The 56,492-nt window shown below is 71.4% G+C and carries 56 protein-coding genes, 2 tRNA genes and 1 pseudogene (1 of these 59 running past the window's edge); 40 read left to right on the top strand and 19 right to left on the bottom strand.

Going from position 1 to position 56,492, the window contains the following annotated elements:
• Positions 1–379, bottom strand: partial view of a transglycosylase domain-containing protein gene (locus tag VGN18_RS13195; protein ID WP_327540159.1) — the 5' end (the start) only. Its footprint begins 1,976 nt before the window's first position; only the first 379 of its 2,355 coding nucleotides appear in the window; it begins with the start codon at positions 377–379; its stop codon lies beyond the left edge, outside the window.
• A 238-nt stretch (positions 380–617) separates the two neighbouring features.
• Positions 618–2,876, bottom strand: a complete 2,259-nt coding sequence (locus tag VGN18_RS13190) for a (Fe-S)-binding protein (RefSeq protein ID WP_349259906.1) — start codon at positions 2,874–2,876, stop codon at positions 618–620.
• Between the two features lie 229 nt (positions 2,877–3,105).
• Between VGN18_RS13190 and VGN18_RS13185 the strand changes: the two genes are divergently transcribed.
• The 13 genes from VGN18_RS13185 to VGN18_RS13125 all read left to right on the top strand — a co-directional run bounded on the left by VGN18_RS13185 (position 3,106) and on the right by VGN18_RS13125 (position 17,465).
• On the top strand, positions 3,106–3,639 hold the full coding sequence (locus tag VGN18_RS13185; protein WP_327540157.1) for a hypothetical protein: 534 nt from the start codon (positions 3,106–3,108) through the stop codon (positions 3,637–3,639).
• Between the two features lie 188 nt (positions 3,640–3,827).
• Positions 3,828–4,520: an IclR family transcriptional regulator gene (locus VGN18_RS13180; protein ID WP_327540156.1), complete on the top strand. Its 693-nt coding sequence runs from the start codon at positions 3,828–3,830 to the stop codon at positions 4,518–4,520.
• Positions 4,517–5,683 (top strand): ABC transporter ATP-binding protein, encoded by a 1,167-nt coding sequence (locus VGN18_RS13175; protein ID WP_327540155.1) that lies wholly within the window; start codon positions 4,517–4,519, stop codon positions 5,681–5,683. The genes VGN18_RS13180 and VGN18_RS13175 overlap by 4 nt, the downstream gene beginning before the upstream one ends.
• 68 nt (positions 5,684–5,751) lie before the next feature.
• Positions 5,752–6,390 (top strand): ABC transporter permease, encoded by a 639-nt coding sequence (locus VGN18_RS13170; protein WP_349259905.1) that lies wholly within the window; start codon positions 5,752–5,754, stop codon positions 6,388–6,390.
• Positions 6,387–7,151, top strand: a complete 765-nt coding sequence (locus tag VGN18_RS13165; protein ID WP_327540153.1) for an ABC transporter permease — start codon at positions 6,387–6,389, stop codon at positions 7,149–7,151. The genes VGN18_RS13170 and VGN18_RS13165 overlap by 4 nt, the downstream gene beginning before the upstream one ends.
• 60 nt (positions 7,152–7,211) lie before the next feature.
• Positions 7,212–8,159 (top strand): glycine betaine ABC transporter substrate-binding protein, encoded by a 948-nt coding sequence (locus VGN18_RS13160; RefSeq protein ID WP_327540152.1) that lies wholly within the window; start codon positions 7,212–7,214, stop codon positions 8,157–8,159.
• A gap of 138 nt (positions 8,160–8,297) precedes the next feature.
• On the top strand, positions 8,298–9,935 hold the full coding sequence (locus VGN18_RS13155; RefSeq protein WP_327540151.1) for a hypothetical protein: 1,638 nt from the start codon (positions 8,298–8,300) through the stop codon (positions 9,933–9,935).
• A gap of 155 nt (positions 9,936–10,090) precedes the next feature.
• The gene (gene dnaK / locus VGN18_RS13150; protein ID WP_327540150.1) at positions 10,091–11,962 is read left to right on the top strand and encodes a molecular chaperone DnaK; all 1,872 of its coding nucleotides are present in this window, start codon (positions 10,091–10,093) and stop codon (positions 11,960–11,962) included.
• Positions 11,959–12,675: a nucleotide exchange factor GrpE gene (gene grpE / locus VGN18_RS13145; protein ID WP_327540149.1), complete on the top strand. Its 717-nt coding sequence runs from the start codon at positions 11,959–11,961 to the stop codon at positions 12,673–12,675. The genes dnaK and grpE overlap by 4 nt, the downstream gene beginning before the upstream one ends.
• A gap of 123 nt (positions 12,676–12,798) precedes the next feature.
• Complete coding sequence (dnaJ, locus tag VGN18_RS13140; protein WP_327540148.1) at positions 12,799–13,977, top strand: molecular chaperone DnaJ; 1,179 nt, start codon at positions 12,799–12,801, stop codon at positions 13,975–13,977.
• On the top strand, positions 13,964–14,371 hold the full coding sequence (locus VGN18_RS13135; RefSeq protein ID WP_349259904.1) for a heat shock protein transcriptional repressor HspR: 408 nt from the start codon (positions 13,964–13,966) through the stop codon (positions 14,369–14,371). Before dnaJ ends, VGN18_RS13135 begins: the two co-directional genes overlap by 14 nt.
• A gap of 99 nt (positions 14,372–14,470) precedes the next feature.
• On the top strand, positions 14,471–17,083 hold the full coding sequence (gene clpB, locus VGN18_RS13130; protein ID WP_349259903.1) for an ATP-dependent chaperone ClpB: 2,613 nt from the start codon (positions 14,471–14,473) through the stop codon (positions 17,081–17,083).
• A 1-nt stretch (position 17,084) separates the two neighbouring features.
• Complete coding sequence (locus VGN18_RS13125) at positions 17,085–17,465, top strand: hypothetical protein (RefSeq protein WP_327540145.1); 381 nt, start codon at positions 17,085–17,087, stop codon at positions 17,463–17,465.
• 3 nt (positions 17,466–17,468) lie between these two features.
• Here VGN18_RS13125 and VGN18_RS13120 read toward each other — a convergent pair whose 3' ends face one another.
• Positions 17,469–18,128, bottom strand: a complete 660-nt coding sequence (locus VGN18_RS13120) for a hypothetical protein (RefSeq protein ID WP_327540144.1) — start codon at positions 18,126–18,128, stop codon at positions 17,469–17,471.
• Positions 18,129–18,275: 147 nt separating this feature from the next.
• On the opposite strand from VGN18_RS13120, the gene VGN18_RS13115 reads away from it, so the two are divergent.
• Positions 18,276–18,635: a DUF4190 domain-containing protein gene (locus tag VGN18_RS13115; protein WP_327540143.1), complete on the top strand. Its 360-nt coding sequence runs from the start codon at positions 18,276–18,278 to the stop codon at positions 18,633–18,635.
• A 22-nt stretch (positions 18,636–18,657) separates the two neighbouring features.
• Here VGN18_RS13115 and VGN18_RS13110 read toward each other — a convergent pair whose 3' ends face one another.
• A complete protein-coding gene (locus tag VGN18_RS13110) occupies positions 18,658–19,326 on the bottom strand; it encodes a DUF4190 domain-containing protein (RefSeq protein ID WP_327540142.1) in 669 nt (222 codons plus the stop codon).
• 86 nt (positions 19,327–19,412) lie between these two features.
• On the opposite strand from VGN18_RS13110, the gene VGN18_RS13105 reads away from it, so the two are divergent.
• From VGN18_RS13105 to VGN18_RS13090, 4 genes are read left to right on the top strand one after another with little or no spacing between them, the layout of a single operon-like run.
• Positions 19,413–20,204, top strand: coding sequence for a hypothetical protein (locus VGN18_RS13105; protein ID WP_327540141.1), 792 nt, complete (start codon positions 19,413–19,415; stop codon positions 20,202–20,204).
• A complete protein-coding gene (locus VGN18_RS13100) occupies positions 20,204–20,968 on the top strand; it encodes an SDR family oxidoreductase (protein ID WP_327540140.1) in 765 nt (254 codons plus the stop codon). Before VGN18_RS13105 ends, VGN18_RS13100 begins: the two co-directional genes overlap by 1 nt.
• A complete protein-coding gene (gene pyrE / locus VGN18_RS13095; RefSeq protein ID WP_327540139.1) occupies positions 20,965–21,618 on the top strand; it encodes an orotate phosphoribosyltransferase in 654 nt (217 codons plus the stop codon). Before VGN18_RS13100 ends, pyrE begins: the two co-directional genes overlap by 4 nt.
• Positions 21,615–22,235, top strand: a complete 621-nt coding sequence (locus VGN18_RS13090; protein ID WP_327540138.1) for a TrmH family RNA methyltransferase — start codon at positions 21,615–21,617, stop codon at positions 22,233–22,235. Before pyrE ends, VGN18_RS13090 begins: the two co-directional genes overlap by 4 nt.
• On the opposite strand, the gene VGN18_RS13085 is transcribed toward VGN18_RS13090, so the two are convergent.
• From VGN18_RS13085 to VGN18_RS13060, 6 genes are all read right to left on the bottom strand, one after another.
• Entirely contained in the window at positions 22,207–23,148 is a 942-nt protein-coding gene (locus VGN18_RS13085; RefSeq protein WP_327540137.1) for an endonuclease/exonuclease/phosphatase family protein, read from the bottom strand. The genes VGN18_RS13090 and VGN18_RS13085 overlap by 29 nt on opposite strands.
• A gap of 108 nt (positions 23,149–23,256) precedes the next feature.
• Positions 23,257–24,444 carry an ATP-binding protein gene (locus tag VGN18_RS13080; RefSeq protein ID WP_327540136.1) on the bottom strand — a complete coding sequence of 396 codons (1,188 nt, stop codon included), beginning with the start codon at positions 24,442–24,444 and terminating at the stop codon, positions 23,257–23,259.
• A gap of 74 nt (positions 24,445–24,518) precedes the next feature.
• Positions 24,519–24,956 (bottom strand): nitroreductase/quinone reductase family protein, encoded by a 438-nt coding sequence (locus VGN18_RS13075; RefSeq protein ID WP_327540135.1) that lies wholly within the window; start codon positions 24,954–24,956, stop codon positions 24,519–24,521.
• 29 nt (positions 24,957–24,985) lie between these two features.
• Positions 24,986–25,855, bottom strand: coding sequence for a type I methionyl aminopeptidase (gene map, locus VGN18_RS13070; protein WP_327540134.1), 870 nt, complete (start codon positions 25,853–25,855; stop codon positions 24,986–24,988).
• A gap of 34 nt (positions 25,856–25,889) precedes the next feature.
• Positions 25,890–26,066: a hypothetical protein gene (locus tag VGN18_RS13065; RefSeq protein WP_327540133.1), complete on the bottom strand. Its 177-nt coding sequence runs from the start codon at positions 26,064–26,066 to the stop codon at positions 25,890–25,892.
• Between the two features lie 79 nt (positions 26,067–26,145).
• The gene (locus VGN18_RS13060) at positions 26,146–27,852 is read right to left on the bottom strand and encodes a ribonuclease J (RefSeq protein ID WP_327540132.1); all 1,707 of its coding nucleotides are present in this window, start codon (positions 27,850–27,852) and stop codon (positions 26,146–26,148) included.
• 24 nt (positions 27,853–27,876) lie between these two features.
• Between VGN18_RS13060 and VGN18_RS13055 the strand changes: the two genes are divergently transcribed.
• Positions 27,877–28,161, top strand: a complete 285-nt coding sequence (locus VGN18_RS13055; protein ID WP_327540131.1) for a hypothetical protein — start codon at positions 27,877–27,879, stop codon at positions 28,159–28,161.
• Here the strand turns inward: VGN18_RS13055 and VGN18_RS13050 are convergent, their stop codons facing one another.
• Positions 28,162–28,788 (bottom strand): DedA family protein, encoded by a 627-nt coding sequence (locus tag VGN18_RS13050; RefSeq protein ID WP_327540130.1) that lies wholly within the window; start codon positions 28,786–28,788, stop codon positions 28,162–28,164.
• A 275-nt stretch (positions 28,789–29,063) separates the two neighbouring features.
• Here VGN18_RS13050 and fbaA point away from each other — a divergent pair, with 275 nt between their 5' ends.
• Positions 29,064–30,092, top strand: a complete 1,029-nt coding sequence (fbaA, locus tag VGN18_RS13045) for a class II fructose-bisphosphate aldolase (RefSeq protein ID WP_327540129.1) — start codon at positions 29,064–29,066, stop codon at positions 30,090–30,092.
• A gap of 57 nt (positions 30,093–30,149) precedes the next feature.
• On the opposite strand, the gene VGN18_RS13040 is transcribed toward fbaA, so the two are convergent.
• A complete protein-coding gene (locus VGN18_RS13040) occupies positions 30,150–31,580 on the bottom strand; it encodes an MFS transporter (protein ID WP_327540128.1) in 1,431 nt (476 codons plus the stop codon).
• Positions 31,581–31,649: 69 nt separating this feature from the next.
• Here VGN18_RS13040 and VGN18_RS13035 point away from each other — a divergent pair, with 69 nt between their 5' ends.
• Genes VGN18_RS13035 through VGN18_RS13025 form a run of 3 tightly spaced genes read left to right on the top strand, consistent with a single transcriptional unit; the run spans position 31,650 to position 33,672 of the window.
• Positions 31,650–32,333: a TetR/AcrR family transcriptional regulator C-terminal domain-containing protein gene (locus tag VGN18_RS13035; RefSeq protein ID WP_327540127.1), complete on the top strand. Its 684-nt coding sequence runs from the start codon at positions 31,650–31,652 to the stop codon at positions 32,331–32,333.
• Complete coding sequence (locus VGN18_RS13030; RefSeq protein ID WP_327540126.1) at positions 32,330–32,737, top strand: DUF3151 domain-containing protein; 408 nt, start codon at positions 32,330–32,332, stop codon at positions 32,735–32,737. Before VGN18_RS13035 ends, VGN18_RS13030 begins: the two co-directional genes overlap by 4 nt.
• The gene (locus tag VGN18_RS13025; RefSeq protein ID WP_327540125.1) at positions 32,734–33,672 is read left to right on the top strand and encodes an alpha/beta fold hydrolase; all 939 of its coding nucleotides are present in this window, start codon (positions 32,734–32,736) and stop codon (positions 33,670–33,672) included. The genes VGN18_RS13030 and VGN18_RS13025 overlap by 4 nt, the downstream gene beginning before the upstream one ends.
• 8 nt (positions 33,673–33,680) lie before the next feature.
• Here VGN18_RS13025 and VGN18_RS13020 read toward each other — a convergent pair whose 3' ends face one another.
• Positions 33,681–34,970 carry an AMP-binding protein gene (locus VGN18_RS13020; RefSeq protein WP_327540124.1) on the bottom strand — a complete coding sequence of 430 codons (1,290 nt, stop codon included), beginning with the start codon at positions 34,968–34,970 and terminating at the stop codon, positions 33,681–33,683.
• An 18-nt stretch (positions 34,971–34,988) separates the two neighbouring features.
• On the bottom strand, positions 34,989–36,368 hold the full coding sequence (locus tag VGN18_RS13015) for a TrpB-like pyridoxal phosphate-dependent enzyme (RefSeq protein WP_327540123.1): 1,380 nt from the start codon (positions 36,366–36,368) through the stop codon (positions 34,989–34,991).
• Between the two features lie 125 nt (positions 36,369–36,493).
• Here VGN18_RS13015 and VGN18_RS13010 point away from each other — a divergent pair, with 125 nt between their 5' ends.
• Genes VGN18_RS13010 through VGN18_RS12980 form a run of 7 tightly spaced genes read left to right on the top strand, consistent with a single transcriptional unit; the run spans position 36,494 to position 45,284 of the window.
• On the top strand, positions 36,494–37,795 hold the full coding sequence (locus tag VGN18_RS13010) for an adenylosuccinate synthase (RefSeq protein WP_327540122.1): 1,302 nt from the start codon (positions 36,494–36,496) through the stop codon (positions 37,793–37,795).
• 40 nt (positions 37,796–37,835) lie between these two features.
• The gene (locus tag VGN18_RS13005; RefSeq protein ID WP_327540121.1) at positions 37,836–39,176 is read left to right on the top strand and encodes a PQQ-binding-like beta-propeller repeat protein; all 1,341 of its coding nucleotides are present in this window, start codon (positions 37,836–37,838) and stop codon (positions 39,174–39,176) included.
• A gap of 32 nt (positions 39,177–39,208) precedes the next feature.
• Entirely contained in the window at positions 39,209–40,633 is a 1,425-nt protein-coding gene (locus tag VGN18_RS13000) for a PQQ-binding-like beta-propeller repeat protein (protein ID WP_327540120.1), read from the top strand.
• 21 nt (positions 40,634–40,654) lie between these two features.
• A complete protein-coding gene (gene purD / locus VGN18_RS12995) occupies positions 40,655–41,908 on the top strand; it encodes a phosphoribosylamine--glycine ligase (protein ID WP_327540119.1) in 1,254 nt (417 codons plus the stop codon).
• 4 nt (positions 41,909–41,912) lie between these two features.
• Entirely contained in the window at positions 41,913–42,650 is a 738-nt protein-coding gene (locus tag VGN18_RS12990; RefSeq protein WP_327540118.1) for a hypothetical protein, read from the top strand.
• Between the two features lie 17 nt (positions 42,651–42,667).
• Positions 42,668–44,107 (top strand): adenylosuccinate lyase, encoded by a 1,440-nt coding sequence (gene purB / locus VGN18_RS12985; protein ID WP_327540117.1) that lies wholly within the window; start codon positions 42,668–42,670, stop codon positions 44,105–44,107.
• Between the two features lie 7 nt (positions 44,108–44,114).
• Positions 44,115–45,284 (top strand): hypothetical protein, encoded by a 1,170-nt coding sequence (locus VGN18_RS12980; protein ID WP_327540116.1) that lies wholly within the window; start codon positions 44,115–44,117, stop codon positions 45,282–45,284.
• A gap of 5 nt (positions 45,285–45,289) precedes the next feature.
• Here the strand turns inward: VGN18_RS12980 and VGN18_RS12975 are convergent, their stop codons facing one another.
• Entirely contained in the window at positions 45,290–46,012 is a 723-nt protein-coding gene (locus VGN18_RS12975) for a siderophore-interacting protein (protein WP_327540115.1), read from the bottom strand.
• A gap of 80 nt (positions 46,013–46,092) precedes the next feature.
• Here VGN18_RS12975 and VGN18_RS12970 point away from each other — a divergent pair, with 80 nt between their 5' ends.
• Entirely contained in the window at positions 46,093–46,515 is a 423-nt protein-coding gene (locus VGN18_RS12970; protein ID WP_327540114.1) for an organic hydroperoxide resistance protein, read from the top strand.
• A 34-nt stretch (positions 46,516–46,549) separates the two neighbouring features.
• A complete protein-coding gene (locus tag VGN18_RS12965; RefSeq protein WP_327540113.1) occupies positions 46,550–47,920 on the top strand; it encodes an L-serine ammonia-lyase in 1,371 nt (456 codons plus the stop codon).
• Between the two features lie 14 nt (positions 47,921–47,934).
• On the opposite strand, the gene VGN18_RS12960 is transcribed toward VGN18_RS12965, so the two are convergent.
• Positions 47,935–49,617, bottom strand: coding sequence for an MFS transporter (locus tag VGN18_RS12960; RefSeq protein WP_327540112.1), 1,683 nt, complete (start codon positions 49,615–49,617; stop codon positions 47,935–47,937).
• Positions 49,618–49,802: 185 nt separating this feature from the next.
• Here VGN18_RS12960 and VGN18_RS12955 point away from each other — a divergent pair, with 185 nt between their 5' ends.
• From VGN18_RS12955 to VGN18_RS12930, 6 genes are all read left to right on the top strand, one after another.
• Positions 49,803–50,432, top strand: a complete 630-nt coding sequence (locus VGN18_RS12955) for a TetR/AcrR family transcriptional regulator (RefSeq protein WP_327540111.1) — start codon at positions 49,803–49,805, stop codon at positions 50,430–50,432.
• Positions 50,433–50,511: 79 nt separating this feature from the next.
• The gene (locus VGN18_RS12950; RefSeq protein ID WP_327540110.1) at positions 50,512–52,230 is read left to right on the top strand and encodes a phosphatidylglycerol lysyltransferase domain-containing protein; all 1,719 of its coding nucleotides are present in this window, start codon (positions 50,512–50,514) and stop codon (positions 52,228–52,230) included.
• Between the two features lie 77 nt (positions 52,231–52,307).
• Positions 52,308–52,397, top strand: a tRNA-Ser gene (locus VGN18_RS12945).
• Positions 52,398–52,457: 60 nt separating this feature from the next.
• Positions 52,458–52,530: transfer RNA gene (locus VGN18_RS12940), tRNA-Arg, on the top strand.
• 142 nt (positions 52,531–52,672) lie between these two features.
• The gene (locus VGN18_RS12935; RefSeq protein ID WP_327540109.1) at positions 52,673–52,843 is read left to right on the top strand and encodes an antitoxin; all 171 of its coding nucleotides are present in this window, start codon (positions 52,673–52,675) and stop codon (positions 52,841–52,843) included.
• Positions 52,844–52,848: 5 nt separating this feature from the next.
• A complete protein-coding gene (locus VGN18_RS12930; RefSeq protein WP_327540108.1) occupies positions 52,849–53,253 on the top strand; it encodes a hypothetical protein in 405 nt (134 codons plus the stop codon).
• 249 nt (positions 53,254–53,502) lie between these two features.
• Here VGN18_RS12930 and VGN18_RS12925 read toward each other — a convergent pair whose 3' ends face one another.
• Positions 53,503–53,787, bottom strand: coding sequence for a type II toxin-antitoxin system RelE/ParE family toxin (locus VGN18_RS12925; protein WP_327540107.1), 285 nt, complete (start codon positions 53,785–53,787; stop codon positions 53,503–53,505).
• Entirely contained in the window at positions 53,784–54,068 is a 285-nt protein-coding gene (locus VGN18_RS12920; RefSeq protein ID WP_327540106.1) for a type II toxin-antitoxin system Phd/YefM family antitoxin, read from the bottom strand. Before VGN18_RS12920 ends, VGN18_RS12925 begins: the two co-directional genes overlap by 4 nt.
• 626 nt (positions 54,069–54,694) lie before the next feature.
• Between VGN18_RS12920 and VGN18_RS12915 the strand changes: the two genes are divergently transcribed.
• A complete protein-coding gene (locus tag VGN18_RS12915; RefSeq protein WP_327540105.1) occupies positions 54,695–55,939 on the top strand; it encodes an MFS transporter in 1,245 nt (414 codons plus the stop codon).
• 10 nt (positions 55,940–55,949) lie between these two features.
• Positions 55,950–56,201 carry a hypothetical protein gene (locus VGN18_RS12910; protein WP_327540104.1) on the top strand — a complete coding sequence of 84 codons (252 nt, stop codon included), beginning with the start codon at positions 55,950–55,952 and terminating at the stop codon, positions 56,199–56,201.
• 4 nt (positions 56,202–56,205) lie between these two features.
• Here VGN18_RS12910 and VGN18_RS12905 read toward each other — a convergent pair.
• A pseudogene (locus tag VGN18_RS12905) lies at positions 56,206–56,492 on the bottom strand (SRPBCC family protein); the annotation flags it as partial.

Genomic DNA, 56,492 nt, shown 5'->3' with positions numbered 1-56,492 from the left:
CCCACCGCACCGCCGCGGGCACCTGCTCGAGCCGGACGATGGTGCGGTCGACGCTGCCGATCTTGGCCAGCGTGGAGCCGTCGGAGTACTCGATCGTCGCGACCTGGGGCAGCGGCAGCTGCTCGGGCCGCGGCACATCGGTGAGCGTGTAGAACAGCACGATCGTGACGACCATCAGGGCGGCGATCAGGCCGAGGAACCAAGTGCCGGCCACCAGGCCGCGGCGGGCCCACCGCCGGCCCCGCGTCATCGCGGCCAGGCGGGCCTTCTTGGCCTGGCGACGCTGCTGGTGCCGGTGCCACTTGCGGGCGAAGAAACCGTCCTCGCCCTCGTCGTCGTGGCTCGGGACCGGATGCGGACGACCGCTGTCGTCACTCACGAATCAATCTCCAGGGGCGCGGCGGCGGTGCTGGTTCTGCTCACCGAAGGCAGGCTAGCTGCCGTTGCTGGGGTGGGCATGTCGACACCGGCGCACCCTCAGTGCGCACGGAACGGGATACCCGTACCGCCGACGAGTTAGCGCATCGGGCGCGAACGGAGCGCGACGAACGTCACGTGGCCGGACGCGGGAACGCCCCCTCCCGCAGCGCGGGAAGGGGCGTTCGACGCGGTGGGCGTCAGCTCGTCGAGGCGGGTTCCGGGTCGGGGCTCGGCTCGGGCTCCTCGGCCTTCGGCTGCTCGGGCGGGGGCGGCGGCGCGCCGAGCGACTGCTGGAGCAGCTGCGCGACGTCGAGCACCTGCACGTGCTCCTTGGCCGAGCCGTCGCCCTTCTTCTCGGCGACCGCGTCGGAGAGCATCACCATGCAGAACGGGCAGGCGGTGGAGATGACGTCCGGGTCGAGGCCGATCGCCTCGTCCGTGCGCTCGCGGTTGATCCGCTTGCCGATCTTCTCCTCCATCCAGAAGCGGGCGCCGCCGGCGCCGCAGCAGAAGCCGCGGTCCTTGCAGCGGTGCATCTCTTGGCTCTTGAGGCCCTGGATGGCGCCGAGCACCTCGCGCGGCGGCGTGTAGACCTTGTTGTGCCGGCCGAGGTAGCACGGGTCGTGGTACGTGACGTTCTTGTCGACGGCCTCGACCGGGACGAGCCGGCCCTCGTCGACGAGCTTGCCGAGCAGCTGCGTGTGGTGCACGACCTCGTAGTGGCCGCCCAGCTGCGGGTACTCGTTGGCGATCGTGTTGAAGCAGTGCGGGCAGGTGGCCACGATCTTCAGCGGCCCGGCGCGCTCGATGGAATTGAGCGTCTCGACGTTCTGCATGCCCTGCATCTGGAACAGGAACTCGTTGCCGAGGCGGCGGGCCGGGTCGCCGGTGCACGACTCGCCCTGGCCCAGCACCGCGAACTCGACGCCCGCCGTGTGCAGCAGCTCGGCGAACGCGACGGTGACCTTGCGGGAGCGGTCCTCGAGGGCGCCGGCGCAGCCGACCCAGAACAGGTACTCGATGTCGGCGTCGAGCTTGGTGCCCGGGTCGGCCTGGCGGACCTCGAAGGAGAGCTCCTTGAACCACTCGGAGCGGCCGCTGTTGGCCATGCCCCACGGGTTGCCCTTGTTCTCGATGTTGCGCATCATGACGCCGGCCTCGGACGGGAACGCCGACTCGATCAGCACCTGGTAGCGGCGCATGTCGACGATGTGGTCGATGTGCTCGATGTCGACCGGGCACTGCTCGACGCAGGCGCCGCAGGTGGTGCAGGACCACAGCACGTCGGGGTCGATCACGCCGCCACTGGCCGCGTCGCCGACGAGTGGGCGCAGCGCCTGCTCGATGGTGCTGCCCGGCACCCGCTCGAAGCCCGACTCGGGGACGCCGTGCCCGTGCTGCACCCCCTCGTCGGAGAAGTTCGGCGTCGCGCCGTCCTCGACCTTCTCATCACCGAAGATGTAGGGCGCCTTCGCGAACAGGTGATCGCGCAGGTTCATGATCACGAGCTTGGGCGACAGCGGCTTGCCGGTGTTCCAGGCGGGGCACTGCGACTGGCAGCGGCCGCACTCGGTGCAGGTCGCGAAGTCGAGGTACCCCTTCCAGGTGAAGTCCTCGATCTTGCCCTTGCCGAACACGGTGTCCTCGGACAGGTTCTCGACGTCGGCGAAGTCGATCGGCTGCCCGGCGTCGTCGGTGACCGGCAGCAGCGCGCCCAGAGCGTCGGGCTCGCGCTTGGTGAGCACGTTGAGCGGCGCCGTCGCGATGTGCAGATGCTTGGAGTACGTGACGAGGATGGTGAAGCTGAAGATGACAGCCATCTGGGCGAGCAGGAAGAACGTCTCGATGCCCTGGTTGTAGGTGCCGTCGCCCAGCGCCTTCGCGATGAGCCACGACGCGAACGGCGCCTTGGACTTGCCGAACGGGAAGTGGCCGGTGTTGTACTGCGCCCCGCGGTAGAGCAGCAGCGTGACGACGACGAGGGCGATCATGCCCAGCACGGCCCAGGCCGGGCCGTTGTGCGAGCCGTAGAAGCGACTGCCGCGCTGCTTTCGCTCGGGCGCGTTGCGCAAGCGGTTGATCGCGAAGTAGGTGAGGCCGGCGAGCACGGCGACGGCGAAGAAGTCCTCACCGAAGCCGAGCCAGCGGGCGTGGCCGATGATCGGGAAGGCGAAGTCCTGGCTGATGACCAGCGCGCCGAACGCCTCGACGATGGTGAGGCCGAGGATGACGAAGCCCCAGAACGTGAAGAAGTGCGCGATGCCGGGGGCGTTCCACTTCAGCAGGCGCTTCTGGCCGAACACCTCGATGACCTGCACCTTGGCCCGCTCGCCGATGTCGTCGGTGCGACCCTCGACCTTCTTGCCGGAACGGATCAGCTTGACGAGCCACACGATGCGGCGGCCGGCCACGGCGACGGTGACCACGAGCATGAGCAGGGCCAGCGACAACCGCAGCCAGCCCACGGGCGTGTAGTTCCAGTCGATGATCACGCCGTGCGCGACGGTCTGCTGCACGTGCTCTCCTCAGGGTTCGGGGCGCTTGTAACTGACTGAGACTATTCGGTATTACCTGCCAGTAACCAATCGATGTGTCCTACGTGGCAGGCGGTGCCGAACCGACGGTGATTCGACGGTCATTCGACGGTGATTCGACAGTGACCGGCCGACCGACTATGAATCAGGCGTGGCCAAGAAGCCGGAGAGCTCTCGCATCCCCGCCGCCGTCGGCGCGATCCCGGTGGTCGGCGAGCTCATGAAGCAGGCCGAGGGCCAGGCCCAGTGGATGCAGGATCTCGTCGAGCAGAACGCTCGCCTCGTCGGCCAGTTCCCGGCGACCATGAAGACGTTCAACGACTCGCTCGAGCGGTTCAACCAGACGGTCGGACGCCTCGACCGCGCGGTGACCCGCATCGAGAGCGCGAGCAAGAACCTCACCGGCCCGGTCGAGAAGCTCGCCGGCGCGCTCGACCCGACGGCGCTGCGCGAGCTGCCCGAGACCCTCGACGCCATCCGCCGCGAAGCGGTGCCGGCGCTGCGGGCGGCGGCGGACACCCAGCGCCAGGTCGCGCTGCTCGCGACGACCGTCGACCGCGTCGTGACGGTGATCAGCGAGCTGCCCGGAATGGGCATCCTGCGCCGCATCGCGACCGGACGCGACGACGCCCCGCCGCCCGCCACCCCGGCGCGTCCCGCCCCGCGGACCGATCCGCTCGCCTGATCCGGCGGCGTTTCCCGGCGTTCGGGCCAGATCACGCTCGGGTGTCAATTCCCACCTCTGCCGTTAACCGCGTTTCCGTTGTCGGAATGGTGTGGTTGCGTTGCGGGCAATGGCATCGCTCTGCCATGCACTGAAAACGCCGAGGGCAGGACGTCGGGGGACGCTGCTGCGAGCAAGGGGGGATCGTGATGGGCACATTGGCCGCATCCGGCTCCACCCGCACCGTCGAGCGTGCGCTCGGCCTGCTCGCCGAGGTGTGCGACCGCGATTCGGTCACGCTCACCGAGTGCGCGCGATCGGCCGGGTTGCCGGCCAGCACCGCGCTGCGCCTGCTGCGCACGCTCGAGTCGGCCGACTTCGTCACCCGTGACCCGTCCGGCGCGTTCCACCCCGGTACCCGCGTCATCCAGCTCGGCGCGACGGCGCTCGGGCGGCAATCGCTCGTCGCGCTGGCCCAGCCCGGCCTGCAGCGCATCGTCGAGCAGACCGGCGAGTCCACCTACCTCGTCGTCGCCGGCCCGCGCGACACCGCCGTCTATCTCGCCATGGTCGAGGGCACCCACCCGATCCGGCACACCAGCTGGGTCGGCCGGGCGATCGCGCTCGCCGACCTCGCCGTCGGTGCCGCCCTGCGGGGCGAGGTCCCCGAGACCGGCTACCTCGCCGGACCCGACCGCCTCGATCCCGACATCACCGCGATCTCGGCGCCGGTGCGTCGGCCCGGCGGCGTCGCGGCGGCCCTGAACCTGCTCGGCCCCACCTACCGCATCGACCACGACACGGCCGCGCGCTACGGCGCGATCGTGTCCCACGAAGCCGACGCGATCGGCGCACAGCTCGGCGCCGGTCCCCGCGCCCGGCTCCTCGAGGAGGCGACATGATCAGGTTCGAGAGCGTCACCAAGCGCTACCCCGACGGCACGGTGGCGGTGGACTCCCTCGACATCGAAGCGCCCTCGGGCGAGATCACCGTCTTCGTCGGGCCGTCCGGCTGCGGCAAGACCACGTCGCTGCGCATGATCAACCGGATGATCGAACCGACGTCCGGACGCATCTTCCTCGACGACCGCGACACCGCGAAGGTCAAGCCGTCCGAGTTGCGCCGGGGCATCGGGTACGTCATCCAGCACAGCGGGCTCTTCCCGCACCGCACGGTCGTCGACAACGTGGCCACGGTGCCGTTCCTGCTCAGGCAGGACAAGAAGAAGGCACGGGCCCACGCGCTCGAACTGCTCGAGCGGGTCGGCCTGCCGGCCGCGTTCGCCGACCGCTACCCGGCCCAGCTGTCCGGTGGCCAGCAGCAGCGCGTCGGAGTCGCCCGGGCGCTCGCGGCCGACCCGCCGATCATGCTGATGGACGAGCCGTTCAGCGCCGTCGACCCGGTCGTGCGCGAGCAGTTGCAGAACGAGTTCCTGCGCCTGCAGGGCGAGCTCGGCAAGACGATCGCGTTCGTCACCCACGACATCGACGAGGCCATCAAGCTGGGCGATCGCGTCGCGGTGATGCGGGTCGGCGGCAAGCTGGCCCAGTTCGCCACCCCGGCCGAGCTGCTCTCGCGTCCGGCCGACGCCTTCGTGGCCGGCTTCGTCGGCCGCGACCGCGGCTACCGCGCGCTCGGCTTCGCCGAGGCCGGTGCCCTGTCGCTGTCGGGCGAGAAGGCGGTGGCTCTCGGCGAGCCGCTGCGCACCGCGGCCGACCAGGCCGACGAGGGCTGGGTTCTCGTCGTCGACGGCGAGCGCAAGCCGCAGGGCTGGCTGGCGGTGGGCGGTCTCGACGACGGCGCGCTGTCCGGCGAGGTCACGCCCGACCTGCTCAACCTCGGCGGCACGCTCGCGCCCGAGTCGGGCACCCTGCGGGAGGCGCTCGACGCCGCCCTCTCCTCTCCCAGCGGCCGCGGCGTCATCGTCCACGACGACGGCACCTTCGCCGGCACGGTCGGCGCCTCGCACGTGCTCGAGCGCATCGAGCACCGCGCCGCCGGGGTGCGCAAGCAGGCCCTCGACGACGCCGGCGCCGAGGCCGCCGCGAGCGGGCGCACCGCATGAGGGTTCCGGCCACGACGGTGCTCGCCACTGATGCGAACTCGTCGCCGTGGCACTTCTGGACCTACTTCATGGACCACCGCTCCGACGACCTCCGCTACCTGTGGGACCACGTCTACCTGTCGCTGCTACCGGTCGTCGTCGGGCTGATCATCTCGCTGCCGCTGGGCTTCATCGCCCGCCGCTACCGGTGGAGCTATCCGCCGATCATCAGCATCACCGGGCTGCTCTACACGATCCCGTCGATCGCCCTGTTCGTCATCGTGCCGCCGCTGTTCGGGCTGAAGTCGCTCGACCCGAAGCAAGTGCCGATCGCGCTCACCATCTACTCGGTGGCGCTGCTCGTGCGCGTCGTCGCCGACGGCCTGGCCTCGGTGTCGGAGGAGACGCTGCTCGCCGCGAGCGCCATGGGCTTCGGCCGGATGCGCCGCCTGCTCTCGGTCGAGTTACCGATCGCGGCACCGGTCATCGCCGCCGGCCTGCGCGTGGCGACGGTGTCGAACGTGAGCCTCGTGGCGGTCGCCGGCACCATCGGCATGGACAACCTGGGCCGGCTGTTCGACGAGGGCATCCAGCTGTCGACGCCGACGCCGTACTACCCGCCGATCGTGCTCGGCATCGTCCTCTGCGTCCTGCTCGCGCTCGCCTTCGACGGAATCATCGTCCTGGGCACGAGGTTGCTCACCCCGTGGCGGAGGGTCGCGAGATGAGCGGGGTCATCACCTGGCTGAACGATCCCGCGCACTGGCGCGACCGGCCGGCGGACTCGTTCGTCGGCATCCCGTCGCAGATCGTCAATCACCTCGAGTACTCCCTGATCGCGCTCGGCATCGCGCTGGTGATCGCGCTGCCGACCGGGCTGGCTATCGGCCACTCGGGCCGGGCGACGTGGGTGGTCGCCGCGGCGAACGCGCTGCGCTCGATACCCGGCGTCGGCCTGCTGGTGCTGCTCGCGGTCATCATCGCGCCGCACTTCTACGGCCGCACCGACCTCGGCTACCTCATCCCGACCGAGATCGTGCTGGTACTGATCGCGATCCCGTCGATCCTGGCCAATACCTACGCCGGCGTCGACAACGTCGACCCCGCCGTGCGCGACGCCGCCCGCGGCATGGGCATGAGCGGCGGCGAGGTGCTGCGCCAGGTCGAGTTCCCGAACAGCCTGCCGCTGATCTTCTCCGGCTTCCGCAGCGCCACGCTGCAGGTGATCGCGACGGCCACCATTGCGTCCTACTTCCCGCTCGGTGGCCTGGGCCGGTTCATCTACGACGGCTATCACCAGCAGGACTACGACCAGATGGTCAGCGGCGGCATCCTCGTCGCCCTGCTCGCCGTGCTGGTCGATCTCGTGCTGTCGCTCGTGCAGCGCCTCTGCGTCTCGCGCGGGGTGTCCGGCCGCTTCTCCAAGACGCCCACCCAGGACCCCGCCACGGCCGCCCTGCGAACCAAGGAGGAGGTCGCAACTGGGTGACTGCCCAACCCCGATCCGACCGCACGATCAGACCTGTTCGATCCCGATCCAAGGAGAACCATGCGTAAAGCCCTCACGCTGACGACGGCGGTGGCCGCAGCGAGCCTGCTGCTCAGCGCCTGCGGCAGCGACAGTGCCAAGACCAGCAGCTCGTCCGGCGCGGCCCAGGCGTCCGGCACGATCGCCTCGAAGCTCATCTTCGGCGGACCCGCCGAGATGAAGTCCCGTCCCGACGGCCCGGCCGGTTGGGCGAAGAACTACGGCGTCACGTTCCAGAGCTTCAAGGTCACCGACACCGGCGGTCCGGTGACGGTCACGTCGCTGAAGAACGGCCAGATCGACGCGGCCGACCTCTTCACGACCGACCCGGCGATCAAGGCGAACAACTTCGTCGTGCTGACCGACCCGAAGAGCAACTTCGGGGCGCAGAACGTCGTGCCGCTGGTGAACAAGAAGAAGGCGACGCCGGGCGTCCAGCAGGTCCTCGACGCCATCTCGGCCAAGATCACGACCGACGTGCTGATCAACCTGCGCACCCAGGTCGAGGTCAACAAGATGGACCCCGACAAGGCGGCGCAGCAGTTCCTCGCCTCGCTCAGCCTGCCCACGACCACTCCGGCCAAGGGCGTCACGCTGACGGTCGGCTCGGCCAACTTCCCGGAGAACGTGGTGCTGGCCGACATCTACGCCGACGCCCTGCAGGGTGCCGGCGCGACCGTCAGCAAGAAGCTCAACATCGGCAGCCGGGAGAAGTACATCCCGGGGCTCAAGGACGGCTCGATCGACCTGATCCCCGAGTACAGCGGCGTGCTGCTGCAGTACTTCGACAAGGGCGCCTCGGCGACCTCGCCCGATGCGACCTACGCCGCGCTGCAGAAGGCGGTCCCGGCGACGCTGACCGTCACCAAGCAGGCCAGCGCCGAGGACCGGGACGCGATCGTCGTCACCTCGGCCACGGCCAAGAAGTACGGCCTCACCTCGATCGCCGACCTCGCCAAGAAGGCCTGACCGCAGCACCGATCGAACCGCACATCGGCGGCCCGGGACTCGAGCGTCCCGGGCCGCTGCCGGGTCCGGACCCGTCGACCCGTGCAGCCCCTGAATTCCGGGGGCTGCGGCGGCCTCGCTGTGGGACCATGAACGGCGATGACCACGCTCGCGTCCGTCCCGGATCTGCGGTCCGCGCCGCCGATCGTCCGGCCGCGGCCCCGCGTCCCGGCGTGGACCCTCCCGCCCGTGCTGTTCGCCGTGGCGAACGCGGTCGCCTTCTTCGTCATCCGGCCCGACGTCAACGATCTGTGGGCCGCGCGGGCGCGGGCCTCCGCCGTGTCGAACGGGGTCGGCCTCTTCTACTGGTTCGGCTGGTTCGGCGGCGGCTCGACGCCGGGCAACTACTCGGTCGTCACCCCGTACCTGTGCTCGTGGATCGGCACCGAGCTGGTCGGCGCGCTCGCCGCCGTCGCCGCGACGGTGCTCTGCGTCGTCGCCGTGCGCGGCACGAGGCACCCGCGGGCCGCGTCCTTCGTCGCCGCGTTCGTGGTGTCGACGAACCTGTGGAGCGGGCGCATCCCGTTCCTGCTCGGCTCGGCGCTGGCCGTCGCGGCGGTCATCGCGGTACGCCGCAAGCAGCGCTGGCGCACCGTGGGGTTCACGCTGCTGAGCATCATGGCCTCGCCGGTGTCGGGGGCGTTCATCGCGGTCGGGCTCACCGGCACGTTCCTGTGCACCCGCACGCGCGCCTACCGGCCGATCATCGGTTGGGCGGTGGGCACGGCCGTCGTCGCGATCGGCGGCGTCGGGCTGCTGTTCGGCGCCCCCGGTCCCGAACCGTTCTCGGGGACGCTGCTGCTCGAGCTGGTGGCGTCGCTCCTCCTGCTGATCGTCGCGGCGCGCCCGCCCGATCACATCCGCACCACGCTCTGGATCTCGTTGATCACCTGCCTCGCCCTGTTCGCGGTGCCGAACGGCATGGGCTCGAACTTCTCGCGGTTCGTGTGGTTCTGCCTGCCGGTGGTGGTCATGGCCGTCGGCCGGGCGTCGCGGCGCCTGCTCACGCTGGCCGTCCTGCCCCTGATCCTGGTCGGCGCCAGCGGCACCGTCACCGACCTGCGCAACGCCGAGCGGCCGGTGTCCTCGGTCGACTACTACACCTCGTTGGCCGGCCGGCTCGACCGGATCCCGAACCTGGAGAACTACCGGGTCGAGGTCGTCAACCACGGTGCCCACGCGGGTTACGACGCCCTGCTCAGCCACGCTTCGCTCGCACGCGGCTGGGAGACGCAGGAGGACATCCACCTCAACGCGGCGCTGCAGAAGGATCCGCTCGACCCGACGACCTACAAGGTCTGGCTGGACAACAACGCGGTCGGCTACGTTGCGCTGCCGACCAGCCACGTCGGCGGTGGGAGCTATCCCGAGTACACGCTGGTCACCGAGCACGCCGCGACCTATCTGCACCGCATCTGGGCCAACGCCGACTGGGAGCTGTTCCGGGTGGCCGACCCGACCCCGATCGTCGGGTCGCCCGGACGCATCGCCGGACACACCCAGTCCACGATGACGGTGACGATGCCGTGTGCGTGCTCGGTGAACGTGCGGGTGCGGTATTCGAAGTTCCTGTCGGCGGCACTGCAGGTGCCCTCCCCGACCGCACCGCAGCGCACCGTGGACGCCGCCGTCGACGCCGCGTCGGTCGTCGACGACGGCACCGGCTGGACCACGCTGACCACCACGCGGGCCGGCACCTTCACGCTGCGCGGCAGCCTCGGCGGCCTGCTCCGCTGATCCACCCCGACGTGACCCGTGTCACGTCGCATCCGGGAAGTTGAGCGTACCGGGCTCAGTTCTTTTGACATGGCGCCGCGCGCTGAGCACTATCGGAAGCGCCGGTAGAACCCCAGAACCTGCAGCACCATCCAGACGAGAAGGAGCACCACACCATGGCACGAGCGGTCGGCATCGACCTCGGCACCACCAACTCGGCCGTTTCCGTCCTGAGCGGCGGCGAGCCGGAAGTCATCGCCAACGCCGAGGGCTCGCGCACCACGCCCAGCGTCGTGGCGTTCGCGAAGAACGGCGAGGTCCTCGTCGGCGAGGTCGCCAAGCGCCAGGCCGTCACCAACGTCGATCGCACGATCCGTTCGGTGAAGCGCCACATCGGCGAGGGCAACTGGTCGGTGAAGATCGACGGCAAGGACTACACCCCCCAGGAGATCAGCGCGCGCGTGCTGCAGAAGCTGAAGCGCGACGCCGAGGCCTACCTGGGTGAGGACATCACCGACGCTGTCATCACCGTCCCCGCCTACTTCAACGACGCGCAGCGCCAGGCCACCAAGGAGGCCGGCACGATCGCTGGTCTCAACGTCCTGCGCATCGTCAACGAGCCCACCGCGGCCGCGCTCGCCTACGGTCTGGACAAGGGCGAGAAGGAGCAGACGATCCTCGTCTTCGACCTCGGTGGTGGCACCTTCGACGTGTCGCTGCTCGAGATCGGTGACGGCGTCATCGAGGTGAAGGCCACCAACGGCGACAACCACCTCGGCGGCGACGACTGGGACCAGCGCATCGTCGACTGGCTGGTCGACAAGTTCAAGAGCGGGCACGGCATCGACCTGACCAAGGACAAGATGGCCATGCAGCGCCTGCGCGAGGCGGCCGAGAAGGCGAAGATCGAGCTGTCGAGCTCGCAGTCGACCGGCATCAACCTGCCCTACATCACCCAGGACGCCGAGAAGAACCCGCTGTTCCTGGACGAGACGCTCTCGCGCGCCGAGTTCCAGAAGATCACCGGGGATCTCCTCGAGCGCACCAAGGAGCCGTTCCGCAACGTCATCAAGGACGCCGGGATCAGCCTGAGCCAGATCGACCACGTCGTCCTCGTCGGCGGCTCGACCCGCATGCCGGCCGTCAGCGAACTGGTCAAGGAGCTGACCGGCGGCAAGGAGCCGAACAAGGGCGTCAACCCGGACGAGGTCGTCGCCGTCGGCGCCGCGCTGCAGGCCGGTGTGCTCAAGGGCGAGGTGAAGGACGTCCTCCTGCTCGACGTCACCCCCCTGTCGCTCGGCATCGAGACCAAGGGCGGCGTCATGACGCGGCTCATCGAGCGCAACACGACCATCCCGACGAAGCGTTCGGAGATCTTCACGACCGCCGACGACAACCAGGGCAGCGTGCAGATCCAGGTCTTCCAGGGCGAGCGTGAGATCGCGGCCTACAACAAGAAGCTCGGCATGTTCGAGCTGACCGGCCTGCCGCCGGCGCCCCGCGGCGTCCCGCAGATCGAGGTCACCTTCGACATCGACGCGAACGGCATCGTCCACGTGTCGGCGAAGGATCTCGCCACCAACAAGGAACAGGGCATGACCATCACCGGTGGTTCGGGCCTGTCCAAGGACGAGATCGACCGCATGATGAAGGACGCCGAGGCGCACGCGGAGGAGGACAAGAAGCGGCGCGACGAGGCCGAGATCCGCAACACCGCCGAGGGCCTGCAGTTCACCACGGAGAAGTTCCTGGCCGAGAACGGTGACAAGCTGCCCGAGGACAAGCGGACCGAGCTGCAGACCGCGGTCGAGGAGCTCGCGAAGACGCTCGAGGGCGCCGACTACGAGGCCATCAAGGCCGCGCAGGAGAAGGTGGGCTCGATCGCCTCCGAGGCCGGCGGGGCCATGTACGCCGCCGCGCAGGCCGCGGGCGAGGGCGCGCCGGGTGCCGAGGGTGCGGGTCCGAACTTCACCAAGTCCGAACCGGCCGACGACACCGTCGTCGACGCCGAGGTCGTGGACGAGGGCCCGGGCGAGGAGAGCAAGTGACCGACGACGAGCCCACGGGTTTCGTGAGTCGCGACAAGCGCAAGATCGACCCGGAGACGGGCGAGGTCCGCAGGACCACCTCGGGTGAGGACGCTGCGGCGTCCTCGCCCGGGGCGGCGGATTCCGCCGAGTTGCACGAGCCGGCGGCCGAGGGCCAGGTGCCGATGGTCGAGGCTGCGCTCTACGACGAGCGCACCCGCGACCTGCAGCGCGTGCAGGCCGAGTACGCGAACTACCGTAAGCGGGCCGAGCGCGACCGCCTGGCCGCGGGTGACCTCGCAGTCGGGCGCACGCTCAACGACCTGCTCCCGGTGATCGACGACCTCGACCGCGCCCGCGCCCACGGTGATCTCACCGGTGGCCTCAAGGCGGTCGCCGACACCCTCGACGGCGTCTTCGCCAAGCTCGGCCTCACCGCCTTCGGTGAGGTCGGCGACCCCTTCGACCCGTCGATCCACGAAGCCGTCCTGCACGACGAGAGCGACGACGTCACCGAGCCCACCTGCACCACCATCATGCGAGTCGGCTACCGCCACAAGGACCGCCTCCTCCGCCCCGCCATGGTCGGCGTGAGCGACCCGACGGAAAGAGCGGCAGCAAACGGCGGCGGGGTGGAAGGTGAGGGACCAGCGCAAGCCGACTCCCAGCAATCCCCCGCCCAACCGCACGAAGATGAAGACCGCACCACAGCGGACCCAACGCAAGGGAAGTAAGGGATGGACCCGTATGCCCGCCCGCAGCGAAGGACGGCCCGGTTTTTAAGCCGTCCTTCCGAGGACGGGTATGCGGGTCCATCCACCCAACGCAACCAGCCGAGAGCGAGGTGACCCGAGACCATGAGCACCAAGGACTACATCGAGAAGGACTACTACAAGGCCCTCGGCGTCGCCAAGGACGCACCGGCCGCGGAGATCAAGAAGGTCTACCGCAAGCTCGCCCGCGATCTGCACCCCGACAAGAACCCGGGCGACGCGAAAGCTGAAGCCAGGTTCAAGGAGGTCTCCGAGGCCTACGGTGTGCTGTCCGACCCGGCGAAGCGCAAGGAGTACGACGAGGCCCGCACGCTGTTCGCCGGTGGCGGCAGCAGCGGCCCGTTCAGCGGCTTCCCGCGCGGTAGCGGCGGCGCCGGCGGCAACTTCGACATGTCCGACCTGTTCGGCAGCAACCAGAGCGGTCTCGGTGACCTCTTCGACGGCCTGTTCGGGGCGGGTTCCGGGCGCCGCTCGGGCGCCGCGGGGCCGCAGCGGGGCAAGGACGTCAATGCCGACGTCACCCTCGAGTTCGCCGAGGCCGCGCACGGCACGACGCTGCCGCTGCGACTGTCCTCCCCGGGCACCTGCCGCACCTGCGGCGGCCTCGGCTCCAAGCCCGGCACCGTGCCACGGCGCTGCACGATCTGCAGCGGCAGTGGCTACGTCAGCCGCAACCAGGGGGCGTTCGGCTTCAGCGAGCCGTGCCGGGACTGCCGCGGCACCGGCCAGTTCATCGACGACCCGTGCCCCGAGTGCCACGGCAGCGGCGCGAGCACGCAGACCCGCACCATCACGGTGCGCATCCCGTCGGGCATCCGCGACGGCGCGAAGATCCGCGTCGCGGGCAAGGGCACGCCGGGCAGCCAGGGCGCCCCGGCCGGCGACCTGTTCGTCACGGTGCACGTCGGCCCGCACAAGCTGTTCGGCCGCACCGGCGACGACCTCACCCTGACCGTTCCGATCACGTTCACCGAGGCCGCGCTCGGCACCACCCTGCGCGTGCCGACGCTCGACGGCAGCGTGGCGCTGAAGGTCGCGCCGGGCACGCCGTCGGGTCGCACCCTGCGGGTACGCGGCCGCGGGGTCGCGCGCAAGGGCAGCACCGGCGACCTGCTCGTCACCGTCGAGGTCGCGGTGCCGCCGGCGCTCGACGACGACGCCCGCGACGCCCTGGAGAAGTACGCCGCCACGCAGCACGCCGACCCCCGGCCGCAGATCACGGCCGCGCTCGCCGCCCCGGTGAGGAGCGATGGCCATGCCTGACCGCCGCATGCACCCGGGCGAGCTGCCCGACGACGCGCCCGTCTTCGTCATATCGGTGGCGGCGCAGCTCGCCGGCATGCACGCCCAGACCCTGCGCCAGTACGACCGGCTCGGCCTGGTGACCCCGGGTCGCACCGGCGGCGGCGGGCGCCGCTACTCCGCCCGCGACGTCGCGCTGCTGCGCGAGGTGCAGCGCCTCTCGCAGGACGAGGGCGTGAACCTCGCCGGCATCAAGCGCATCATCGAGCTCGAGTCGCACGTCGACGCGCTGCGGGCCAGGGTCAGCGAGCTCGTCGACGAGCTCACCGAGGCCCGCAACGAGCTCGCCTCGCGCCGCGGCCCCGGCACCGCGCTCGTCGTCTGGCAGCCCCAGCCCGGCCGCCGTCGCCGCTGACCGGTTCTCCCAGAGTTGAGCGGAACAGACTCAAGTCTTGCCCCGTTAGGCCCATAGGACCCGGAGACACGGGCCGGGCGAAGGGAGATAGTGACGAGCATGGACATGACCACGCGCAGCCAGCAGGCGGTGTCGAGCGCAGTGAAGGCGGCGGCCGAGCGCGGCAATCCGGCGGTCGAGCCGGCCCACCTCGCGGTGGCGCTGCTCGACGACAAGGAGACGCTGACACGCCCGCTGCTTCAGGCGATCGGCGCCGATCCGCTGAGTGTGCGGGCCGACGTGGCCCGCCTGGTCGACAAGCTGCCGTCCGCATCGGGTGCGTCGGTCGCCGCCCCCCAGACGTCACGCAACCTGCTCGCCCTGCTCGGGGCCGCCGAGCGCGAGGCGCGTTCGCGGTCCGACGAGTACGTCTCGGCCGAACATCTGCTGCTCGCGCTGGCCGATCCGAGCGTCGCCTCCGACGTCGCCGAGGTGCTCCGCCACGTCGGGGCCACCCCGCCGGCACTGTCGAGCGCGCTCGAGTCGGTGCGCGGCTCCCAGCACGTCACGACCCCTGATCCCGAAGGCACCTTCCAGGCGCTGGAGAAGTACGGCAACGACCTCACCGCGGCCGCCCGCGAGGGCAAGATCGACCCGGTCATTGGCCGCGACGCCGAGATCCGACGCGTGGTGCAGGTGCTCTCACGCCGCACGAAGAACAACCCGGTGCTGATCGGCGAGCCCGGTGTCGGCAAGACCGCCGTCGTCGAGGGGCTCGCGCAACGCATCGTCGACGGCGACGTGCCGGAGAGCCTACGCGGGAAGAAGCTGATCGCGCTGGACCTGGGCTCGATGATCGCCGGGTCGAAGTTCCGTGGCGAGTTCGAGGAGCGGCTCAAGGCCGTCCTCACCGAGATCAAGGACTCCGGCGGGCAGGTCATCACCTTCATCGACGAGCTGCACACCGTCGTCGGCGCCGGCGCGACCGGCGAGGGCGCCATGGACGCCTCCAACATGCTCAAGCCGATGCTCGCCCGGGGCGAGCTGCGCATGGTCGGCGCGACGACCCTCGACGAGTTCCGCGAGCACATCGAGAAGGACCCCGCCCTCGAGCGCCGCTTCCAGCAGGTGCTCGTCGCCGAACCGTCGGTCGAGGACACCATCGCGATCCTGCGCGGCCTCAACGGCAAGTACGAGGCCCACCACCACGTCGACATCAGCGACGGTGCGCTGGTCGCCGCGGCGACGCTGTCCGACCGCTACATCACCTCACGCTTCCTGCCCGACAAGGCGATCGACCTCGTCGACGAGGCGGCCTCGCGGCTGCGCATGCAGATCGACTCGAGCCCCATCGAGATCGACGAGCTCAAGCGCTCGGTCAACCGCCTGAAGATGGAGGAGTTCTCGCTCGCCGAGGAGACGGACGAGGCCTCGGCCGAGCGGCTGGCCAAGCTGCGGGCCGAGATGGCCGACCTCACCGAGCAGCTCGACGCGCTGAACGCGCGGTGGGAGCGCGAGAAGTCGGGCCTGAACCGGGTCGGCGAGCTCAAGGAGCGCATCGACGAGCTGCAGGGCCAGATCGAGCGGGCCCAGCGCGACGGCGACCTCGAGACCGCGTCCCGCCTGCAGTACGGCGAGCTGCCCGCGCTCGAGCGCGAACTCGCGACCGCGACCGAGGCCGAGAACCAGATCCCGTCCGAGGACGTGCTGGTCAAGGAGCAGGTGACCGCCGACGACATCGCCGAGGTCGTGTCGGCCTGGACGGGCATCCCGGCCGGCCGCATGCTCGAGGGCGAGACCGCGAAGCTGCTGCGCATGGAGGACGAGCTGGGCCGCCGGGTCATCGGCCAGAAGGCCGCCGTGCAGTCGGTGTCCGACGCCGTGCGCCGCGCGCGGGCCGGCATCAGCGACCCCGACCGCCCGACCGGCTCGTTCCTGTTCCTCGGTCCGACCGGGGTCGGCAAGACCGAGCTGGCCAAGGCGCTCGCCAACTTCCTGTTCGACGACGAGCGCGCGATGGTGCGCATCGACATGAGCGAGTATTCCGAGAAGCACTCGGTGGCCCGCCTCGTCGGCGCCCCGCCCGGCTACGTCGGCTACGACGAGGGCGGCCAACTGACCGAGGCGGTGCGGCGTCGTCCGTACACCGTTGTGCTGCTGGACGAGGTCGAGAAGGCTCACCCAGACGTCTTCGACATCCTGCTCGCCGTGCTCGACGACGGCCGCCTCACCGACGGGCAGGGCCGCACCGTCGACTTCCGCAACACGATGCTGATCCTGACCTCGAACCTCGGTTCGGCCGCGCTGGTCACCGACCTGCCCGACGCCGCGAAGCGCGATGCGGTGATGGCGTTCGTGCGCGAGCACTTCAAGCCCGAGTTCCTCAACCGGCTCGACGACATCGTCATCTTCGACTCGCTGAGCACCGAGGATCTCGCCCGCATCGTCGACATCCAGCTGGCCGGGCTCGGCACGCGGCTGGCGGCGCGTCGTCTCACCCTCGAGGTCACCGACGCCGCGCGGGAGTGGCTCGCGCTCAACGGGTTCGACCCGCTGTACGGGGCGCGTCCGCTGCGCCGGCTGGTGCAGACTTCGATCGGCGACGCGCTGGCCAAGGCGCTGCTCGGCGGCGAGATCCGCGACGGCCAGACCGTGCTGGTCGACGCGCTGCCCGACCGCTCCGGACTGCAGCTCGGTGGCGGCGGCCCCGACCTCACCAAGCCGGCTCTGTGACATGACGGCGTGGGGCGACGAGCCCAAGGATCCGCGGCTGCCCAACGAGCCCGAGTTGTGGGCGCCCCGGCCGATGCTGCGCCCCACGCCGGATCGGGCGCGGGTGCGCAAGCACCGCGACTTCGGCGACGCCGGTGACGACCCCACCGGCTACGACCCGGTGGGCGTCGCCGCCGTCGTCGTCGGGCTGATCGGGATCGTGGTCTTCGGTGCGCTGTTCGCCCTGCTCGCCGGCATCCTCGGCGCGGTGGCGGGGCAGCGGGCGCGCGAGTCGGGTCGCAGCTTCGAGTTCGCCTATCTGGCCTTCGGGCTCGCCGCGCTCGACGGCATCGTGTGGATCGCGCTGCACCTCATGTTCGAGCTGCCCTTCGCGCTGGGGTGAGGCTCAGGCGCGCTTCGCGCCGCCGAGCCAGGCCGTGACGGCGCGGGTCCAGGCCAGGCAGAGTCCGACGATCACGATCGCGGCGAACAGCAGCGCGTAGACCACGACGCCGCCGCCGGAGCGGTCGGCCCACCACGCCGTCCAGATGACGGAGAGGACGACGACGATCGCCGCGCCGATCGAGTACATCGAGCGGCCGCGGGCGCTGCGCCCGGTCAGTGAGACGCTGCCGGCGATGAGCAGGCCGGCCGCGACCAGGTTGACGACGCCCAGCAGGGACAACTGGCCGGCGAAGCCGCCGTGGTCGTTGCCGCTGGCGTTGTCGATGCTGGTGACGAACGAGGCGCCGAAGAACAGCAGGACGCCGGCCAGGATGAGCAGCCCGCCGCCGACGTAACCGAGCACGGCAGCCGCGATGGTGGTGCCGGGGCGGCCGTCGCCCGGCTGCGGGCCGTAGCCCGGCGGGTAGCCGTAGCCGTAGGGCGGCATCTGGGCGTACGGGTTGGCCGGCGGCTGGGGAGCGGGGTAGCCGGCCGTCGGGTAGACCGGTGAGCCGGGCTGACCCGAACCGTAGGTCGGCGGCGTGTACGGCGCCGTGCGCGGCGGACCCTGGTACGGGTCGGCCGGTGTCGGCTCGCCGCCGGGGTGGCCCCAGTCGGTCACGGTGCCCTCCCTGGCGTGGCGTCGTCCGGTGCGACGATCGGGTATGCAGGATATAGCCTGCCATCCGCCCGACGTGGCACCGTTGTCCAGAGCCGGGCCGGTACCCGGCCGGCAGAACCGGCCGATGCGAACCCCCGAGGAGACCTGATGTCGTACCCCGATTCCGGCGACCAGCCGCAGTACCCGAACCCGCCGCAGGGGCAGGGTGACTACGGCTACGGCCAGCCGGGCGGGTACGCGCCGCCTCCCTACGGCGGCTACCCGCAGCCTAAGCAGGGCAACGGCATGGCCATCGCCGGACTCGTCTGCGGCATCATCGGGCTCATCGTCTTCGGCATCATCCTGGGCCCTCTGGCGCTGATCTTCGGCGGTATCGGGCTCAACCGGGCCAACAAGGGCGCCTCGGGCAAGGGCATGGCCATCGCCGGCGTGGTGCTGGGCGCGATCGACACCGTCCTGGCGATCATCTTCATCGCCGTCGTCGCCAACCGGGGCTTCGTCTACTGACCCCTCGCCGGGCGGGACGGCCCTAGAGGTGGTCCCGCAGGCACTGCTGGAACTCCGTCGAGTTGCCCTGGTTCAGGCCGCCGCACTGGTTCGCGGCGTGCACGTACCAGAGCGTCACGATGGTGGCGAGCACCGCCCCGACGGCGGCGCAGGCCAGCCCGGCGATTGCCATGCCCTTGCCGGATCCGCCGGCCTTCACCTCGCTCAGCGTGATGATCCCGAAGATGACGGCCGGGACGATGAGGATGGCGTCGAGCACGCTGAGGAAGCAGAGCGGGATCGAGGCCAGGCCGCACACGAGCGCGGTGATCGCCTTGCCGTTGCCCCTCCGCGGCTGGACGTAGCCGTGGTACGGCGGCGGGGTCGGCGCCCCGTAGGGCCGGTAGGGCTCGTGGGTCCCGGGCTGCGGCGGACCGGGGTAGGGCGTGCCCGGGTAGCCGTAGGGCTGCGGCGGCGGCGCCGGGTACGGCGTGGCCGGGTAGGCACCGGCCGGGCGGCTCGCCGGGTAGTCGGCCGGGTCGGGCACGTAGCCCGGCGGCGCGTACTCCGGCGGCACGGGGTGCTCGGGCTTGCCGAAGCGATACGGATCGAACGGCGCCTCGGACGTCGGATCGGAGGACGCGGGCGCCCGCTTGCCGAGGTCGACACCGGGTTCCGCCCGGGGGTCGCCGGGGTCGGACGGGGTGGTCATGGGTGTTCCTCCGGGCCGGCTCGGGACGTCGCCCGACTGTAGGCCATCGAACTGTGCCGCCTGGGTGTCGCACGTACACTGCGCCGGTGACCGACAAGCCCACCACGCCCGTGTCCATGTCCAAGGGCGGGACGCCGTCCGGGTCGGCCCGGCCCAACCCGCCCCAGCTCGTCCTGCTCGCCGCCGGGGCGCTCGTCCTCACCGGGCTGGCGTCGCTGGCCGCCGCGCTCAGCCTGTACGGGGGCAAGAAGGAACTGCTCGCGACCGCGGTGAAGGCGAACGCGAAGCTGGTCGGCAAGAAGAACCATGTCGATCCCGCGACGCTGCCGAACGCGGTCGACAAGGCGGTCACCAGCCTGACCATCCAGGCCGTCGTGCTCATCGTCGCCACGGCAATCATCGCCCGAGCCGCGCTGCGCGGGCGCTACTGGGCCCGCTGGGCCGTGCTCGGCCTCTGGGTCATCTCCACCCTCACCGGAACGCCGGGCGGCATCTCCTCGCTGCTCGCGGTCGGCATCGACGCGCCGGGGCTCTACAAGGCGGCCGGCTTCGTGTCCGGCCTCGCGTTCATCGCCGCGGTGATGCTGACGAGCCTGCGGCCGAGCGTCGAGTTCTTCAACCGCAGCAAGCCGGCGCGACCCGCCGGCGCCCCCCAGCGCCGCGGCCTGTTCGCGTCCCGCCCGACCGGGGGCGCCGCCCCGCGGTCGCGCTTCGAGCCGCGCCCGCCGGCGGCCACCAAGCCGGCCGAGACCCGTCCGGCCAACCAGCCCGACCGCTCGCGGTCCAAGCAGCGGGCGAACTCCGAGGCCGTCGCGAAGGGCGCCGAACTCGCTCGCACCCGGGCCAAGGCCAGCAAGTCCCGCCGGACCGGAACCTGATGCCGACCGCCCTCGTCACCGGGGCGACGGCGGGGCTCGGTGCCGAGTTCGCGCGCCAGCTCGCGTCCACGCACGATCTCGTGCTGGTCGCGCGCGACACCACGCGGCTCGAAGCCACCCGCGGCACGCTGAGCACGAAGCACGGCATCGACGTCGAGGTGCTGGCGGCCGACCTCGCCACCGACGCGGGCTGCGCCGCCGTGGCCGCCCGGCTCCAGGACTCGTCCCGACCGATCGACCTGCTCGTGAACAACGCGGGCATCGGCACCTACCAGCTCTTCGGCACGGCCGACCTGGCCAAGGAGGAGCAGCAGCTCGACCTCAACGTGCGGGCGGTGCTGCGCCTCTCGCACGCGGCGGTGCCGGGCATGACCGCCCGGGGACGCGGGCGAATCCTCAACGTGTCGTCGGTGTCGGCGTTCGTGCCGCGGGGTGGCAACGCCACCTACGCGGCCTCGAAGGCGTGGGTGACGATGTTCAGCGAGGCGCTCGCCATCCAGCTCGACGGCACCGGCGTCACCGTCACCGCCGTCTGCCCCGGCTTCACCCACACCGAGTTCCACGAGCGGGCCGCGGCCGACATGTCGCACGTGCCCGACCGCATGTGGCTCGACGCCGCCGACGTCGTGCGCGAGGGCCTCGCCGACACCCTCGCCGGCAAGCCGGTCTCGGTGCCGTCGCGCCAGTACAAGGCGCTGGTCGGTGCCGCCCGCACCCTGCCGCGGCCGGTGCTGCGCGCGGTGATGAAGCGGCGGGGCATGTGAGCGAGACTCTCGCCGACTACAAGCGCGGGTTCATCGAGTTCGCGCTCGGCCACGAGGTGCTGCGCTTCGGCGAGTTCACGCTGAAGTCGGGCCGCGTCTCGCCCTATTTCTTCAACGCCGGTCTGTTCAACACCGGCGCGCGCCTGGCCGGCCTCGGCCGCTACTACGCCGAGGCGATCGTCGCCTCGGGCCTCGAGTTCGACGTCCTGCTCGGGCCGGCCTACAAGGGCATCCCGATCGCGGCGGCCGCGGCCGTCCAGCTGGCCGAGCGGCACGACCGCGACGTCCCGTGGGCGTTCAACCGCAAGGAGGCGAAGGCCCACGGCGAGGGCGGCACCATCGTCGGCACGCCCCTCGACGGGCGGGTGCTCATCGTCGACGACGTCATCACCTCGGGCGCGGCGATTCGCGAGGTGCTCGCCATCGTCGACGCGTCGCCGGCCACGCTCGCCGGGGTCGTGGTGTCGGTCGACCGGCAGGAGCGCGGCACCGGCGACCTCTCGGCGATCCAGGAGGTCGAGCGCGACCGCGGCGTCGACGTCCACGCCATCGTCACCCTCGACGACATCGTCGCCTACGTCCGCGCGACCGGCACCCACGCCGAACACCTGGACGCGATGCTCGCCTACCGCGAGCTGTACGGGGTGTGAACTCGTCGGAGGACGAGGTCGGCGTCGGGCCGCATCCGCAACCCTGGCCGGACGACCCGCGGCTCGACCCCGAACTGCTGCGCGACGGCGACCGGCGCAACGTGGTCGACCGTTACCGCTACTGGCATCTCGACGCGATCGTCGCCGACCTCGACACCCGCCGGCACCCGTTCGCCGTCGCGATCGAGAACTGGCGCCACGACCTCAACATCGGCACCGTCGTCCGCACCGCCAACGCCTTCCTCGCCCGCGAGGTGATCATCGTCGGCAACCGTCGCTGGAACCGGCGCGGCGCGATGGTCACCGACCGGTACCAGCACATCCACCACGTCGCCTCGCCCGAGGACCTCGTCGCCCACGCCGCCGGTGCCGGCTACGAGATCGTCGCGATCGACAACCTGCCCGGAGCGGTGCCGCTCGAGACGTTCGAGCTGCCGGCGAACGCGCTGCTGCTCTTCGGCCAGGAGGGGACGGGGCTGAGCCCGGCTGCGCGCGCGGCGGCGAGCGCCGTCTGCTCGATCGCGCAGTACGGCTCGACCCGTTCGATCAACGCCGGCGTCGCGGCCGGCATCGCGATGCACGCGTGGATCAGGCGGTACGCGGAACCTGCACCGTGACGAGCAGGGCCCGGTGGTCGGTGTCGCTGATGTGGATCGTGTCGGCCGTCGTCGCCACCGCGTCGCGGGTCAGCACGTGGTCGATGGCGATGAGCGGCGGGTACCAGCGGTCCGCCGGGTAGGTCAGGGTCATCCCGGCGCCGGCCTGCTGGGCCGCGTCGGCGTAGCCGTCGACGAGCAGGTCGCGGAACTGGACGATGTCGGGCGTGGCGTTGAGGTCGCCGGCCGCCACGACCGGTCCGCCGTGGCCGAGCTCGCGCAGCACCGACGGCAGGTGCCGGATGTCGTCCTGCCACGCGGCACTGTGCGGCACCGGCCCGTTCATGTGGAACGCACCCACGGTGACGGGCCGGGGCACCCCGGGCAGCTCGAGCGAGGCGGTGACCGCGGCGAAGGAGAAGTCCTTGCGCCGGTCGATCGCGCTCAGCGGGTAGCGGCTCCACAGGCCCGTTCCGGCGGCGCCCGGCTTCGAGTCGGTGGCCTGGTAGGGCAGCTCGGTCAGGATGCCGGCGTCGAGGATCCGCTGCTCGGACTCGGGGGTCATCTCCTGGGTCGCCAGCAGGTCGACGCGGTGGGTCCGGACGGCCGCGACGAGCTCGGCCGCGTTCGCGTCGCCGAGATGCAGGTTGGCCGTCAGCGTGACCAGCGGGCGGGCGTCGGCCGGCCCGGTCTCGGCCAGGTACAGGCGGCCCTGCGTGCTGACGCAGAGCACGAGCACGATCGCCGCGACGGCGACGCCGAACCACTGGCGGGCGAGGACCAGCACGATCAGCGCCGGCACGGCCGCGAGCATCAGGTAGGGCGAGAACGCCGACACCCCGAGAGCGGTCGCGCGGCCCGGGGTGCGGTTGTGCGCGACGAGACCGAGCGCCGCGACGAGCAGCAGCAGCCCGGCACCGACGATCAAGGTCACGCGCCTTCCGTGGGACGGTCGTCGCCCCTGGGCCCGGGGACGCTCGCGCTGCAGGGTCATCATCATCGAGTGTGCGGCATCCGCCGCGGCGGATGGGGAGGTGTCGGCTCAGACTTCCTGCGCCCGCAGGTAGCGGCCGAAGTGCGGGACGGTGAACGCGATCAGGCCGCGCTGGCCCGAGTAGACCAGCCCCTTCTTCAGCAGCCCGTCGCGGGCGGCCGACAGCGCCGACGGCGGGCGGCCGAGTGACTCGGCGACCCCGGCGGTCGGCACGGCGTCGGTGGCCGCGCCCGGGTCGGCGACATCGGCCATGGCCCGCAGGTACTCGCGCTCGGCCGGCGTCGCGCGCTCGAAGCGCGAGCCGAAGAAGCCGACGGCCAGCTCGGCCTCGGCCTCGGGGGCGGCGACGGCGATGTCGGCGGCGGTGATGGGCGAGCGCGGCGCGCCGTCCCAGGCGACCTTGCCGTAGGCCTGGACGAAGTAGGGGTAGCCGCCGGTGGCCTCGTACATCGCGGCGAGCGCCTCGTCGGTGAAGTCGGCGTCCTCGTCGCGGGCCGGGGCGCGGAGGGCGATGTCGGCGGCGGAGCGGTCGAGCCGGTCGATGCGGGTGTAGCGGAACAGCCGTTCGGAGTACGACTTCGACGCCGACAGGACCGCCGGCAGGTGGGGCAGGCCGGCGCCGACGACGACCAGCGGCAGGGCCTGTTGCGAGATCTCGTGGCAGGCGGCGCACAGCGCGGACACGTCGTCGGGGCCGAGATCCTGCATCTCGTCGATGAAGACGGCCACGCCGTGCCCGGTGTCACCGGCCAGCCCGGCGACATCGCTGAACAGCTCTACGAGGTCGGTCTCGATGTCGCCCGAGTCGGCGCGGCCGGGGACGGCCGGGACGTCGATGCCGGGCTGCCACGGGCGGCCCTTCGCTGCCGTCGAGTCGCGCTGCGCGAACGACTTCACGACCCCGAGCACGTGCGCGGCCTCGTCGTCGTTGCGCCCGGCGAGCTCGCGGACGGCCAGGTGCAGGGCGGCGGCGAGCGGTCGGCGGATCGTCTGGTCGGGACGCGCCTCGAGTTTGCCGGTGCCCCACCCGCGCCGCACGGCCGCTGAGCGCATGGCGTTGAGCAGCACCGTCTTGCCCACGCCGCGCAGCCCGGTCAGCACCACCGAGCGCTCGGGCCGGCCCCGCGAGATGCGCTCGAGCATGACGTCGAACGTGGTCAGCTCGGCGTCCCGGCCGGCGAGTTCGGGCGGGCGCTGGCCGGCGCCGGGGGCATACGGGTTGCGTACCGGATCCACGCTCGGACTGTATCGAGGAATATCGCGCAAACCGCAGATTGCTCGATACGACACGGACGAAACGTGTCGGGGTCCTACGAGGCCGGGATGCGCACCATCGGGATCGTCCGGCCGGCCTGCTCCTCGTGCGCGGCCACGTGCGGGGCCATCTCGATCCAGCGGCGGTAGGCGTCGTCCCGCTCGGCGCCCTCCAGGATCACCGCGTCCGTCTCCCAGGTCAGTCCGGTGATCTCGACGGTGACGTGGGGGTCGTCGCGCAGGTTTCGGCACCAGTCGGGCTCCTGGGCCGCGCCCATGTTCGAGGCGAACAGCAGCAGGTCGTCGCCCGCGTCGCGAGCCGCCCCGAGAGGCACGGTGCGCGGCTCCCCGCTGCGGCGTCCGGTGGTGGTCAGCAGCACGAGGCTGCCGAAGTCGACCGGTCCGAGTTCTCCGATGCCGCCGGTCTCCCGGAACTTCTCGACGAGGTTCCGGTTGAACTCCCGCATGTCCTTCGGGGCGCTGGTTTCGCTCATGGATCAATGCTCCCCACCACCGGCCCCCGTCACGCGCTCGGGCTGGTCAGGATCTCCGCGCCGTCGTCGGTGACGACGATGGTGTGCTCCCACTGGGCGGCCCACGAGCCGTCCTTGGTGAGCACGGTCCAGTCGTCGTCCCACATGAACCAGTCGTAGCCGCCGAGGGTCAGCATCGGCTCGATGGTGAAGGTCATGCCGGGCTCGAGCAGCGTGGTCGCGCGCGGCTCGTCGTAGTGCAGGATCGTCGGTTTGGTGTGGAAGCTCGGGCCGACGCCGTGGCCGGTGTAGTCGCGCACGACGCCGTAGTCGAAGCGCTTGGCGTAGGACTCGATGACGCGGCCGATGACGCTGATCGGGCGCCCCGGCCTGACCGCCTTGATGCCGCGCATCATCGCCTCGCGGGTGCGCTCGCCGAGGTCGCGCACCTCCGGGGCGGCGTCACCGGCGTAGAACGTGGCGCAGGTGTCGCCGTGCACCCCGCCGATGTAGGCGGTGATGTCGACTTTGACGACGTCGCCGTCGCCGAGCGGGCGCGAATCGGGGATGCCGTGGCAGATGACCTCGTTGACGCTGGTGCACAGCGACTTCGGGTAGTCCTTGTAGCCCAGCGTCGACGGGTAGGCGCCGTGCGCGATCACGAACTCGTGACCGATGCGGTCGAGCTCGTCGGTGGTGACGCCGGGGGCGACGTGCCGGCCGACCTCGACCAGCGCGTCGGCGGCGATGCGACCAGCGATGCGCATGCGGGCGATGGTGTCGGCGTCCTTGACCATAGGGTCGTCGTGATCGGCTCTCGTGTCGGGCCAGGTGCCGACGTAGTGGGGCCGGGCGATCGCCGCGGGCACGGCGCGGCGCGGCGACAGGCGGCCGGGCTGGAGCGGCGTGCTGACGGTCATGTCCCCATTGTGCCGGAGCGGCTCGGCCGACCGGTCAGTGCTCGATCAGGGCGGGCGCCTTCTCGACGTTGAGCAGGCCCGCTCGCCTGCTCGTGAGGACCGGAACGGGTTGCCGGCGCGGGCCGCGCAGGAACGTGCCGATGGCGACGCCCAGGCCGAACTCGCCGGCGACGGCGAGCAGCACGATCTCGAGGACGGTCACGTCGATCACGATCGACCCGCAACCTCAGAACTTGAGGGACGCGCGCCGCGAATCCTCAGATTTCCGAGCTCCTGGAACTCTGCGCTCCTCAGACTTCGACAACCATCGGCACCAGCATCGGCCGCCGGCGGTACTCCTTGTCGACCCAGCGCCCGACGGTCCGCCGGATGAGGTGCTGCAGGTCGTCGGTGTCCCGGGTGCCGTCGGCGAGGGCCTTCTCCACGGCGTCGACGAGCTCGGCCCGGATCGGGTCGAGAGCGCCCGGGTCGTCGCTGAACCCGCGAGCGGTGATCTCCGGCCCGAAGACGACCTTGCCCGCGTCGAGGTCGACGGCGACGAGGATCGACAGGAAACCCTCCTCGCCGAGGATGCGGCGGTCCTTGAGGGTCGAGTCGCCGATGTCTCCGACCTCGAGGCCGTCGACGTAGACGTAACCGACCGGGATCTTGCCGACGATCGAGGCCGCGCCGCCGACCAGATCGACCACCGTGCCGTCCTCGGCGAGCATGATCCGCTCGTCCGGCAGGCCCATCGACCGCCCGATCGCGGCGTGCGCGCGCAGGTGGCGCCACTCGCCGTGCACCGGCATCAGGTTCTTGGGTCGCACCGCGTTGAGCAGGTAGCGCAGCTCGCCCGCCGGCGCGTGGCCCGAGACGTGCACCAGCGCCGTCGACTTGTGCACGACGGTGGCGCCGAGCCGGGACAGCCCGTTGATGACCTGCCCGACCGACGTCTCGTTGCCCGGGATCAGCGACGAGGCCAGCAGGATCGTGTCGTCGGCCGAGATGCGGATCGTCTGGTGCGAGCGGTTGGCCATCCGCGAGAGCGCCGACAGCGGCTCGCCCTGCGAGCCGGTGGAGACCAGCAGGACCCGCCGCGACGGCAGTTCCTCGGCCATCTTCAGGTCGATCATCAACCCGTCGGGGACGGTGAGCAGCCCGAGCTCGCGCGAGATCTGCATGTTGCGCACCATCGAGCGCCCGACGAGTGCCACCTGGCGGCCCGACTCGACCGCGGCGTCGAGCACCTGCTGGACGCGGTGCACGTGGGAGGCGAAGCAGGCCACGATGATGCGGCCCGGCGCCTTGTGGATGACGTCGGTGACGACCGTGCCCACCTGCCGCTCGGACGGGATGAACCCGCCGACCTCGGCGTTGGTCGAGTCCGACAGCAGCAGGTCGACGCCCTCGTCACCCAGCCGCGAGAAGCCCGGCAGGTCGGTGAGCCGGCCGTCGAGCGGCGTCTGGTCCATCTTGAAGTCGCCGGTGTGCAGCACCGTCTGGCCGCCGATGCGGATGGCCACCGCGAGCGCGTCCGGGATGGAGTGGTTGACCGCGAAGAACTCGAGATCCCACGGGCCGGTCTCGACCCGCTCGCCCTCGACGACCGTGTGCAGGTCGGGCTTGAGGCGGTGCTGCTCCATCTTGGCCGCCACGAGCGCGAGCGTCAGCCGCGAGCCGATGACCGGGATGTCCTTGCGCTCGCGCAGCAGGTAGGGCAGCGCGCCGATGTGGTCCTCGTGGCCGTGGGTCAGCACGACGGCGTCGATGTCGCCCAGCCGGTCGGCGAAGTGCGACCAGTCGGGCAGCGTGACGTCGACGCCCGGCGAGTTCGTCTTGCCGAGCAGCATGCCGCAGTCGACGATGAGCAGCCGGCTGCCGCGGCCGTCGGAGGAGTACTCGAAGACGGTCATGTTGCGACCGATTTCCTTGATGCCGCCGAGAGCCACCACCCGGAGCGTGCCCGGCGCGAGGCCGGGCGGTGTGCCGAGGCCGGCCTTACCGTCAGAAGTCACGGGTCGAGGCTATCGTTCCGACGCATGAGCGCAGACCTTGCACTGAATGCCGGTGACATCACCAAGATCGGCGTGGGCGTTATTGTCGTGCTGGTGGTGCTCGGCATCCTCGCGAGCCTGCTCATCACGGCGATCATCGGACGGATCATCGTCCTGCTCGTCGTGGTCGTGCTCGGCGTGCTCGTGTGGCAGCAGCGCACCTCGATCGAGAACAAGATCGACAAGCGCGACTGCAACTTCAGCTTCTTCGGCTACCACTTCGACCCGCCGGACAGCCTGAAGCAGTACTGCGCGACCAAGCCCGGCTGATCAGCCCTCGGTGCGGCGGTGGCCGCGCAGCCAGTGGATGACGACCGGCAGCAGCGACAACACGACCACGACGACCACCAGGTAGTCGATCTTGCCCTTGTTGTCCTGGACGAACTTGATCTTGCCGAGCTGGTGGCCGAGCAGGATCACGCCGTCGGCCCACAGGATGCCGCCGATCGCGCTGTAGATCGCGTACACCGCGAAGCGCATGCGGCCGACGCCGGCCATCACGGTCGCGAACGTGCGCACGATCGGCACGAAGCGGCCGAGGATGACCGTCCACGAACCGAACCGCTCGTAGAAGGCGTGCGCGCGGGTGACGTACTCGGGCCGGAACAGCCGGGAGTTCGGGCGGTCGAAGACAACCGGGCCGGCGCGGTAACCGATCGCGTAGCCGACCAGGTTGCCGAGGACCGCCGCGATCGGGGCGACGACGAGGAACGCGCCGAGCGAGGTCGTGATCTGCCCGGTCGCGAGGCCGATGCCGGCGGCGAACAGCAGCGTGTCGCCGGGCAGGAAGAAGCCGATCAGCAGGCCGGTCTCGGCGAACAGGATGACGGCCAGGATCAGCAGGGCCCCGGAACCCGACAGGAGGGTGTCCGGGCTGAGGGGGTTCGCGAGCAGCATGGTGCCGAACTCTACGGACGTCGGTTCTCAGTGGCCTATCCGCGCTCGGCATGGTGTCAGTTCTCCTTGAGCCGGACGGTCCCGGCATCGGTGTCGGCCCGGCGGGTCGAGGCCCGCGGGCGCTTCGCGGAAGGTCTCGAGCGTGCCGCGTCGGGTGCGGCCCGCGGTGGCCAGGCCGGCGTCCAGCCAGGCCGTCATCTCCGCATCGATCACCCCGGCATCACGGCGTAGGAGATACTGCGGGTCGACGTCACAGATCACCTGAGGAGTTCCGGATGCCGATCGCCACCCCCGAGATCTACGCCGACATGCTCGACCGCGCCAAGAGTGGCGGCTTCGCCTACCCGGCGATCAACTGCACCTCGTCGGAGACGGTCAACGCCGCGCTGAAGGGCTTCGCCGACGCGGGCAGCGACGGCATCGTGCAGATCTCCACCGGCGGCGCCGAGTTCGCCTCCGGCACCTCGGTCAAGGACATGGTCACCGGCGCCGTCGCGCTCGCCGAGTTCGCGCATGTCGTGGCGGCCAAGTACGACATCCACGTCGCGCTGCACACCGACCACTGCCAGAAGGAGAAGCTCGACGGTTACGTCCGCCCGCTCATCGCCATCTCGCAGGAACGGGTCGACGCGGGTGACGCGCCGCTGTTCCAGTCGCACATGTGGGACGGTTCGGCCATCGAGCTCGAGGAGAACCTCGACATCGCCGCCGAGCTGCTCGAGAAGGCGGCCAAGGCGCGGATCGTCCTCGAGCTCGAGATCGGGGTCGTGGGTGGCGAGGAGGACGGCGTCCACGGCGGTGACGACAACGAGAAGCTCTACACGACCCCGGGCGACGCGCTGCTCACCGCCGAGAAGCTCGGCCTGGGCGAGAAGGGCCGCTACATCCTGGCCGCGACGTTCGGCAACGTGCACGGCTCGTACAAGCCGGGCTCGGTGAAGCTGCGTCCGGAGATCCTCAAGGAGATCCAGGACGAGGTCGGCCAGAAGTTCGGTAAGGACAAGCCGTTCGACCTCGTGTTCCACGGCGGGTCCGGCTCCGAGCTGGAGGAGATCCGCGAGGCGGTCAGCTACGGCGTCGTGAAGATGAACGTCGACACCGACACCCAGTACGCGTTCACCCGCGAGATCGTCGGCCACATGTTCACCAACTACGACGGCGTGCTGAAGGTCGACGGCGAGGTCGGCAACAAGAAGGCCTACGACCCCCGCTCCTACCTCAAGCTGGCCGAGCAGGGCATGGCCAAGCGGGTCGTCGAGGCCTGCGAGGCGCTGCAGTCGGCCGGCACCTCCACCTCGGCGTAGTCCCACGGCAGCGCGAAGGCCCGTCCGACGATCGGACGGGCCTTCGCGCGTTGCGGGCTACGCGACGATCGCGAACTCCGGTGCCACCTCGGGCACCCCGGGCTGCCGGGGCGCGTTGCGCAGCGCGGCCCAGGCGGCCACGCCACCGGCGGCGACGAGCACGCCGGCCACCAGCAGCCCGGCCCGGTAGCCGCCGAGGAAGGCGTCGACCGGCGTCGATCCGGCGTGCAGGTCCGCGGTGCGGCGGGCGGTGAGGATCGCGCCGATGACGGTGATGCCGAGCAACCCGGCGACCTCGCGGGCGGCGTTGAAGATGCCCGACGCGACGCCCGCCTGGTTCACCGGCATGGCCCCGATGATCATCGCGGTGAGTGGGACCGACAGGCCACCGCCGACCCCGATCAGGGCGAAGCTCGGCATGAGCGACAGGTACGAGGCATCGCGTCCGAGCAGGCTGACCGACGCGATGCCGGCGGCCATGAGGAACATCGCGGCGGCGACCGAGCGGTGCGCCCCGACCCGGGCGGCCACCCGCTCGGCCAGGATCGCGCCGGTGGCCATCAGCAGCGCCATCGGGACGAACGCGGCCCCGGCCTCGGTCGGCGAGAAGCCCAGGACGCCCTGCAGGTAGAGCGAGGTGAAGAAGTAGATGCCGAACAGCCCGAAGCCCCACATCACGATCGCGACGATGCCGCCGGAGAAGATGCGGTTGCGGAACAGGGCGACGTCCACCATCGGCTCCGCACTGCGCTGTTCCAGGGCGACGAAGACGAGCGCGGCCACGGCGGCCACCACGAAGCCGGCGACGATCGGGGTCGCCGTCCAGCCCTTGTCCGGGCCCTCGATCAGCGCGAACGTCAGGGCCAGCAGGGTGACGGCCGAGGCGATGACGCCGGGGGTGTCGATGCTGCGCCGCACCCGCGCGGTGTCGGCCGGGATCGAGCGCACCGCGAGAACTCCGGTGACCAGGCCGACCGGCCCGTTGATGTAGAAGATCCAGCCCCAGTCGAGGTGCTGGCTGATGAGCCCGCCGAGCAGCGGGCCGACGGCCAGGGCGAGCGCGCCCACCGCGCTCCAGATACCGATGGCCGCGGTGCGCTCCTTCGCGTCGGGGTAGATCGCCGAGATGATCGCGAGCGTGGTGGGCGTGACGAGCGCGGCGCCCACGCCCTGCAGAACTCGACTCGCGACCAGCACGTCGACGTCGCCGGACAGCCCCGCGGCCAGCGAGGCGAGGGTGAAGACGCCCAGGCCGAGCAGGAACAGCCGGCGCAGGCCGAAGATGTCGCCCAGCCGGCCACCGGCCAGCAGCAGGCCCGCGAAGGCCAGGATGTAGCCGCTCACCACCCACTCCAGGCCCGAGGTCGTCAGCCCCAGGTCGCGCTGGATCGCCGGGATCGCGACGTTGACGATGTTGTTGTCGAGGTAGGTCATGAACGTCGCGAGGGACACGGTCAGCAGCGCCCAGGCACGTCGGGTGGTGTTCATCGGAACTCCTATACGTCGTACATTTACGTTGTACAGGAGCGTGCGCTCTACGGCGTACAGTTGTCAAGCGTGAGCCCCAAGAATTCAGATCTGAGCCGGGACGCGATCGTCGACCGGGCGCTGGCCATCGCCGACGCCGAGGGCATCGCCGCCATCACCGTCCGGCGCATCGCCAAGGAGTTCGGGGTCACGCCGATGGCGCTCTACTGGCACGTGGCCAACAAGGACGAGCTGTTCGCGGCGATGGGTGACCGCTTCTTCGACGGCCTCGAGCTGCCGGTCGAGGGCGAGTGGTCCGAGCGGCTGCGAGTGGTGACCGACCGGCTGGTCGCGGCCCTGCGCCGCCACCCGGGCTCGGCCCACCTGGCGCTGACCCGGGTGCTCGCCTGCCCGGCGGGCCGCGATCTCTCCGAGCCGACCTTCGCGATGCTGCGCGCGGCGGGGTTCAGCGTGCGGCAGACCGCGGACATAGCCCGCACGGCGATCCAGACCGCGATGATGCTGGTGACGCAGGAGGCCGGGGCCGAGGTCGGGGTGGGCGCCGAGTGCCGCGAGGAGGTCGCGGCCGAGAAGCGGCGGGCGATCAAGTCGCTGCCGGCCGCTCGCTACCCGACCCTCGTCGAGTGCGCCGACACGCTCACCGAGACCGACGACCACGAGGAGTACTACCGCTTCGGCGTCGACCTCTACATCAGCGGCGTGCTCGGCCTCTACGAGTCGCTGGCCGGCGTCGGGGCACAATCACCCGCATGACCCACTTCGGCAACCTGCTCGCCCCGCCCACCCGCCTGCCCGAGGATCCCGCGGTGGCGCTGCTCGACGCCGGCACCGACCCGGCCGAGGTCGCGGCCGCACACCCGACCTCGTCGGCCGCCTGGGCGGCGCTGGCCCAGAACGCGCTCGCCGCCGGTCGCACGGTCGAGGCCTACGCCTACGCCCGCACCGGCTACCACCGCGGCCTCGACGCGCTGCGCCGCGCCGGCTGGAAGGGGCAGGGCCCCGTGCCGTGGGCGCACGAACCGAATCGGGGCGTCCTGCGCGCGATCCACCTGCTGGCCAGGGCCGCCGAGGGCATCGGTGAGACCGACGAGGTGCAGCGCTGCGACCACCTGCTGCACGACAGCGACCCCGACGCCGCCGCCGCGCTGGCCGGATGAGACTCCGCACCGCGGCCCTCGCCGCCCTGCCGGTGCTCGCCGCGGCCGCCGTGGCGAAGTCCCGGTTCGCGCCGCGGATCGGCGACGCCGCCCTCCGGGGCGTGGCCGCGCTCGAGGCCCGTCAGGCCAAACTGCGGACCCGCACCGTCGACGTCGCCGGGCTGCCGATGGCGATCTTCGAAGGTGGGCCGGCCGGGGCGCCGACGCTCGTGCTGCTGCACGGTTTCAGCGCCGACCGCGGCATCTGGGTGCGCTTCGCCGCGCACTTCGTCCGCGACTTCCACGTCGTCATCCCGGATCTAGCCGGTCACGGCGAGACCCCGTTCGACGCGGTGGCCGATCACTCGGTGACCGCGCAGGCCGACCGGGTGGCCGCGCTCCTCGATGCCCTCGGTGTCGAGAAGGCGCACGTCATCGGCAACTCGATGGGCGGTGCGGTGGCGGCCTGGTTCGCGATCGCGCACAGCGAGCGCACCCGCTCCCTCGGGCTGTGCGACGCGCTCGGGGTGAAGTCGCCGCAGCGCAGCGACCTGGAGGGCGTCCTCGACGAGGGGCGCAACCCGTTCCTGCTCGACGACACCGCCCAGTTCGACGGGTTCTACGCGATGGCGATGGCCCGCCCGCCGTTCACGCCCCGCTTCGCCCGGCACGCGATGGCCCGCGGCTACGTCACGCGGCGCGACCAGCTGGAGCGGATGTTCGCCGAGATCCAGCCGGGCCACCCGCTGGACGAGCGACTGGGCGAGATCACCGCGCCGACCCTGGTCCTGTGGGGGGCCCAGGACCGGTTGCTCCACGTCAGTGCGGTCGGCGTGTGGGCCGCCGGGATCCCCGACGTCCGCACGATCGTCTACGACGACGCCGGCCACATGCCGATGATCGAGTTCCCGAAGCGCACGGCCCGCGACTACCGCGCGTTCCTCGACAGCCTCTGACCACCGGGTCAGCCCTGCGTCAGCCGCGCCTTCTGCACCTTGCCCATCGCGTTGCGGGGCAGCGCCTCGACCACCCGCACCTCGCGCGGGCGCTTGTGGGCCGACAGCTCGGCGGCCACGTGGTCGATGAGCACCTGCGCGCGGACGTCCGTGCCGACGACGAAGGCGACGATGCGCTGGCCGAGGTCGTCGTCGGGCACGCCGACGACGGCGGCCTCGGCCACCGACGGGTGCTCCAGCAGCACGGCCTCGATCTCGCCGGCACCGATGCGATAGCCGCCGCTCTTGATCAGGTCGTCCTTCGCCCGCCCGACGATGCGGTGCTGCCCGTCGGCATCGACCACGGCGGCGTCACCGGTGGCGAACCAGCCGTCGGCGGTCAGCGCCGGGCCGAGACCGAGGTAGCCGTCGAACAGCGTCGCCCCGCGCACCTGCAGGTCGCCGATCGCGTCGGCGACCGGTGAGCCGGCGTCGTCGAGCACCCGGGCCTGCACGCCTTCGATCGGTTCGCCGACCCAGCCCCGTCGCCGCGGCCCGTCGGCGCGGGCGGCCAGGGTGATCAGCGTCTCGGTCATGCCGTAGCGCTCGACCGGACCCTGCCCGGCCAGCCCCTCGAGCGCGGTGAACACCGGGGCCGGCAGCCCGGCGCTGCCGGAGACCAGCAGCCGCGCGCCGCGCAGCGCCCGCGCGCAGGATTCGTCCGCCGCCACCCGGCCCCAGACCGTCGGCACGCCGAAGTACAACGAGCCCCCGGCGGCGGCGTACGCCTCGGGCGTCGGCCGGCCGGTGTGGACGAGGCGCGAGCCCGCTCGCAGCGCGCCGAGCACGCCGAGGATCAGCCCGTGCACGTGGTACAGCGGCAGCCCGTGCACGAGCACGTCGTCGGGCGCCCAGGCCCACGCCTCGATCAGGCCGTCGAGCCCGGCGGCGACCGCCGCGGCCGACAGCATGGCGCCTTTGGGCGCCCCGGTGGTGCCCGAGGTGTACATGATCAGCGCGGGCGCGTCGCGGGTCGCACCGGTCGAGGCGTCGACGTCGTCGAGCGCCACGGCCCCGGAGTCGCGCAGGATGTGCGCGCGCTCCCGCGGTCCGGAGTCGGCCGGCACCGGCACCGCCGGCACCCCCGCGAGCAGGCACCCGACGATCGCCACGACCGTGTCGAGCGAGGCCGTCGCCTCGATGGCCACCGGTCCCGCGCCCCGGATCCGGCCGGCCACCGCCTCGGCGGCGGCGCGGAGCTCGTCACCGCGCAGCGTCTCCCCTGCGACCGTGACCGTGGGCAACGCGGCGGGCAGCACCGCCCCACCGTAGAGCGGTCAGCCGGCGGGCACCGCCGGCAGGGCGCCGAGTGCCGCGGAGAACGCGGCGTCGGAGAGGTCGTGGTCCTGCATCGCCCCGGACAGGTAGGCGTCGTAGGCCGGCAGGTCGAGGTGGCCGTGACCGCACAGCGCGGTCAGGATGACCTTCTCCTCGCCCGTCTCCTTGCAGCGCAGGGCTTCCTCGATCGCGGCGGCGATCGCGTGCGTCGGCTCCGGCGCGGGCAGGATGCCCTCCGTCCGGGCGAACTGGACGCCGGCGGCGAAGCACTCGCGCTGGGGCTTGGCCGTCGCCGAGATCAGGTTCTCCTCGTAGAGGTGGCTGATCAGCGGGCTCATGCCGTGGTAGCGCAGACCGCCGGCGTGGATCGGGTCGGGGATGAAGTCGTGGCCGAGCGTGTGCATCTTCATCAGTGGCGTCATGCCGGCGGTGTCGCCGAAGTCGTAGGCGTAGGTGCCGCGGGTCAGGGACGGGCACGCGGCCGGTTCGACAGCCCGGATCTCCGGCGCCATGCGGCCGGCCAGCTTCTCGCGCAGGAACGGGAAGACCAGGCCGCCGAAGTTCGAACCGCCGCCGGTGCAGCCGACGATGAGGTCGGGGGTCTCGCCCACCTTGGCCAGCTGCAGCAGCGCCTCCTCGCCGATGACCGTCTGGTGCAGCAGGACGTGGTTGAGGACCGAGCCGAGTGCGTAGTTGGTGTCGGCGTTCTGGGCTGCGACCTCGACCGCCTCGCTGATCGCGATACCGAGCGAGCCGGGCGAGTGCGGGTCGGCGGCCAGGATCGCCCGGCCGGCCGCGGTGAGCTCGGACGGCGAGGGGTGGATCGTCGCCCCGAAGGTCTCGATCATCATGCGCCGGTACGGCTTCTGGTCGTAGGAGGCCCGCACTTGCCAGACCTCGCACTCGAGCCCGTACTGCGCGCACGCGAACGCGAGCGCGGTGCCCCACTGGCCGGCGCCGGTCTCGGTCGTCAGCCGCCGGATGCCGGCCTGCGCGTTGTAGTACGCCTGCGGCACGGCGGTGTTCGGCTTGTGCGAGCCGGCGGGCGAGACGCCCTCGTACTTGTAGTAGATGCGGGCCGGGGTGCCGAGCGCCTTCTCCAGCCGGTGCGCCCGGTAGAGCGGCGACGGGCGCCAGAGCCGGTAGACGTCGAGCACCGAACCCGGGATCTCGACGTAGCGCTCGGTCGTCACCTCCTGCCCGATCAGCTCCATCGGGAAGAGGGGGGCCAGGTCGTCGGGTCCGACGGGTTCCAGCGTGCCCGGGTGCAGCACCGGCGGCGGGGGCGTCGGCAGGTCGGCCAGCAGGTTGTACCAGCGGGTGGGCTGCTCCGACTCGTCGAGCAGGATCTTGGTCGCGGACCGGTCTGCCGTCGTCATGCGGCCAGTATGTTCCCGCGGAGTGGCCTACGTCACCTGCCGCGGAACGAGCCTTCGGGCCCGGTCGTCTACCCTTCTCGGGGCCCGAGGACCGGGCCGGCACTCAAGTCAGATCGAGGTGAGGCATGCCCGCGATCGTTCTCGTCGGCGCGCAATGGGGCGACGAAGGCAAGGGCAAGGCGACCGACCTGCTCGGTAGCCGGGTCGACGCCGTCGTCAAGTTCAACGGCGGCAACAACGCCGGCCACACCATCGTCATCGGCTCGGGTGAGGCGAAGCAGAAGTACGCGCTGCACCTGCTGCCGTCGGGCATCCTCACGCCGGGCTGCGTCCCGGTCATCGGCAACGGCGTCGTCATCGACCTCGGCGTGCTCTTCGAGGAGATCGACGGGCTCGAGGCCCGCGGGGTCGACACGAGCAAGCTGGTCGTCAGCGGCTCGGCGCACGTCATCGCGCCGTACAACCGCACCCTCGACCAGGTCACCGAGCGCTTCCTCGGGAAGTCCAAGATCGGCACCACCGGTCGCGGCATCGGCCCGACCTATGCCGACAAGATGTCGCGCATCGGCATCCGGGTGCAGGACCTCTTCGACCGCGACGTGCTGCACGCCAAGGTCACCGGCGCGCTGACCCTGAAGAACCAGACGCTGGTCAAGATCTACAACCGCAAGGCCTTCGACATCGACGCCGTCGTCGACGAGCTCGCGTCCTACGCCGAGCGGCTCAAGCCGATGGTCACCGACACGTCGCTGCTGCTGCAGCAGATGCTGGACGAGGACCGCACCGTCGTCCTCGAGGCGGGCCAGGCGACCCTGCTCGACGTCGACCACGGCACCTACCCGTTCGTGACGTCGTCGAACGCTACGGCCGGCGGCGCCTGCACCGGCAGCGGCATCCCGCCCACGCGGATCAGCAGCGTCATCGCGGTGATCAAGGCGTACACGACCCGGGTCGGCGAGGGCCCGTTCCCGACCGAGCTGCTCGACATCAAGGGCGAGATCCTGCGCAACAACGGCGCCGAGTTCGGCACGACCACCGGCCGCCCGCGCCGCTGCGGCTGGTTCGACGCCGTCGTCGGCCGCTACGCCACCCGCATCAACGGCGTCACCGACTTCGTCCTGACCAAGCTCGACGTGCTCACCGGTATGGACGAGATCCCCGTCTGCGTCGCCTACGAGATCGACGGCGTGCGCTACGACGAGCTGCCGACCGGCCAGGCCCTGTTCGACCGCGCGATCCCGATCTACGAGACCTTCCCGGGGTGGACGGAGGACATCTCGCAGGCCCGCACCTTCGACGACCTGCCCCGCAACGCGCGCGACTACGTCACCGCGCTCGAACAGATGATCAAGGCCCCGATCTCGGCCATCGGCGTCGGGCCCGGCCGGGACGAGACGATCGCGGTGCGTGACCTGCTCGACCGCTAGTTACTGGCAGTAATCGCCGGGGCGGGGCAGACTGGCGATCATGCGCCTGCGCAACGCCGTGATGTCCCTGACCCTGCTCGCCGCCGGCCTCGCCGCCGTGGCCCCCGCGGCGCCCTCGGGCGCCGCGACGACCGTGCCGGACTGGCCGCAGTACCACGGTGGGTCGTCACGGGCCGGCTACTCCTCGGCCTCGCCCGCATACAACGGCCGGCTGCACGTCAGCGCCCGCATCACGCTGGACGGCGCCGTCTACGCCTCGCCGATCGTGGCCGGCGGCCGCACCATCGTGGCAACCGAGAACAACACCGTCTACGCGTTCGGCCCGTCGAACCAGCTGCTGTGGAAGCGGCACCTGGGCGCGCCGGCGAGATCGGCGGACCACCCCTGCGGCAACATCGACCCGCTCGGCATCACCGGCACGCCGGCGTACTACGCGGGCACGCACGAGATCTACGTCGCGGCCGAGTTCCACGCCTCGCCCCCCACCCACCGGGTTTACGGGCTCGACCTCACGACCGGCGCGATGCGGCTGTCGCAGGGCCTCGACCTGCCCGGCGTCGACCGGGCCGTCATGCAGCAGCGCGGCGCGCTGGCCCTCGCGCACGGCCGGGTCTGGGTGCCCTTCGGTGGTCTGGCCGGCGACTGCGGGCAGTACAAGGGACGGCTCGTCGGCGTCCCGGTGACCGGCGGCGGCGTGCGCACCTACACCGTGCCGACCCGGCGTGAGGCCGGCATCTGGACCTCGCCCGGCCCGACCGTCGACCCGAGCGGCAACCTCTACGTCGCGGTCGGCAACGGTGCGGCCGGGACGAACGGGCTGCCCTACGACTTCAGCGACTCGGTGCTCGAGCTCAACGGATCCACGGGCGCCGCGCTGCAGCACTTCTCGCCGACCACGTGGCGCACCGACAACGACGCCGACCTCGATCTCGGCTCGCAGGGTCCGGCCTTCGTCGGCTCGTACGTGTTCGCCGCCGGCAAATCGGGGACGGCGTACACCCTGCGCCGCGGCGCACTCGGCGGCATCGGCGGGCAGGTGTCGCAGCGCTCGATCTGCAAGTCCTTCGGCGGCACGGCCGTCGTCGGCAACCACGTCTACGTGCCGTGCACCGACGGGGTCCGCTCGGTCTACATCTACCCCAACGGCCGCATGCTGCCGGTCTGGCACAACAGCACGGCGAACGGCTCACCGGTGTACGGCGGCGGCATCATCTGGACGCTCGACACCGCCAACGGCATCCTGCGCGGCCTCGACCTCGCGACCGGTTCCCGCCGGGCCGGGGTCAGCGTCGGGGCGGTGACCCGCTTCGCCACGCCGGCGCTGTCGGGCAACCGCATCCTCGTCGGCACGACGAGCGGGCTGACCGTCCTCGCGTACTGACGCGCACAGGTTGGCCGGGCACGATCTTCGCCATGAGGGTCAGCCGCACCGCCCGCTGGGTCGCCGCACTCGCCGCTGCCGGCGCGCTGGTGTCGTGCACCAGCTCCGGCGCGTCCGGCGATCGCGGGTCGACGCCCGAACCGGCGCCGACGACATCGTCGACGTCCGCCCCGACGAGGACCTCGCCGGCCCCGCCGGCCGCGCCGGGTGACTGGCCGACCTACCACGGCGACGTCGCGCGCACCGGGTTCGCGGCCTCGATGCCGACGGTCAGCGGGCCGATGCGGATCGTGAAGCGGCTGGCGCTGGACGGCGCGGTGTACGCCTCGCCGCTCGTCGTGCGCGGCGTGACGATCGTGGCCACCGAGAACAACACCGTCTACGCACTCAACGCCGCCATGCAGCTGCTCTGGAAGCGGCACCTGGGTCCGCCGTCGCCGGCCGCCGAGCGTCCCTGCGGCAACATCGATCCGCTCGGCATCACCGGCACGCCGTACTTCAACGCGACCAACGACGCGATCTTCGTGGCGCCCGAGTACAGCGGCGACCCGCCGACGCACGAGCTGGTGTCGCTGGACTTCACATCCGGGGCGGTGAAGTGGCACCGCGGCCTCGACCTCCCCGGCGCCGACCAGCGGGTGATGCAGGAACGCGGCGCGCTCACCGTCTCGGGCCCGCGGGTGTTCGTGCCGTTCGGGGGCATGGCCGGCGACTGCGGCGACTACAAGGGCCGCGTCATCGGTCTCGACCGCCGGACCGGCGACTCGCCGATCTCCTACACCGTCCCGACCACCCGCGAGGCCGGCATCTGGACCCCGCCCGGCCCGGTCGTCGGCAGCGACGGCAACCTGCTCGTCGCGGTCGGCAACGGCGCGTCCGGCCCGGGCGATCGCTACGACTACAGCGACTCGGTGCTCGAGCTCTCGCCGACGACGCTGCAGCGCACCGACTCGTTCTCGCCGACGACCTGGGCCACCGACAACGCGGCCGACCTCGACCTCGGCTCACAGGGTCCGGCAATCGTCGGCAGGTGGGTGTTCAGCGCCGGCAAGTCGGGCGACGCCTACGTGTTGCGCCGCGACCACCTCGGTGGCATCGGCGGGCAGGTCAGCAAGACCGCCCTGTGCACGTCCTTCGGGGGCACGTCGGTGGTGGCCGACGTCGTCTACGTGCCCTGCACCGACGGCATCCGGGCCGTGCGCATCGACGGCGCGGGCACGATGCACGTGCTGTGGCACGCCGACGGTGCGGTCACCGGCGCGCCGGTCGTCGGGGGCGGCCGGGTCTGGTCGCTGGACACCGACGCCGGCGTGCTGCACGCCCTCGACCCCGCGACCGGGAAGTCGCGTGCTCAGATCACGGTCGGCGGGGTGACGCGGTTCGCGACGCCGGCGCTGTCCGGGGCGCGGGTCTACCTCCCCACGCAGAGCGGGTTGACGGTCGTCGGGGTCTCCTGACCCGCCCACTAGGCTCGCCCGGTGCGCGTTCTCGTCATCGGATCCGGCGCCCGTGAGCACGCACTGTGCCTCGCCCTCGCCGCGGACCCGTCGGTCACCGCCCTCGTCTGCGCGCCCGGCAACGCCGGCACCGTCGCCATCGCCGAGCAGCGCGGGGTCGACCCGCTCGACCCGGCGGCGGTCGCCGCACTGGCCCGCGACGTCGCGGCCGACCTCGTCGTCGTCGGGCCCGAGGCGCCCCTGGTCGCGGGCGTCGCCGACGCCGTGCGGGCCGCCGGCATCGCCTGCTTCGGGCCGTCCGGCGCCGCGGCGCAGCTCGAGGGCAGCAAGGCGTTCGCGAAGGACGTGATGGCGGCCGCGGCGGTGCCGCCGGCCGCCGCCCGCGTCTGCACCACCGAGGCCGAGGCCGCCGCCGCGCTCGACGAGTTCGGTCCGCCCTACGTCGTGAAGGACGACGGCCTGGCCGCGGGCAAGGGCGTCGTGGTCACCTCCGACCGGGCCGAGGCGCTGGCCCACGCCGTCGCCTGCGAGCGCGTCGTCGTCGAGGAGTACCTCGACGGGCCCGAGGTCTCGCTGTTCTGCGTCACCGACGGAACCGCGGTCGTGCCGCTCGTCCCGGCCCAGGACTTCAAGCGCATCGGCGACGACGACACCGGCCCGAACACCGGCGGCATGGGCGCCTACGCGCCCTTGCCGTGGCTGCCGGCCGGCCTCACCGACGACGTCGTGCGCACCGTGGCCCGGCCGACCGTCGCCGAGATGGCGCGGCGCGGCACCCAGTTCAGCGGGCTGCTCTACATCGGTCTCGCCCTGACCGCGCGCGGCCCGCGCGTCGTCGAGTTCAACGCCCGCTTCGGCGATCCCGAGACCCAGGTCGTACTCGCCCTGCTGGAGACCCCGCTCGGCGGACTGCTGCAGGCCGCGGCCGACGGCACACTCGCCGACCAGCCGCTGCTGCGCTGGCGGCCGGGGTCGGCCGTGACCGTCGTGCTCGCCGCCGCGAACTACCCCGGAACACCGCGCACGGGCGACGTCATCACCGGCTCCGAGCAGGCCGGGGTCGTGCACGCCGGCACCCGGGTCCGCGACGACGGCGCGGTCGTGTCGTCGGGCGGCCGGGTCCTGTCGATCACCGCCACCGGCGCCTCGCTGGCCGCGGCCCGCGAGCGCGCCTACGCGCTGCTCGCGACCGTCGACCTGCCGGGCGGGCAGCATCGCACCGACATCGCGGCCAAGGCGGTCGCGGGACAGGTCGCCGTTCCGCTCCTACCCTGACGGGATGGGCGACGTCGACTTCACCGTCACCTCGTCCGACGACGGGCTCGACGAGGACCTCCCGCAGCGGGAGCGGCGGCCCTGGACGCCGGTCCAGCGCGTTGTCGCCGGCGCCGTCGCGCTCGCCGCCGTCGTCGCGATCGGGGTCGGGGTCGCCGCCGGCCGCACCGCGGATCCGGTGGCGCAACGGTCGTCGTCCCCGTCGTCCCCGTCGTCCCCGTCGAGCGGGTCGGGCGGGTCGAGCGGCCCGCTGACCGTCGTCCCGAGGTCAGGGATGATCACCCGGTTCGTGGTGCCGCCGGACGTCATCACGGTCGACGCCAACACCGGCATGGTGCCCTGCCCCCGGGCCGGGGACGGCCAGTCGGCCTGCCAGACCACGCACACGGTGCCGGCTGGCGTCCTGGCGGCGTTGCGCGCGCACTTCCCGGGAGCTCGCGTGCTGGCCGAGACCGACGACATGCTGCGCGACACGGGAATGGGCTCGAACGGCATCTGGGACCGCCGCATCTCCGCGGTCGCCGGCTCGATCCGGATCACCGTCCTGGTGCGCCGGGCGTTACCCGAGGACGTCACGTCCGGTACCGACCGCATCGACCACAACCGGCTGATCTCGACCGAGAGCACCGGCTCGAACGGGTTCACCGTGACCGCCACGGTCGACGTGCCCGCGTCGCATCCGTCCATCTACGGGTCACTGGACCTGCTCGTCTCCGACCAGCGGCTGCTGGTCCTCGACTGACGCGGGACAATGGCGGCGTGAAGCCCGCGATCCCCGACGTCCTCGCCGCCCGCTACGCCTCGACGGCGATGGCCACGCTGTGGTCCCCCGCCCACAAGGTGGTGCTCGAGCGGCAGCTGTGGCTGGCGGTGCTGCGGGCCCAGGCCGGGCTCGGCGTCGATGTCCCGGACGGCGCGATCGCGGCCTACCAGGCCGTCGTCGACCGCGGCACCGACGCCGTCGACCTCGACTCCATCGCCGCCCGCGAGCGGGTCACCCGGCACGACGTGAAGGCCCGCATCGAGGAGTTCGCCGCCCTCGCCGGGCACGAGCAGATCCACAAGGGCATGACCAGCCGTGACCTCACCGAGAACGTCGAGCAGCTGCAGGTGCTGTCGTCGCTGCGCGCGGTGCGGACGAAGACGCTCGCCGTGCTCGCCCGCCTGGCTCGCCGGGCCGCTGAGTACGACGCGCTGGTGATGGCCGGCCGCTCGCACAACGTCGCGGCCCAGGCGACCACGCTCGGCAAGCGTTTCGCCACCGTCGCCGACGAGCTGCTGGTCGCGCTCGCCCGGCTCGACGACCTCATCGCGCGCTATCCGCTCCGCGGCATCAAGGGCCCGGTCGGCACGTCGCAGGACATGCTCGACCTGCTCGGCGGCGACGCCGCCCGGCTCGCCGAACTCGAACAGGCCGTCGCGGCGCACCTCGGCTTCTCGCAGGCGTTCACCAGCGTCGGCCAGGTCTACCCGCGCTCGCTCGACTGGGACGTCCTGACCGCGCTCGTCCAGCTCGCCGCGGCACCGTCGTCGATGGCGACGACGATCCGGCTCATGGCCGGCAACGAGCTCGTCACCGAAGGCTTCAAGCCGGGCCAGGTCGGCTCCAGCGCCATGCCGCACAAGATGAATACCCGCTCGGCCGAGCGGATCAACGGTTTCGCGGTCATCCTGCGCGGCTACGCCTCGATGGCGGGCGAGCTCGCCGGCGACCAGTGGAACGAGGGCGACGTGTCGTGCTCGGTCGTGCGCCGCGTCGCCCTGCCCGACGCGTTCTTCGCCCTCGACGGCTTGCTCGAGACGACCCTGACCGTCCTCGACGAGTTCGGCGCGTTCCCGGCCGTCATCGAGCGCGAGCTCGACCGCTACCTGCCGTTCCTGGCCACGACGAAGGTGCTCATGGCCGCGGTGCGGGCCGGCGTCGGGCGCGAGTCGGCCCACGAGGCGATCAAGGACAACGCGGTCGCCGTGGCGCTGGAGATGCGCGAGAAGGGCACCGAACGCAACGATCTGTTCGCGCGGCTCGGCGCCGACTCGCGCCTCGGCCTGCCCGGCGCCACGCTCGACGGCCTGCTGGCCGAACCGCTGTCCTTCACCGGTGCGGCCCGCGAGCAGGTCGCTGCCGTCGTGGCCGCGGTCGACACCGTTCTCGCCTCCGAGCCGGGGGCGGGCGACTACGAACCGGAACCGATCCTGTAGGCGCCTGATGCGCGGCCCCTCGTCCGGTGCCGACGACGACGAACCCGTCGCCGTGGACTTCGACTGGGACGGCGCCGGGGTCGAGGACGAGGACGCGGACGAGGACGCGGACGAGGACCTGGACGCCGGCGGGCGCCGGCGCATCCCGGGCTGGTTCGGCCAGACCCTGCTGGCCGCCGCGGCCGTGCTGGTGCTGATCGTCGCCAACCTGCCGCACCCGCACCGCACCCCGCAGACGATCCGGCCGCCGGTGCACCCGCTCGTCATCGATCCGTCGCCGGTGGCCGGCTCGAGTGTCGAGGCGCTGCTGGTGAGCCGGCACCTCGAGCGCATCTACACCGTCATCGAGGACCGCCTCGCCGTCAGCGACCTGGACGGCGGCGACGGCGGCCGGTTCGCGATCAGCTCGACCGCGCTCGGCGGCCCGGTCGACAGCGCCCGGCTGCGGCTGGTGCTCAACCCGGCCGACGGCGTGCTGTGGGTCGTCCCGCTCGGCAGCACGGGCTCGCACCTGATCGAGGGCTTCGACCCGCGGATGCTGCGTCGAGTTGCCCGGCTGCCGCTGCCCTATCCGGTCGACGGCGCCGCCGTGCTCGACGGCCGGCTGTACCTGACCTACGGCCCCGAGCTGCTGCGGGTGAGCCGCGATCGGAAGCGCCTCGATCTCGCCGCCCGGCTCGCCGGCAGCGGCGGCCCGCTCGTCGCCGATCCGGTCCGGCACCGGCTGCTGTATCTCGACTACTACAACCCGCTCAGCGTTCGCTCCTGGTCGCCGGCCCGGGGACTCGGCCCGGCCGCCCCGCTGCCCATGACCCGGGGCCAGGTGGCCGTCGTCGCCGGCACGATCTGGGTCGGTGGCTTCGGCACCTCCGGGGCGGTGCTGGCCCGCCTCGACCCGCGCACGCTGCGAGCGGGTCGGCCGGTCGAGCTCGCCGGCACGCTGGCCCCGGGCACCCTGCTCGCGGCTGCGGGCGGCCGTTCGCTGTTCGTGCGGGCCGGTGGTGCGGTGCGCCCGCTGTGGTGCCTGGACGCGCGCACCGGGGCCGTCACGCAGCACTGGGACGACGAGCCCGGCGTCGTGGCGGCCGACCTCGGGGCGGCCGACCTCGGGGCGGCCGCCACCGCGGCACCCGACGGCCGGATCCGCCCGCTCGCGCTTGCCGGGTGCGCCGGGTAGGCGGGTCAGCGTGGTGCGCGGCCGGCCAGCCGGTCGGGGCGGCCGATGTTCCAGTAACCCTTGACGAAGATCGCGTCGTGGTCGAGGCCGCGCGCCTCGAGCACGCCGCGCAGCGCGACCATCGCCCGGCTTTCGCCCATCAGGTAGCCGCGGCCATCCCCGTCGGGCAGGTCGAGGCCGTCGACCGCCGTGGTCAACCGGTCCGGCCCCCCGGCCGGGTCGGATCCGCGGTGCACCCAGTGCACGTCGGCGCCCGGGATCGGCCGCTCGTCGGCCGCATCGGTCACCTCGATCACCGCGATCGCCCGCTCGCCCGCCGCCAGCGCGGCCACGATCGCGGCGATCGCCGGCAGCGCGGATTCGTCGCCGACGAGCAGGTGCCAGGGCGCGCCGCGCAGTTCGAGCTTGCCGCGGGGGCCCTGGAACTCGACCGCGTCGCCCGGCCGGGCCTCGGCGCCCCAGCGCGAGCCGGGTCCCTCGCCGTGCAGCAGGACGTCGAGATCGAGTTCGCCGACCTCGGGGCGAGCCGCGCTGATCGTGTAGCGCCGCTTGACCCGCCGCCCCGAGGGTTCGCGCAGCAGCAGCTCGACGTCCTGGGCCGGACGCAGTTCCGCGCCGCGCATCGACTCGGCCCGCACGGTCACCCGGCGCATCCGGGGCGTCAGGTCGGCGACCGCCACCACCTCGGCGGAATGGGTGGGTGAACGGCGAACCAGCGGGGTACTCACAGTGAACCGACCCTAGTGACCGCCCTGCCGGTGGCCCACTGGCCCCGTCGGTCGAACCGTCGATCCCCCGAGGAGCATCCATGACCATTGCGCTGACCAAGGTCGCGTACACCACCGCCGCCACCGCCAGGGGCGGCCGGAGCGGGCACGTGACCAGCGCCGACGGGGTGATCGACCTCGACACCGCCCAGCCGGGCACGTCGGACACCGCGAAGGCCAACCCGGAGACGCTGTTCGCCGCCGGCTACGCCGCCTGTTTCCAGGGCGCCCTCGCCAACCGGGCCAGGACACGGGGCGTCGACACGTCCGACTCCACCGTCACGGCCGAGGTGTCGTTCGGACCGTCCGAGGACGACGGGTTCGGTATCGCCGTCGAGCTCACCGTGCAGCTGCCGGGGGTCGACCGGGAGACCGCCCGCGAGCTGCTGGAACTCGCGCACGAGTTCTGCCCCTACTCGAAGGCGACCCGGGGCAACATCGCGGTCACCCTCGAACTCGCCTGATCACACCCCTTGCCGACGGGCGCATGATGGCACCGTGGCCATCAGCGTGTTCGACCTCTTCTCGATCGGCATCGGGCCGTCCTCCTCCCACACGGTCGGGCCGATGCGGGCCGCGGCCACCTTCGCCCAGGGCCTCGAGGACGACGGGCTGATCGCCGACGTCGCCCGGGTGCGGGTCGAGCTGTTCGGCTCGCTCGGCGCGACCGGGCACGGGCACGGCAGCGACCGCGCGGTGATCCTCGGACTCGAGGGCGAGAGGCCCGAGACGGTCGACACGGCGAGCGTGGCGGCCCGGGCGGCGGCGGTGCGCGAGAGCGGTCGCATCGAACTGCTGGGCAAGCACGCGGCCCGCCTCGTCGACGACGACCTGGTGCTGCACCGGCGGCAGAGCCTGCCCTACCACCCGAACGGCATGCGCTTCTTCGCCTTCGACGCGCGGGACGCGCTGCTGCGCGAGCGAACCTTCTACTCCGTCGGCGGCGGCTTCGTGGTCGACGAGGCGGCGGCCGGGGCCGACCGCATCACCCCGGACGCAACCCCGCTGCCGCACCCGTTCCGCTCCGGCGACGAGCTGCTCGTCCGCTGCGCCGAGACCGGCCTGCCGATCAGCGGCGTGATGCTCGCCAACGAGCAGGCGTGGCGATCCGAGGCCGAGATCCGGGCCCGCCTGCTCGAGATCTGGTCGGTGATGCAGCAGTGCGTCCAGAACGGGTGGACGAACGAGGGCACCCTGCCGGGCGGCCTGAAGGTGCCGCGGCGCGCCCCCGAGCTCTACCGCCGCCTGTGCGGCGAGACGTTCGCGACCGATCCGCTGCGGGTCATGGACTGGGTCGATCTCTTCGCTCTCGCGGTCAACGAGGAGAACGCGGGGGGCGGCCGGGTGGTCACCGCCCCGACCAACGGCGCCGCCGGGGTGCTGCCGGCCGTGCTGCACTACTACGTGCGCTTCGTGCCCGGCGCGGGCGACGAGGGGATCGTCCGCTTCCTGCTCTGCGCGGCCGCGATCGGCGTGCTCTACAAGGAGAACGCCTCGATCTCCGGCGCGGAGGTCGGCTGCCAGGGCGAGGTCGGTTCGGCCTGCTCGATGGCCGCGGCGGCGCTCTGCGAGGTCCTGGGCGGCACCCCGGAGCAGGTCGAGAACGCGGCCGAGATCGGTATGGAGCACAACCTCGGGCTCACCTGCGACCCGGTCGGCGGGCTCGTCCAGGTGCCCTGCATCGAACGCAACGCCATGGCCGCGGTGAAGGCGATCAACGCCGCCCGCATCGCGCTGCGGGGCGACGGGCGGCACATCGTCAGCCTGGACAAGGTCATCAAGACGATGCGCGAGACCGGGGCCGACATGAAGATCAAGTACAAGGAGACCGCCCGCGGCGGGCTCGCCGTCAACGTCATCGAGTGCTGACGGCGAGCCCCTGCCTACGCAGCGGCCGCGGCCATCGGTCCTGACGGCAGGTCGTTCTTCTTCACCTGGATCAGCGTGATCGCGGCGATGATCGCCACCACGCCGAACCCGGCTCCGGTCAGGAACCCCTGACCGGATGCGTGCGCGAGCAGGCCGTGGGTGAAGTCCTGGTACGGGCCGGTGAAGAACCTGGTGGCCTTCGACTGCTGATCGGCCGGCAGCCCGGCGACGAACTTCTTGATGTCGGCCGGCTGGATGCCGTTGTTGCCGGCCTGCGCGAGGCGCTGCCCGATCTTCCCGGCCAGGGCTTGATCGCCCCCGGTCGACTGCCCCACCGCCTTCAGCAGATCGGGCTTGTGGGTGTTCGCGTAGTTGCGCCCGGCGGTGCCGAACACGGTGGTCATGACCGACAGGCCGAGCGCACCGCCGACCTGCTGGCCGACGTTGAGCAGGGCCGAGGCCAGGCCGGCGTCGGTGTTGCGCACCTTGGACACCGCGGTGACGGTGAGCGGGACGAACAGGCAGCCCATCGCCGTGGCGAGCACCAGCATGCCGGGCAGCAGTGTGCCGGCGTAGCCCGACGACGCGCTGACCCGCGAGAACCAGAGCAGCGCGCAGGTGATGAGCACCGTGCCGAGGATCAGCAGGGGGCGCGGCCCGGCCCGGCCCAGCAGGCGGGCGACGACCTGCGACACCACGCCGATCGTCAGGGCCACCGGCAGGAACGAGAAGCCGGTCCGCAGGGCGCTGAAGTCGAGCACGCCCTGCACGAAGAAGGTGATGAAGTAGAACATCCCGAACATGCCTGCGCCGACCACGAACATCACGAGGTAGGAGCCGCTGCGGGTGCGGTTCTCGAAGATGCGCATCGGCATCATCGGCTCGGCGACGATCTTGGCCTCGTAGATCACGAAGGACGCCAGGAGCACGACCGCCGCGGCGAACACGGTGTAGGTCTCGGCGTTGTTCCACCCGCTGTGCGCGACGTGGATGAAGCCGTAGACGGTGGCGACCATTCCGGCCACCGACAGCAGCGCGCCGACGACGTCGAAGCGCCCCTTGAGCCGCTCTGATTGGTGCAGGTAGGTGTACGCCCCGACCATCAGCGCGATTCCGATCGGGACGTTGACGAACAGCACCCAGCGCCAGCTGAAGTAGTTGGTGAGCACGCCGCCGAGGAGCAGGCCGAGGGCGGCGCCCGCGCCGGAGACCGCGGCGTAGACGCCGATGGCCTTCGTGCGGGCCTCGCCTTCCTCGAACTCGGTGGTGATCAGCGAGAGTGCCGTGGGTGAGGCGATCGCCCCGCCCACGCCCTGGATGGCGCGCCCGGCGAGGAGCAGCGGGAAGTTCACCGCGACGCCCGCCAGGAAGCTGCCGAGGCTGAACAGGCCGAGGCCGACGATGAACATGCGACGCCGGCCGAGGATGTCGCCCATGCGGCCGCCGAGCAGCAGCAGGCCGCCGAACGCGAGCGTGTAGGCGTTGAGCGCCCACGTCATGTCGGTCTGGCTCTTGTCGAAGTAGCGGCCCATCGACGGCAGGGCGATGTTCACGATCGTGCCGTCGAGCACGACCATCATCTGCGCGCCGGCGATGACCATCAGGACGAGGCCGGGGTGGGCGTGACGGCGCGCGCCCCCGGCCGGGGCGCCGCGCGAGCCGACAGTGACGCCGGCGGTGGATCTGGTGTCGGTCACGGGTACTTCTCCGTTCAGGGCGGTGCGACGGCGACCTCGGATTTAGTGGACGGTCGCGTTCACTATCGAGCTAGACTAGGACTGGCCTTTAGAGAACGCAACCGTGCACTATGAACTCGCCACGGACAACCGAATTTCGCGACGAGCGAGCACGGGCACAGCATGGAAGAGGGGTCTGACAACGCATGACCGCCACGAGAACGGCGCCGGTCACCGAGGCGAACACCCCCCAGCGCAAGCGGGGTGCCGCGCTCGAGGACGCCATTCGCGAGGCCGCCTACGCCGAGCTGACCGAGGTCGGCTACACCGCGTTCAGCGTCGAGGGCGTGGCGGCCCGGGCCCGCACCGGCAAGGCGAGCATCTACCGACGGTGGCCCACGAAGCAGGATCTCGTGACCGACGCCCTGTGCACCGGGCTGCCCACGCCGGCCCAGTGCGGCATGCCCTTCGAGCCCGACGACTCGGTCACCACGGCCGACGCCCTGCGTACCGTGGCGCGGACCATCGCGCGCGTCATCACCAGCCCCGCCGGCGACGCCGTGCGGGCCATCAAGTGCGAGGCCGCGGCCGATCCCGAGCTGGCCCAGCTCATCGACGACCGGTTCCAGGCGCCGCGGCGCGCAGCCCTGCTAGGGCTGCTGCAGCGCGGGGTCGAGCGCGGCGAGGTGCGGCCCGACGCCGTCACCGCGCTCGTCGCCGACGTCATCCCGGCCGTCCTCACCCACCGGGTGATCCTGCAGCGGGAGCCACTCGGCGAGGCCGACATCACCGCCATCATCGAGCAGGTGTTCATCCCCCTCATCGAGGCCCGCTGAGAGGCCCGCTGAGAGGCCCGCTGAGAGGTCCGAACCCGGCGGCCGCGTCCCGCGGCAGGGGGTGCGGCACGATGGGGGCGTGACGGATCCGCCCCGCCAGACCAGACTGTGGGACGGCTATCTGCGGAGGGCGCCCGGGCTCATCGCCGGCATCGCCCTGCTGCTCGGCGTCCTCACCATCGTCGACGCGCTGTTCGTGGGGGAACGGTTCCGCGTGCACGCGGTCACCCAGGTCATCCCGGTGCCGGCGAGCTCGGCCGCCACGGCCATCGTCTTCGTCTCCGGGCTGCTGCTCATGCGCCTGGCCACCGCCCTGCGCAAACGCAAGCGGCGGGCCTGGCGCGCGGCCGTGATCGTCAGCGCCGCCCTCGTCCTCGCCCATGTCTTCCGCGACGAGCGGCGCTACGGCGAGGCGATCGTCGGCCTCGTGCTGCTCGTCCTGCTCATCTCGGCCCGCTCGCGGTTCACCGCCGCATCCGACCCGCGCAACCGCTGGTTCGCGCTGCGCGTCTTCCTCCAGGCCTTCGTCGTCTCGACGCTCTACGGCCTCGCCCTGCTGTACTTCTACCCGCACCAGATCATCGGCCGCCCCGGTTTCACCGGTCGCCTGAAAGAGGTCCTGTACGCCTTCGTCGGGGCCGACGGCCCGGTCAATCTGCGCAGCGACCGGTTCAACGACATCATCCACATCACGTTGTTCGGGCTCGCGCTCACCACCGTCGTCGTCGTCGCGCTGCTCGCCCTGCGCCCGGCCGAGCCGATCGCCCGGCTCTCCGACGAGGACGAGGAGCGGCTGCGGGCCCTGCTGGTCAAGCAGGGGCAGCGCGATTCCCTCGGCTACTTCGCGCTGCGGCGCGACAAGTCCGTGGTCTGGTCGGCGTCGGGCAAGGCGGCCATCACCTATCGCGTCGTGCTCGGCGTCGCGCTCGTCAGTGGCGACCCGATCGGTGACCCCGAAGCATGGCCCGGTGCCATCGCGGCCTACCGCGAGCTCGTCGAGGCCAACGCCTGGACGCCCGCGGTCATGGGCTGCAGCGAGCTGGGCGCCACCGTGTTCAAGCGCGAGTGCGACCTCTCGGCGATCGAGCTCGGCGACGAGGCCATCGTCGACGTCGCCGACTTCACCCTCGACGGACGCCCGATGCGCGGTGTCCGGCAGGCCTGCACCCGGGTCGCGCGGGCCGGCTACGAGGTCCGGGTCAGTCGGGTCGCCGACCTCGGCCAGGACGAGGTCGAGGCGCTCCGCGACGCCGCCGAGGCGTGGCGGGGCGACACCGTCGAGCGCGGGTTCTCGATGGCGCTGTCGCGGCTGGGGGATCCGTCCGACGACCGTTGCGTCGTGGCTACCGCCTACCGCGACGGCGCGCTCGCCGGGCTGCTGCACTTCGTGCCGTGGGGTTCGGACGGGCTCTCGCTCGACCTCATGCGTCGCGACCGCGGCGCCGACAACGGGCTCAACGAGTTCATGATCGCGACGCTGTTGCAGCGCTGCGGCGAGATCGGCGTGCGCCGCGTCTCGCTCAACTTCGCCGTCTTCCGCGACGCCATCGAGCGCGGCGAGAAGATCGGCGCCGGCCCGATCCTGCGGGCCTGGCGCTGGCTGCTCGTGTTCGCGTCGCGGTGGTGGCAGATCGAGTCGCTCTACCGCTTCAACGTGAAGTTCCGTCCCTACTGGGAGCCGCGCTTCATCTCCTTCCCGAGCTCGCGCGACATCCCGCGCATCGCGATCGCGGCCATGGAGGCCGAAGCGTTCCTGGTCCGGCCAAACCGGCTCAAGCGCCTGCTCGGACGGGTCTGACCGGGTGCGTTGTGGAGTGCGCCCGGCGGACCTTGTAGGCTCTCCGCCCGGTGGCTCTGCACGTTTCGCGGCCGCTTGGAGGCTTCGCCTAGTCTGGTCTATGGCGCCGCACTGCTAATGCGGTTTGGGTCTAAAGCCCATCCCGGGTTCGAATCCCGGAGCCTCCGCCGATGGCCCGTTCGGGTCGTCGTGGGTCAACAGCTAGACTGGCCCGTCGGTACGAAAAAGCGCCCGTAGCTCAACGGATAGAGCACTTGACTACGGATCAAGAGGTTGCAGGTTCGAGTCCTGCCGGGCGCGCAATTCATCCCCCGGAGTCACTGGCCTCCAGTGCCGGATTCCCCACTCATCGGATAGACAACGTCGGCCTTGGTCCGCAAAAAGTCCGTAGCAGCCCGCGCCGAGTCCATCGCATCGGCTTGTCCGCGACGTCCCCGACGACGTGATCGCGGCAGTCGACGCCCGGGCCACGCGCCTCGGGCTCTCGCGCTCGGAGTACCTGCCGCGCCGCCTCGCCCAGGAAGTCGCGACCGCATCCGCGCCGGTCACCGTCGCCGACCTCAACACCTGCGCCGCCACCTTCGCCGACCTCGCCGACGACGAGGTGATGTAGGCCGCGTGGGAGTGACCGGCTGGCTCATCGACACCTCCGCCCTCGCCCGGCTCGACGGCAGTCCCGACGCCGAGACCTGGGCTGACCGCGTCGACCGCGCGCTCGTCCGCATCGCGGTGGTCACCCGACTCGAGATGGGCTACTCCGCCCGCTCCGGGCCGGACCCTGCGCCGTGCCCCTTGGCATCCATGCCGCTCGAGGACCAGACGCCGGCGATCGCGCACTGCGCCATCGAGGTTCAGACCCTGCTGGCCGACGCCGGACGACATCGCGCCCCGTCGGTCCCGGGCCTCATCGTCGCCGCGACCGCCGAGCTCGCCGGCCTGGTCGTCCTGCACCTGGACAGAGACTTCGACCTCATCGGCGAGATCACCGGACAACCGACCGAGAAACTCAACGTCAACCCGTAAGCAACGACGACTTCAACTGCGGCGTGAGCGATCGCCGAGGGCCATTGCCCGCTGACGCTGAACCCGCTGCCGCAGGTCCGTCGGTGTGTCGTGCCGCGGACGCTTCAGGGTCGACATCGACCGGGCGGGCGGACAGCCGTCAAGGGCAACTTGTGGTCGCGGCAGCAGCCCTTCACGCTCTTGATCATGTTCGGCCCTGCCACTTCTCATCGGCATGATCGCATCGATCTCGTGCGGGAGCTGAGCCCGTCAAGTGGCCCGGTACGCGTCCGAACGCGGGAAGACGCCGACGACGGTGACCGTGTGCCGGGTGTCGTCGATCCGGTAGATCACGCGGTAGGTGCCGCGTCGGGCACTGTGGCGGTCACTCAGGGGGGGTCGGAGCTGCTTGCCGACTCGGTGCGGGTTGTCGAGCAGTGGACCGGTTATGAATTCGTAGGCGGCGAAGGCCACCGCCTCGGGTAGTTGTTCGGTCAGTCGCCTGCCTGCGGTTGGGGCGATGACCAGTTCGTATCGTTGCTCGGCCGCGCTCACGCAGAGGTTCGGCGCGCGCGCATCGCGGCCGCCAGCGAGTCCCCGCTCTCCCCTTCTCCGCGAGCGAGTTCCGCGTCGGCCTCGCTCAGCGCGCGCAGGGCGGCGGCGTCGGACAGCACCGCGATGGTCTCCTCGAGTGCCTCGAGATCATCGACGGCGAGAAGGACCGCCGTTGGCCGGCCATGGACGGTCACGGTGACGCGATCATGTTGCGAGCCAACCCGCGCCACCAGTTCCGACAGGTGCGCCTTGGCGTCGGCAACAGAGGCGAACTCGGACATAGTCATAAGTATGACTAGACGCCGGGAGGATGTCGAGCGTCGTTACGCGAACATACCGTGAGGTTTGTTGATCTCCGTTAGTCCGCAAGAAGTCCGGCACGAGCTGTCACCAGCCAACCCATCCAGCCCAATGAATACGGGGCCTCGAGCGTCCTCGGCGAGGAATCGCGGATGCCGTCAAGATCGGCCGGATATGACTACGCGATCAAGACGTTGCAGGTTCGAGTCCTGCCGGGCGCGCAGAAAAATCTACGGGTCGTTGGACATGATCTGCGTGACGTTGGTACCTGTCACCGGCGCGCCCCGCCTCCGACGCTGTCGACATGATCGGCGCGACGATCGACGGGGGTGCGGACGAGTCCGGCCGGAGCTGGTCGGGCCGCAGGGCCTTCGGGATCGCGGGGTTCGCGGTCATCGTCTCGGTCGGCGCCGCATCGAGTTCGCACGCCACCCCGGCCGTGGTCCCGGCCCCACGTGATCCCGCCCCTCGCCTGACGCCGGTCCTCCGGATCGAACCGCCCCCACCCCTCGTCATCGTGGAGCATGTCGGTCAGCACTGGTAGGCCCGGTCGGGCGGTAATCGACGTTGTAAACGCGATAGATCCCTCGGATAGCCTCAAGATCTTGTGAGCACCCTCGTCGACATCGTGGCCCCGCCGCGTCTCGGCACCGGGTTCCGGCGGCTGCTCGCGTCGTCCTGGCTCAGCAACACCGGCGACGGCATCGCACTGGCGGCCGGACCGCTGCTCGTCGCGTCGCTCACCCGCAGCCCGTTCCTCATCGCGACCGGTGCGTCACTGCAATGGCTGCCGCCGTTGCTGTTCAGCCTGGCCGCGGGGGCGCTGTCCGACCGGGTCGACCGGCGGCGCATCGTCGTGACGGCCGACCTGACCCGGGCCGTGGTGCTCGTGCTACTGGCGACCACCATCGTGACCGGCAAGGTGACGGTCGGCCTGGCGCTGCTCGCGCTGTTCCTGCTCAGCACCGCCGAGGTGTTCGCCGACAACACCACGAGCACGTTGCTGCCGATGCTGGTGCACCGCGACGACCTCGCCATCGCCAACAGCCGCCTGCAGGTCGGCTTCATCGCGGTCAACCAGCTGGCCGGCCCCCCGATCGGAGCGGCGTTCTTCGCTGCCGGCATGGCCTCGCCCTTCGTCACCCAGGCGGTGCTGGTCGCGGTCGGCGCCCTGCTGGTCTCGCGCCTCGTCCTGCCGGCGCACGTTCGGGCGACCGACAACCAGTTGCTCCACGACGTCGCCGAGGGCTTCCGGTGGGTGCGTCATCACGCCGCGGTGCGCACGCTCGTCCTGACGATCTTCATCTTCAACATCACGTTCGGCGCCGCGTGGTCGGTGCTCGTGCTGTACGCGACCCGCCGGCTCGACCTCGGCGCGGTCGGGTTCGGCCTCGTCACGACGGTCTCGGCCGCCGGCGGCCTGATCGGCACGCTGTCCTACGGCCGGCTGATCCGCCACGTCAGCCTCGGCAACATCATGCGGGCCGGCCTGATCATCGAGACCTTCACCCATCTCGGCCTCGCGCTCACCACGTCGCCGGCCGTCGCGATGCCGATCTTCTTCGTGTTCGGTGCGCACGCGTTCATCTGGGGCACGACGTCGATCACCGTGCGGCAGCGCGCGGTCCCGCTCGGGCTGCAGGGGCGGGTGGGCAGCGTGAACAGCTTCTTCGTCTACGGCGGCCTGGTCCTCGGATCGGCCGTCGGGGGCGTGCTGGCCGACCACCTCGGCATCGCTGCGCCGTTCTGGTTCGCGTTCATCGGCTCGGCGCTCTTCGTCGTGATGATCTGGACGCAACTCGCCCACATCGCGCACGACGATCCGGTCAAAGACGTCGCCGTGGGTCGGTAGCGTCGCGAGCATGCCCCGCATCGATTCGGTGAACATCGGCCACTCCGAACCCGGGTCCTACCTGAAGGTGATCACGCCGGGCGAGATCGCGGCCGGCGACACGATCGAGGTCGTGCACCGCCCGACCCACCCGGTCTCGATCGCCCTCGTCTTCCGGGCGCTCACCCTCGAGTCCGAACTGGTGCCGGACCTGCTGGCCGCCGGCGACGACCTCGAGCCGGAGACTCTGCGGTACGTGCACCGGATGCGCAGCGCCGGATAGCGCGTCACCCGAGGTGGCGCGCCTCGATGTGGCTGCGCAGGTTGTGGTCGCTGTGCCGCACGGACAGCGCCACGATCGGCTCGAGCGCCCGGCCCATCGCCCGCCCGGCCAGCCCGCCGGGCAGCTCGTAGCTGAACACCACCGAGATCCTGGTGTGCTCCTCGCCCGCGGCGCTGAAGCGCCACGTCGACCGGTTCGTGAAGCCCTTGATCGAGTCGAACGCGATGACCGAGTCCTGCTCCCACTCGGTGACCTCGATCGTCGAGCTCAGCTTCACCGGCTTCACCGCGA

Origin of the sequence: Jatrophihabitans sp. (assembly GCF_036000465.1) — a bacterium.
In the GTDB taxonomy this organism is placed as follows: domain Bacteria; phylum Actinomycetota; class Actinomycetes; order Mycobacteriales; family Jatrophihabitantaceae; genus Jatrophihabitans.
Note: the sequence above shows the minus strand (reverse complement) of the source record. Positions and strands in the feature narration are given on the sequence as shown.

Excerpts from the sequence above, each read along its gene's own strand:
- VGN18_RS13005 (WP_327540121.1), top strand. The coding sequence starts at position 37,836 with ATGCGCCTGCGCAACGCCGTGATGTCCCTGACCCTGCTCGCCGCCGGC.
- VGN18_RS12980 (WP_327540116.1), top strand. The coding sequence starts at position 44,115 with ATGCGCGGCCCCTCGTCCGGTGCCGACGACGACGAACCCGTCGCCGTG.
- VGN18_RS13010 (WP_327540122.1), top strand. The coding sequence starts at position 36,494 with ATGCCCGCGATCGTTCTCGTCGGCGCGCAATGGGGCGACGAAGGCAAG.
- clpB (WP_349259903.1), top strand. The coding sequence starts at position 14,471 with ATGGACATGACCACGCGCAGCCAGCAGGCGGTGTCGAGCGCAGTGAAG.
- VGN18_RS13115 (WP_327540143.1), top strand. The coding sequence starts at position 18,276 with ATGTCGTACCCCGATTCCGGCGACCAGCCGCAGTACCCGAACCCGCCG.
- VGN18_RS13165 (WP_327540153.1), top strand. The coding sequence starts at position 6,387 with ATGAGCGGGGTCATCACCTGGCTGAACGATCCCGCGCACTGGCGCGAC.
- VGN18_RS13030 (WP_327540126.1), top strand. The coding sequence starts at position 32,330 with ATGACCCACTTCGGCAACCTGCTCGCCCCGCCCACCCGCCTGCCCGAG.
- VGN18_RS12920 (WP_327540106.1), bottom strand. The coding sequence starts at position 54,068 with ATGTCCGAGTTCGCCTCTGTTGCCGACGCCAAGGCGCACCTGTCGGAA.
- VGN18_RS13025 (WP_327540125.1), top strand. The coding sequence starts at position 32,734 with ATGAGACTCCGCACCGCGGCCCTCGCCGCCCTGCCGGTGCTCGCCGCG.
- VGN18_RS13055 (WP_327540131.1), top strand. The coding sequence starts at position 27,877 with ATGAGCGCAGACCTTGCACTGAATGCCGGTGACATCACCAAGATCGGC.
- VGN18_RS12990 (WP_327540118.1), top strand. The coding sequence starts at position 41,913 with ATGGGCGACGTCGACTTCACCGTCACCTCGTCCGACGACGGGCTCGAC.
- VGN18_RS12970 (WP_327540114.1), top strand. The coding sequence starts at position 46,093 with ATGACCATTGCGCTGACCAAGGTCGCGTACACCACCGCCGCCACCGCC.
- map (WP_327540134.1), bottom strand. The coding sequence starts at position 25,855 with ATGACCGTCAGCACGCCGCTCCAGCCCGGCCGCCTGTCGCCGCGCCGC.
- dnaK (WP_327540150.1), top strand. The coding sequence starts at position 10,091 with ATGGCACGAGCGGTCGGCATCGACCTCGGCACCACCAACTCGGCCGTT.
- VGN18_RS13160 (WP_327540152.1), top strand. The coding sequence starts at position 7,212 with ATGCGTAAAGCCCTCACGCTGACGACGGCGGTGGCCGCAGCGAGCCTG.
- dnaJ (WP_327540148.1), top strand. The coding sequence starts at position 12,799 with ATGAGCACCAAGGACTACATCGAGAAGGACTACTACAAGGCCCTCGGC.
- VGN18_RS13100 (WP_327540140.1), top strand. The coding sequence starts at position 20,204 with ATGCCGACCGCCCTCGTCACCGGGGCGACGGCGGGGCTCGGTGCCGAG.
- fbaA (WP_327540129.1), top strand. The coding sequence starts at position 29,064 with ATGCCGATCGCCACCCCCGAGATCTACGCCGACATGCTCGACCGCGCC.
- VGN18_RS13175 (WP_327540155.1), top strand. The coding sequence starts at position 4,517 with ATGATCAGGTTCGAGAGCGTCACCAAGCGCTACCCCGACGGCACGGTG.
- VGN18_RS13180 (WP_327540156.1), top strand. The coding sequence starts at position 3,828 with ATGGGCACATTGGCCGCATCCGGCTCCACCCGCACCGTCGAGCGTGCG.
- VGN18_RS13040 (WP_327540128.1), bottom strand. The coding sequence starts at position 31,580 with ATGAACACCACCCGACGTGCCTGGGCGCTGCTGACCGTGTCCCTCGCG.
- VGN18_RS13075 (WP_327540135.1), bottom strand. The coding sequence starts at position 24,956 with ATGAGCGAAACCAGCGCCCCGAAGGACATGCGGGAGTTCAACCGGAAC.
- VGN18_RS13110 (WP_327540142.1), bottom strand. The coding sequence starts at position 19,326 with ATGACCACCCCGTCCGACCCCGGCGACCCCCGGGCGGAACCCGGTGTC.
- VGN18_RS13050 (WP_327540130.1), bottom strand. The coding sequence starts at position 28,788 with ATGCTGCTCGCGAACCCCCTCAGCCCGGACACCCTCCTGTCGGGTTCC.
- VGN18_RS12955 (WP_327540111.1), top strand. The coding sequence starts at position 49,803 with ATGACCGCCACGAGAACGGCGCCGGTCACCGAGGCGAACACCCCCCAG.
- VGN18_RS12910 (WP_327540104.1), top strand. The coding sequence starts at position 55,950 with ATGCCCCGCATCGATTCGGTGAACATCGGCCACTCCGAACCCGGGTCC.
- VGN18_RS13170 (WP_349259905.1), top strand. The coding sequence starts at position 5,752 with ATGGACCACCGCTCCGACGACCTCCGCTACCTGTGGGACCACGTCTAC.
- VGN18_RS13000 (WP_327540120.1), top strand. The coding sequence starts at position 39,209 with ATGAGGGTCAGCCGCACCGCCCGCTGGGTCGCCGCACTCGCCGCTGCC.
- VGN18_RS13155 (WP_327540151.1), top strand. The coding sequence starts at position 8,298 with ATGACCACGCTCGCGTCCGTCCCGGATCTGCGGTCCGCGCCGCCGATC.
- VGN18_RS13135 (WP_349259904.1), top strand. The coding sequence starts at position 13,964 with ATGGCCATGCCTGACCGCCGCATGCACCCGGGCGAGCTGCCCGACGAC.
- VGN18_RS13015 (WP_327540123.1), bottom strand. The coding sequence starts at position 36,368 with ATGACGACGGCAGACCGGTCCGCGACCAAGATCCTGCTCGACGAGTCG.
- VGN18_RS13125 (WP_327540145.1), top strand. The coding sequence starts at position 17,085 with ATGACGGCGTGGGGCGACGAGCCCAAGGATCCGCGGCTGCCCAACGAG.